The sequence below is a fragment of the Phycisphaerae bacterium genome (assembly GCA_041652575.1).
GTDB lineage: Bacteria > Planctomycetota > Phycisphaerae > Sedimentisphaerales > UBA12454 > UBA12454.
The window spans coordinates 1-57,671 of sequence record JBAZHC010000017.1 but is presented as its reverse complement, the minus strand read 5'-3'; the positions used below and the strand labels follow the sequence as shown (position 1 = coordinate 57,671).

At 45.2% G+C, this 57,671-nt stretch carries 33 protein-coding genes (1 of these 33 running past the window's edge); 10 read left to right on the top strand and 23 right to left on the bottom strand.

Going from position 1 to position 57,671, the window contains the following annotated elements:
* The 12 genes from WC496_11380 to WC496_11325 all read right to left on the bottom strand — a co-directional run.
* The coding region annotated (locus WC496_11380) for a filamentous hemagglutinin N-terminal domain-containing protein (GenBank protein ID MFA5293623.1) crosses the window boundary (this coding region is incomplete at its 3' end): on the bottom strand, window positions 1-3,188 show 3,188 of its 6,459 nt. The annotated region extends 3,271 nt beyond the left edge of the window.
* Between the two features lie 41 nt (window positions 3,189-3,229).
* Window positions 3,230-5,437, bottom strand: a complete 2,208-nt coding sequence (locus tag WC496_11375; protein ID MFA5293622.1) for a ShlB/FhaC/HecB family hemolysin secretion/activation protein — start codon at window positions 5,435-5,437, stop codon at window positions 3,230-3,232.
* A 638-nt stretch (window positions 5,438-6,075) separates the two neighbouring features.
* The gene (locus WC496_11370) at window positions 6,076-7,074 is read right to left on the bottom strand and encodes an endo-1,4-beta-xylanase (GenBank protein ID MFA5293621.1); all 999 of its coding nucleotides are present in this window, start codon (window positions 7,072-7,074) and stop codon (window positions 6,076-6,078) included.
* Window positions 7,075-7,091: 17 nt separating this feature from the next.
* The gene (locus WC496_11365) at window positions 7,092-8,588 is read right to left on the bottom strand and encodes a xylan 1,4-beta-xylosidase (GenBank protein ID MFA5293620.1); all 1,497 of its coding nucleotides are present in this window, start codon (window positions 8,586-8,588) and stop codon (window positions 7,092-7,094) included.
* Window positions 8,588-12,718: a glycoside hydrolase family 2 TIM barrel-domain containing protein gene (locus WC496_11360; GenBank protein MFA5293619.1), complete on the bottom strand. Its 4,131-nt coding sequence runs from the start codon at window positions 12,716-12,718 to the stop codon at window positions 8,588-8,590. The genes WC496_11365 and WC496_11360 overlap by 1 nt, the downstream gene beginning before the upstream one ends.
* Window positions 12,719-12,738: 20 nt before the next feature.
* Complete coding sequence (locus WC496_11355) at window positions 12,739-13,668, bottom strand: carbohydrate ABC transporter permease (GenBank protein ID MFA5293618.1); 930 nt, start codon at window positions 13,666-13,668, stop codon at window positions 12,739-12,741.
* Window positions 13,668-14,567 carry a sugar ABC transporter permease gene (locus tag WC496_11350; protein MFA5293617.1) on the bottom strand — a complete coding sequence of 300 codons (900 nt, stop codon included), beginning with the start codon at window positions 14,565-14,567 and terminating at the stop codon, window positions 13,668-13,670. The genes WC496_11355 and WC496_11350 overlap by 1 nt, the downstream gene beginning before the upstream one ends.
* Complete coding sequence (locus WC496_11345; GenBank protein MFA5293616.1) at window positions 14,564-15,961, bottom strand: extracellular solute-binding protein; 1,398 nt, start codon at window positions 15,959-15,961, stop codon at window positions 14,564-14,566. The genes WC496_11350 and WC496_11345 overlap by 4 nt, the downstream gene beginning before the upstream one ends.
* A gap of 134 nt (window positions 15,962-16,095) precedes the next feature.
* Window positions 16,096-16,977 carry a prepilin-type N-terminal cleavage/methylation domain-containing protein gene (locus WC496_11340; GenBank protein MFA5293615.1) on the bottom strand — a complete coding sequence of 294 codons (882 nt, stop codon included), beginning with the start codon at window positions 16,975-16,977 and terminating at the stop codon, window positions 16,096-16,098.
* 124 nt (window positions 16,978-17,101) lie between these two features.
* The gene (locus WC496_11335; GenBank protein MFA5293614.1) at window positions 17,102-18,832 is read right to left on the bottom strand and encodes a LamG-like jellyroll fold domain-containing protein; all 1,731 of its coding nucleotides are present in this window, start codon (window positions 18,830-18,832) and stop codon (window positions 17,102-17,104) included.
* Window positions 18,833-18,895: 63 nt separating this feature from the next.
* Window positions 18,896-20,215 (bottom strand): hypothetical protein, encoded by a 1,320-nt coding sequence (locus tag WC496_11330; GenBank protein MFA5293613.1) that lies wholly within the window; start codon window positions 20,213-20,215, stop codon window positions 18,896-18,898.
* 30 nt (window positions 20,216-20,245) lie between these two features.
* Window positions 20,246-21,271, bottom strand: a complete 1,026-nt coding sequence (locus WC496_11325; protein ID MFA5293612.1) for a LacI family DNA-binding transcriptional regulator — start codon at window positions 21,269-21,271, stop codon at window positions 20,246-20,248.
* A 358-nt stretch (window positions 21,272-21,629) separates the two neighbouring features.
* Here WC496_11325 and WC496_11320 point away from each other — a divergent pair, with 358 nt between their 5' ends.
* From WC496_11320 to WC496_11275, 10 genes are all read left to right on the top strand, one after another.
* On the top strand, window positions 21,630-25,121 hold the full coding sequence (locus WC496_11320; protein ID MFA5293611.1) for a carbohydrate binding domain-containing protein: 3,492 nt from the start codon (window positions 21,630-21,632) through the stop codon (window positions 25,119-25,121).
* A 75-nt stretch (window positions 25,122-25,196) separates the two neighbouring features.
* On the top strand, window positions 25,197-27,047 hold the full coding sequence (locus WC496_11315) for a right-handed parallel beta-helix repeat-containing protein (protein ID MFA5293610.1): 1,851 nt from the start codon (window positions 25,197-25,199) through the stop codon (window positions 27,045-27,047).
* 62 nt (window positions 27,048-27,109) lie between these two features.
* The gene (locus WC496_11310; GenBank protein MFA5293609.1) at window positions 27,110-29,563 is read left to right on the top strand and encodes an endo-1,4-beta-xylanase; all 2,454 of its coding nucleotides are present in this window, start codon (window positions 27,110-27,112) and stop codon (window positions 29,561-29,563) included.
* Between the two features lie 26 nt (window positions 29,564-29,589).
* The gene (locus tag WC496_11305; GenBank protein MFA5293608.1) at window positions 29,590-32,049 is read left to right on the top strand and encodes an endo-1,4-beta-xylanase; all 2,460 of its coding nucleotides are present in this window, start codon (window positions 29,590-29,592) and stop codon (window positions 32,047-32,049) included.
* A 7-nt stretch (window positions 32,050-32,056) separates the two neighbouring features.
* Window positions 32,057-34,000 carry an endo-1,4-beta-xylanase gene (locus WC496_11300; GenBank protein ID MFA5293607.1) on the top strand — a complete coding sequence of 648 codons (1,944 nt, stop codon included), beginning with the start codon at window positions 32,057-32,059 and terminating at the stop codon, window positions 33,998-34,000.
* 18 nt (window positions 34,001-34,018) lie between these two features.
* A complete protein-coding gene (locus WC496_11295; protein MFA5293606.1) occupies window positions 34,019-37,018 on the top strand; it encodes an endo-1,4-beta-xylanase in 3,000 nt (999 codons plus the stop codon).
* An 11-nt stretch (window positions 37,019-37,029) separates the two neighbouring features.
* Complete coding sequence (locus tag WC496_11290) at window positions 37,030-40,998, top strand: alpha/beta fold hydrolase (GenBank protein MFA5293605.1); 3,969 nt, start codon at window positions 37,030-37,032, stop codon at window positions 40,996-40,998.
* Window positions 40,999-41,018: 20 nt separating this feature from the next.
* Window positions 41,019-42,830, top strand: coding sequence for an ABC transporter ATP-binding protein (locus tag WC496_11285; GenBank protein MFA5293604.1), 1,812 nt, complete (start codon window positions 41,019-41,021; stop codon window positions 42,828-42,830).
* A gap of 91 nt (window positions 42,831-42,921) precedes the next feature.
* Window positions 42,922-43,905 (top strand): uroporphyrinogen decarboxylase family protein, encoded by a 984-nt coding sequence (locus WC496_11280; protein MFA5293603.1) that lies wholly within the window; start codon window positions 42,922-42,924, stop codon window positions 43,903-43,905.
* A 71-nt stretch (window positions 43,906-43,976) separates the two neighbouring features.
* Entirely contained in the window at window positions 43,977-45,557 is a 1,581-nt protein-coding gene (locus WC496_11275; GenBank protein MFA5293602.1) for a glycoside hydrolase family 43 protein, read from the top strand.
* Between the two features lie 3 nt (window positions 45,558-45,560).
* Here WC496_11275 and WC496_11270 read toward each other — a convergent pair whose 3' ends face one another.
* From WC496_11270 to WC496_11220, 11 genes are all read right to left on the bottom strand, one after another.
* Window positions 45,561-46,433, bottom strand: a complete 873-nt coding sequence (locus WC496_11270) for a sugar phosphate isomerase/epimerase family protein (GenBank protein ID MFA5293601.1) — start codon at window positions 46,431-46,433, stop codon at window positions 45,561-45,563.
* A gap of 79 nt (window positions 46,434-46,512) precedes the next feature.
* The gene (locus tag WC496_11265) at window positions 46,513-47,628 is read right to left on the bottom strand and encodes a Gfo/Idh/MocA family oxidoreductase (protein MFA5293600.1); all 1,116 of its coding nucleotides are present in this window, start codon (window positions 47,626-47,628) and stop codon (window positions 46,513-46,515) included.
* Window positions 47,629-47,749: 121 nt separating this feature from the next.
* Window positions 47,750-48,391 (bottom strand): PEP-CTERM sorting domain-containing protein, encoded by a 642-nt coding sequence (locus WC496_11260; protein MFA5293599.1) that lies wholly within the window; start codon window positions 48,389-48,391, stop codon window positions 47,750-47,752.
* A gap of 450 nt (window positions 48,392-48,841) precedes the next feature.
* On the bottom strand, window positions 48,842-50,296 hold the full coding sequence (locus tag WC496_11255) for a DUF5597 domain-containing protein (protein ID MFA5293598.1): 1,455 nt from the start codon (window positions 50,294-50,296) through the stop codon (window positions 48,842-48,844).
* Window positions 50,297-50,309: 13 nt separating this feature from the next.
* Complete coding sequence (locus tag WC496_11250; GenBank protein ID MFA5293597.1) at window positions 50,310-51,806, bottom strand: sugar ABC transporter ATP-binding protein; 1,497 nt, start codon at window positions 51,804-51,806, stop codon at window positions 50,310-50,312.
* A 523-nt stretch (window positions 51,807-52,329) separates the two neighbouring features.
* Complete coding sequence (locus WC496_11245; protein ID MFA5293596.1) at window positions 52,330-53,370, bottom strand: substrate-binding domain-containing protein; 1,041 nt, start codon at window positions 53,368-53,370, stop codon at window positions 52,330-52,332.
* Window positions 53,371-53,386: 16 nt separating this feature from the next.
* Entirely contained in the window at window positions 53,387-54,409 is a 1,023-nt protein-coding gene (locus tag WC496_11240) for an ABC transporter permease (protein ID MFA5293595.1), read from the bottom strand.
* Between the two features lie 65 nt (window positions 54,410-54,474).
* Complete coding sequence (gene kduD, locus WC496_11235) at window positions 54,475-55,236, bottom strand: 2-dehydro-3-deoxy-D-gluconate 5-dehydrogenase KduD (GenBank protein MFA5293594.1); 762 nt, start codon at window positions 55,234-55,236, stop codon at window positions 54,475-54,477.
* A 91-nt stretch (window positions 55,237-55,327) separates the two neighbouring features.
* Window positions 55,328-56,158 carry a 5-dehydro-4-deoxy-D-glucuronate isomerase gene (gene kduI, locus WC496_11230; protein ID MFA5293593.1) on the bottom strand — a complete coding sequence of 277 codons (831 nt, stop codon included), beginning with the start codon at window positions 56,156-56,158 and terminating at the stop codon, window positions 55,328-55,330.
* Window positions 56,159-56,256: 98 nt separating this feature from the next.
* Window positions 56,257-56,643: a VOC family protein gene (locus WC496_11225; protein MFA5293592.1), complete on the bottom strand. Its 387-nt coding sequence runs from the start codon at window positions 56,641-56,643 to the stop codon at window positions 56,257-56,259.
* Window positions 56,644-56,702: 59 nt separating this feature from the next.
* Window positions 56,703-57,545 carry an alpha/beta hydrolase gene (locus WC496_11220; protein ID MFA5293591.1) on the bottom strand — a complete coding sequence of 281 codons (843 nt, stop codon included), beginning with the start codon at window positions 57,543-57,545 and terminating at the stop codon, window positions 56,703-56,705.
* Between the last annotated feature and the right edge of the window lie 126 nt (window positions 57,546-57,671).

The window sequence follows — 57,671 nt, the reverse complement described above, 5'->3', positions numbered from 1 at the left end:
TCTACCGCACCAGCAGCCTCAACTGCCAAACCACTTACTACTATGCCTCCATCTGTGGCCGTTACCGTAGAATTATTAATTAAATGCAGATTGGTTATCGCAGCAGGACTTATATCGGAACTTACCGTTATCGCTCCGGCCTGAGCGGCCTCACCGATTTGCAGAGTCGTAGCTGTAATATGATCAAGCTCAGTATCAGATAATTCCAATGTATTGCCCGTTGTATCGACCGCCGAACCAAGATTAATCGCATCATCATCTATCGCAGATTCGGCTTTTAAGATCACCTTCTGCCCTGTAGCCGTTATCGTGCCGGCTATATCCATCTTGTCGGCTGTATATGTATGTGTACCGCCTGTCGACTGCACATCGGCACCGGATAAGATTTCTATCTTCCCTTCATTTGCCGTCACTGTTAAGGCAATCGTTGTCGTTGCCGCTATATCATCTGCGGCAGCTGTATCCAATACTGATAGAGTGCCTGTTGTTGTTGTTAAAGTTACACTTCCATTATCAGTATCAATACCTGTTAAGCCATCAACTGTGTCAACACTAAAACCGTCAGTATCGATGTAGGTAATATCTCCTGTCGAGGTATAAATAGCCAATCCATCTACTTCCGTCGTGGTATCAGTTATAGTGACCGCACCACCGGCCTCTATGCCCAAACGCGTTACTTGCGAAATTCCACCGTCCGTAGCCGTTACCGTAGAACCGGTTATTAAATGCAAATTCGTTACATTATCAGGACTTATGTCGGCACCTACCGTTATAGCTCCCATTGTAGCGCTGCCAATCGTAAGGGTAGCAGCCGTTATGTTTTCAATCTCTGCTGTCGTTAAGTTGAAAGTACCTACTGCTGAGCCAAGTTCGAAAGTTGGCGTACCACCCGAAGGTTCTATTGTCACCTCGCCGGCACCGGCATTGATGGCACCCGTGCCAGTTAATATTATGTCGCCGCTATAGCCGACAATTATGTCAACTGCAGCGTCTGTTGTCGAAAGCGTTACACCATTATTTATCGTAAAGCTGCCCGCACCGCCATTATTAAGGTCGGTATCCAAAGTAACTATGCCTGCGCCTGATGTTAAATTAGCTCCGAGAGTTATTCCATCATAAGCGCTTATAGTAATTGTTCCGCCGTTTGAGGCAATCGCTCCACTGGTCGTTATTGCTCCTGCGGCTTCATTTACCAGTCGTATATTTTCACCCGTAGTAGCCAAACCAGACACCGTAACAGCATCTGCTTCTGAAATGCTGATTTGACCTCCGACCGTGGTAGCCGCGTTAAGTGTACCTGCAGCGGTCTCTATCGGGTCAGCAACAGTTCCGATGTTTCCACTGGCTTCAAGGGTGATTGTGCCTGAACTGGTGAGGGTTCCGCCGCCATCAATTATGCTCGTTGCAACTCCGCCACCGCCATCTATATCTATATCGCCGGCGCCGGCATTCATAGCCGCACCAATTGTTATATTACCGGTATTCTGAATATCAATTTTGCCGCCACCAGTGCCGATTGTACCACCGGTATTATCAAAGTCAATACCAGTAACAGTCAAATCACCTCCATTGGTAGCAATAGCCGCATTAATTGTTACCGCGCCTGTTCCTGAAGCGGTACCATAGGCGCCATTAGCATTAAGCACAACTTCCAGCGGCGCCCCTGCAGCACTTATACCACCGCTAAGTACAATGTTATTAGCTGCATTCAAAGTCAAAATCGGGGTTCCAACTCCGCCAACATAGTTAATCTGTGCATCCCCATTTTGGATAATATTCCCGGCATTTGTGGGTTCAGCGCCATCGGCGGTCTGAATTGTTACGCTTGTGCCTACAACCAGCAACGCTTCAATCACGAGATCCTGAATTGTCGCATCTGCACCTGATGGAGTGAACGGAGCACCCAACAGGGTACCTACCCCGCTTTGAATTGTTATATTATAAGGGTCAATAAAAAACAGACCGTTAGCGCCATTCGTTGCACCAGCATCAATCAGACCATATATTTCAACGTGCTGTTTACCAGATACCTCAACAAAGCCGCCATCGCCGGATACGCTGCCGCCTTTTGCTTCTATCTTGGCATCGGGCCAGAATAGAGCAGTATCAGGTGAGAAAACAGTTATTTTGCCGCCATCGCCGTTGGTACCGGCGTTTGCTGTAGTCAAACTATTTTCACTAAGAGCAACCACATTGCCGGCAATGAGATCAACTTTGCCACCATCACCTGCGGTACCATCGACACTGACCGTCCCGAATTGTCCGACCTGTTTACCCTCTACCGTTACCTGGCCACCCTGGTCGCCAGCGGCCTCAATCGTACCACTATTAACAACCGTTCCATCAACGGCTGCAAGCTTTACCGAGCCTGCATCTCCAGTATTCGAAGAAGCCGACAGGGTGCCGACATTTGTAATAGCCTGAGAGTAGACATCGCCGGCGGCAGCTATAATCATTGTGCCGCTGCCAACATCAACTGTACCTTCATTAAGGATTGCAGAACCTTCGAGAGGTTCGGCATCAGGCACAGCCGGCACATCTATCTGTACCAATATATCACTGCCCGGTTCACCAAGATAAATTCTGTCACCCGAAGCAATAACCACATAACCGGCCGGGCAGGATATGTTGCCATAGTTGGCAACCTGCCTGCCGATTAGAGCAAGTTTTTCCGCGGATATATTACCGCGATTTATCACAGAGCCTAAACCACCGGCAAAATTATTATTCCCGGTAAGGAAATCGGCATTTGATATATTAAGAGATGTGGCAATCAACTGATTGACATTAATATTAGCTCCATTGCCAAAAATAATGCCGGCAGTATTCTGGAAATATAAGATACCGTTAGAAGTAAGACTTCCATTCAGCCAGGATTCCTGCCCGCCAACTACTCTGAACAATGCCCTATTACCGGCAGCAAACTGGTCCACTATGACGGACTCATTGCCGGCGATGTTAAATCGGGTAAAATCGGCAATGGTGTTATTGGTAGCCGTCATATTAGTAGTATTAGAGGCGGCACTGTAACTGGTAGTCAGATTGCCGTTTGCAACGCCTGCGAGGTCTATATTAGAACTCGTATCAGCCCGCATAGCTTCAGTAGGCCAGATGATTACCAGGCAAAATACCACTGCGTAAATACTAATTTGTGTACTTAACGTTCTTATTTGGCTTTTAAGACACATCTTTTTATCTCCAATAAATGCTCTCGCATACTGCATATAATTTACCACCTCTGGATAAAGTTAAGATACCACTTGCCGTCGCCTTTAACCGTCGACTCCGTGTTCGTCAAAGGCCAGGCGAAATAGACACCAACATCAGTATTTTTGCCAAAGCCAACTGTGGCTCCAGTACCAATACTCCACAAAGTTTCGGTAGCTTCTTCGCCGGGCACCCTGTTTTTAATCCTTGACTGTCCGTAATCGCTAAAGGCCAAGAGGGATATTTTCGGAGGCCACATTTTCTTCCTATTCTTATCCAGCTCTTTACTGCCTTCAGGGTCTTTCCATCTTGTCCAGTCAAACCGGTACTGAACGGAAGCAAGTATGCCGCCATCGGCAACAATACCATCTTCTTTATATCCCCTAACCGAATACATGCCGCCGAAACTGGTCATTTTCGCCGGAGGGAGCCTGTCGGCCGGTATAATGCCTTTGAAAGAACCGCTCAACTCATGCACCTTTGATTTGGTAATAAAACGCCTGTGTGAAGCAGATACCGTATAGATTGAGAAATTAGGAGCACTCTTCCATCGAGCCTTGTTGAATTCAGCCCCGCTTGAGCCGCCTATATTCTGAGTAAAGTCCAATCCGAAAGACGTGCTTGACATCTCACCGGAACGATGGATATCAAACCCAATACTGGCCATGTCAATCTCAAGCTTGGAGCCTATCCCCAGCGACTGGTCAATAGAACTGGTTTGAGTGCTTAAAGAACCAAGCAAGTCAAAGAACCAGTCTTTTTTCTGGAATGCCGTATATCGCAGCGTACCGCCATAAAACGAACCATTGCCTCTGAAGGTTATCCCTGCCTTACTATCCGGGGTTATGTCAAAGTTGGTATAACCTCCGAAGAGTCCAAGACGTAAACGAGGCGACAGGAATGGGAAATCGTAACTTCCATAAAGCCAGTAGTTGTTTTTCATTTCTTCCGCTGAAGCCGGCCTTACCTGATACATTACGTTCAGCCTGTCATCGTAACCAAACAGATTGGTATTAACCAGGCCAAACCGCGGAGTCCATCTGCGTTTGTCATTTCCGGAATTATCAATCTGCACATACCAATGCCATGGACTGGACTCATAAACATTGTAGCCTAAATTTATCGCGTTTGGATCATCCTCACTCTTGGAGATGACCGAAGCAACATATCTATCCGGGTTGAGATTAAGAAGCTGAATAAAATTATCCAATTTTTTCTTATCGATGACTTGGCCCTCTTTAACCGGCGACCATGAGATAAGTGCAGACTCCTTTAATACTCCCTTCTTTCTTATCTGGTTGTTAAAGTCGTAATTATTTACCATAACCTTTCCAACCTTGGCTTCAAGAATCTGGATATTCAAAACATTATTCGTTAGTTGTCCGACTCCATCAACCGATTTAACCGGAACATATACATAGATACCCGCGTAACCTTTCTGCTGGTAAACTGACAATATATATCTTGTGAATCCCTGAATGTCTTTCTGAGAAATGGTGCGCTTTGAACCCGGCCTCTGTATTACGCCCTGCACAACTGCAAGATTATATTCTTCGTTAGTAACTGCGCCGTCTTTCTGATCGGCGACTTTGTAGGAAACCGGCATATTCGCAAGCAACTCAGAAGTCGGTATCATGGTGTTGCCGCTTATCTGAATTTTGCTGATGGAAAATTTCTGGTCAGCAACAGGTTTCATAGTTCCTGCTTTTTTAGCTCGCTCGAATTTTTCCTTCACTTTGCTCAATGCCGCTTCATACTCATCCTCGGTTTGAGGCAGCTTTCGCATCGACAATTTTTTCTCTTCCTTCGCATCATATTTTGGTTCTATATATGCAGTCTCTATTCCCGCGCTGGTGAGCTGTGCTATTATTTCGCCTCTTATTTCTTCTCTCAGTTCTTCTTTTATTTCCCGTTTCAACTGAGCTCTGAGTTCTGCGGTCAAGCGCACCCTCATTTCAGTTCTCAACTGTTCTCCCAGCTCTTTTCTTAACTGCTCTGTTATCTCGCCTCTCAGTTCCTCTCTCAATTGTTTTTTGATGTCATCGAGAGCAGCTCGGACTTTTGCGTCCACTTCTTTATCCACATCTGAATTCTGTTCCGCTGATTTTGTTTTCGTCCTGCTGCCGCTTTGATTCGGATCTCCGCCGGCGAATGCAAAACTTACCAGAACAAAAAATGACAAAGAAATTATTGTCAGTACTAAGAACTTTGGTTTTTGCAGCACGTACATGCTTTATCTCCTTAGTAATAAAACGAGAAACGAGAGATAACCTCTTGTAAATTAATGTAACACACAACTTTTAAACTTAAAACACAGATTGGATAAATCCTTTTTTCCAACTTCAACCTCACTTAAACGTTGTTGAATACGCATTATTGTTTGTTATTTTTTAAACGAGCTTACGGGTCGTGTAAAGCGAAAAATATTTTTTTGAAAAATATTTTTTAAAATCTATATTTCAAATTACCCATTTTGACATTTTCTCGCCAAATTCCTTTTTTCACTGCTGATAAGTGCGAATTTACCACCTCTTATCCATTGCCACAAAACCAAAAAATATCCTGCTTATTATCCGAAAAGCACCAAAATATTTCAGATTAAACGTGTGAATTTTCAGTAAATTATAGGACTCCAAAGTTATGCGTCGTCTCGTGACGCAGGTCTTTTCGTAATCGAAATTGCTGCGATTATCACAGCAGACAGAACGCATCAGGCGAATCAAATTCCCCGAAGACAGATGAAAATATTTGTCGTTTTTATATTATCATTTTTATTTTTATTTTTAGAAATAAAAATGCGGCACATAATGAATGCCGCGTTTTTATTTTCTATTTTTTACCACAGGAAAATAATAATTATGTAAATAACTATTCGAAATTAACAACGCCCGCAAAAGCTTTTTTGGGTTTATGATTTACATCGAAAAGCAGCGGCCAGTCTTTCCTGTTCTTAACCGGAAAATTGTCAAGCCAGGTATGGTCATCCGCAACACCCCAAAATGTTACGCTGGTAATAACATCACGATACTCTCTGAAAATCTGGAAGATACCTTCGAAACGTTCCTGCTGGAGCCAGTTCATTTCGTCGGTCGGCTCTTTATATTTTCCAGTGGCGTCATTGAAAAGAAACATCGATAAATCCATCTCGGTAATCTGTATTTTTAATCCTAAAGACGCATAGAAATCTATCGTGTCTCTGATTCTGTCGAACGACGGTTCGTATATGTTCCAATGTCCCTGCATTCCAATACCATCAACAAGTTTTCCGTTGTCTACAAGCTGCCTGACCAGATTGTATATTTTTTTTCGCTTCTCTGTAAAAGTAGTATTGTATTCATTATAGAAAAGCAGCGCATCAGGATTTGCCTGCCGTGCGAACTCGAATGCTTTGACAATATAATCATGACCAATAATGTCAAGCCATCTGGTTTGGCGCAACTGCTGAGCACCTTTATCTTCTATCGCCTCGTTGACAACGTCCCAGCAATATACCTCTTTCTTGTATCGCTGCATCATACCTGTGATATGTTCTTTCAGCCTGGCAAGTAATACATCCCTGCTGACGGCGTCTCCTTTTTTATCAAGAAAGACCCAGTCAGGAACCTGATTATGCCATAGAAGCGTATGACCCCGAACTTTCATCTTATTCGCAATGGCAAAATTCACGATTGCATCGGCTTTTTCGAATTGCCATTTTCCTTCTTCAGGGTGAATCTCGGTAAATTTCATATGATTTTCAGCGGTAACAGAATTGAAATGTTTCTTTAGAATCTGCTCATGCGTCTTTATCACATCAGGACAAACCGCCGCTCCGACAGGAAAAAACGAAGAATAAGCCTGACACAAAGATTTATTTAAAATGTCCATAGTCCAATCCTACCTTTCTAATAACTCGTGACCCTTGAATCATCAAGGCCCGGATAAGTATTCGTTTCATCAGCCAATTTGCTTAATTCAATCAAACATATACCGTTTTTGTTCAATGAAAACGACAAATTCAGCATTCCATTATGAATCTGCTGCCTTTTTACCGTCATTGCCGGTGTCGCAGCCTGTTTTAAGGTTTCAATCCGGCGTTTATCAGGGTATCTTGGCCTGCCCATAGTCCGCCAGGCATTCCATGCGTTACCGTTTTCTTCGTCCACTGTTTGCTGCTTTATTAAAACTTCTCCGAAAGATAATGGTATCTCCATCTCGAATTGACGTTTAAAACCGTCCCTCTTCTCGGCAACCGGGTTCCAAGCAACTATTGCAATCGAGCCGTCGTCACGCCTGGTAACAATCATATCATTGTCGCGATAAAGCTGTTCTGAGCCGAGTCTGGCAAAAAATGCAAACAGATGAAACGTCGGCTTTACCACGCCGTTAAGCCCGACAAGGCCGAAACCGCCGTGGAATTGCGACTGAGGAACATCTTCCTCCTCAAAAACATCGCAGAAAGTCCAGTAGGAAAACGAATCGGCATAATCTCCGCCTTCGCTCAATGTCCTGCCGAGAAAAGCCGCGTTGTAAGCGGTATCGTGAACCGGGCAGCGGGGATTGTAAGAGGTATTGTATTCGGTTATATGCAAAGGCATATCATCGGGATAAACGGATTTTATAATATGGCCGCGGGACTCGCTGAACTGATTGAGCAAATGAACGTTTGGGAGCAGGTTCTGATAAACCAGTTCCGGACCTTTATCGGCAGCCTTGGCGCAATACGAATGCTGGCTGACAAAATCGACCGGTGCTTTTTCCTTATCGCACATAGCCAGAAAATCGCCAATCCATTTAATAGCACCCGGACAGGTTGCGGGGCCGCCTACACAAATAGCCGAATCAACTTCCTTTATCGCCAGTGCCGTTTCGCGGTACAGTTTAAAATACTCTTTCTGGTCGGCATTTTGCCAGAATATCGCCAAATCCGGCTCGTTCCAGACCTCAAACGGCCAGTTCCGCACCTCTTTAACGCCATACCTATATATAAGATGCCTGACCAGCGTTTTAATTAGATTGCGCCAAAGGCCGTAATCTTTGGGCGGCGTAACGTTGCCCTTCCAGTAAAACACTGTTTGATTCCCGCCGGCAAGGTCATTCGGCATAAAGCCAAGCTCGACAAATGGCTTGATTTTCTGGGATAAAAACGAATCAAAGACCCTGTCAAGATATGTAAAATTATAAACGGGACCCACATCTTTTTTGTCCCTGTAAATACCCATGTCATCGGTCAAAAGACCGTGACCGCGGAGATAATCGAAGCCTATATGCTCCTGAACAATCGAAAGTAAATCCTGATATTCCTTCTGCAAAGCCAGCCCCATTCGGCCCGTGCCGACGCAGCGTTTCCAGTTGTCCTTAAACTTTGTACTCGATTTAGCCGGTATTTTTATCTTTGCCATTACTGTTGTCCTGCCTGTTTTTGTGTAATTTCTTTAAACCCTACTTCATCTATATATAAGTTTCTGTCCCGACCATCAATAAGAGCATCATTAATAAAACTTACAGAGACCGTATGTTTGCCTGCGGGTATTTTGACGGTTCCGACTTCGAATTCGCAGCTTGTGGCGTTTGCGATTTCTTTTTGTCCAATCGACTTGTCGTCTATTTTAACATCGACAACGGCATATTGGCCTGCTGCCGGAGTGGAAAAGCCTTTCAGAATCAGTGCATATTCCGCCTGGCCGGCACAATTAAACACTGCGGAAATCGTTCCATTATTACGCAAACTAATCTGAGTATTGGTTTTCTCGAAATATGGACTGTCGCCGACAAGGTTAAAGCTATCGAGGATGAGCCTTGTTACTTCATCTGTGCGCGGCACTTCGAATTGTACGCCGATATTAGCAAATAAAGCCGAGGCGTATCGCAGGCCTCTTATATTATTCGCGTCATTTTCCCAGCGGACATTATCGATAATAACCGTTCCTTTGCCTGCGAAAATACTCGTCAGCGCGGCCGGAAGCGTAAGCAGTTCCACATTTTTGGGTATATCCGCTTTTTGCCCCACAATCAGGGCGTCCAATTGTAATGCTCTTTCCACGCCCCAATGAGGACCGTTAAGAAAAGATATGACCAGTTTATTTTTGCCGGCCGGTAATTTAGCCAGGAATGAATATTCGCGCATTTGGCTTTGTGTGAGATTTATCTGTCCGACAGTTTCATCGCCGACCTTGATTATTACAAACGGATAGGAACCATGGAATTCTCTGCCGCCCGCGACAAGCGATAGTATATACATACCCGACTGGGGCACAGTAATCCAGCCGGTTGCCGTTCCTCTTGATTCGAACATAACCGTATCGCCTGCGGAATTGACAGAAACCGTATTGCCTGTTAATTCAAGTTTTTCCGCTTCGATTCTCTGCTGATTGCTGTCGGCCTGCTGAGGTATTATCGCCCTGTCAATAACGCCGGGGTCGATAGACATCGCTCTTCGCCATCCTCTTTGCCCGCCCATAAATAATAAATCCTCACGCGAAATGCCAGACAGCAGTTTATGCTGCCTCAGCTCTACCGCGACCGGTCCCTGACTATCAGTGATTTTCAAACTGCCCGCCCCGATAACATCTTTCAATGCCGCGAATGTTTCAGCGTCCGGACAATGCCAGTAAACCGTTTTGCCGTTATCCAAAAACGCCCCTATTGTGTCTTTGGATTTAATTATCTTTTCTCCACCACCCTGCAGGACAAGAACATCGGCAGTTTTCAAATCATTATCATTCAAATCATCAATTTTGTTTTGTTTAAGCCCGATAGCTACAATGGCTTTTGTAAATTTGACGTCATCGCCAAATACAACCGTTTTAGTCTCATTAATTTTTTTTGCCGCCATATATTCGAGCGAGTTCCGGAAGATTTTCCCCGCCGCCGGTTCAGTATTGAATTTGGCGCCGACCAGCGATTGAATAAACAATATGCTTCCTTTGCCGACAGGCAATTCGAGAATGCCGGAATGCTCAATATATTGGTCTCCGCCTGAAACTATCACCGCCCCGGCTCCGTAACCTGCCGGCCGGGAAATCTCATAAGCGGTTACATAATTATCGCCCCGCCAGAATTTAAGGTCATCGGCACTTAAACCCTTCAGTATCGGATGCTCCTTATTCAGGCAAAAAGTCATCGTCGATGATTTTTTCACAAGCGATATATTCAGACCAAGGCTATCCAAACTATTCTGCTCAAGCATAATAGCCCTGCCGCCCCCGGCCAGAAACGCTATGAGGTCTCTGAAATTAACACCGGCTGAGCCAATCTGCTGAATGTTGTTTCCATCGGCCGCTGCGGCCGTCATTTGCGGAGCTATTACCACTATATCCTTTTTGGCATCGGCGTCATTGAGCCCGCTGAATAAACTGATGCGCTGGGCCGAAGGAATATTTTTGGAAAACGTATTGCAGGGGTCGTATAGAAGAATTTTCGTATTTGCCGGCTGAACAACAGGCTGACGTTTTGAAATGACAAATTTCGGACTAATGGAATCTACCAGTTTGCCATTTGCCGATAGAGTCACTTTTAATTCGTATTCCGTAGGCGAATTAACATCAGGAGCGGCGAAACGAATATTAACAGGTTTATATTCCCCGGCTTTTAAGCTGAAGCATTCGAGAGCCTTTATTCGTCTGCTTACCTGCTCATCCTTTATATTGGTATCGCTTATATACCAAATCATCTCAAAATTACAGTCTGTAACGCTATCATTAAATACATCAAGTGTGCGTTCAACAGTATCGCCGGCGAAAAATCTCGTATCCTTGTTCCGCAGAAAAACCGCTACCGGACGAAAGAAATCCTTTTGAGCCTCGTAAAAAACATCATTAACTACCACGCCATGATTAAAACAGGTCCACGGGCATATACCCGAAACACCCATTCTCCTGTAAGCCAGCGTCTGGTCGATCCAGGCACACAGTTTGGCTTTATAATGATAAATATCCTTATCGATATAAGCGTCGTCTCCGAAGAATATTGTACCGCTCGAATAATCTTCCTGCGGCACCCAAAGATATTCGCCTATATACAGGGGTTTGGTTCTGTCCCAGTAGAAATTACGTCTTGTTACGCCGAGCATTCCGCCGCCGGCTTCGGTTCGCGTCCTTTGAGCGAGCCATTCCGCCGTATTGGGCCAGTCGGTATAGGTTGGCAGTTCGTGAGGATAGTGCAAACCGATTACATCAGCGGCGCCGTCCGGGTCGAGGTCGGCTTCAAAGGTAATCGGATGATACGGGTCGAGCTGTTTTACGAAACGTCCCATACTTCCGAGTCTTTTGGCAAGGTCGGGACAATATCTTTCCGTTCCCATAAAGAGTATCTCGTTTTCTATACTCCACATAATTACGCTCGCGTTATTCCTGTCTCTTTTGACAAGCCCCTCAAGATGCTCGCGGTAGTTGGCCCAGAATTTTTCGTCATTATAGGCGTACATTCCGATACTGTCCGTATAAACAGCCGCTTCGCATATAATCATCACTCCCACTTCGTCGGCGATTTCCACCCATCGTTTCGGCCAGGGCGATACATGATAACGGAAAGCTATATTATTGCCCGCTTTGATAGTCTCAAGAGCCTTGCGTACATAATCATAACTTTGCACCTGTGATGTCGGCCATGTACTCGAAGCCAGAAGATGCCGTTTGACGCCGTTAAGATAAAAATCAGGACCCTCTATCCAGAACTCCTTAAAGCCGAACCTCTCTTCGAGCGTATCGAGCACGGGCCCGTCTTTGCCGTTACGCAGCACAAGCTGAAGCTTATACAAATGGGGACTTTCCGGCGACCAGTATTTCGCATTAGGAAAAGGCGCTGATATTTCCCATTTAGCCCCACCGGCGACAGGCGAAGCCGGAATTTCAAGAGCCGGTTCGTTCTTATCGAGTACCCTGCCTTCAATCCATAAATTAGTACACGGGTCTGATATAACGCCTGAAACGGTAAGGACACCTTTTCGCGTTGAAGGAACTATAACAATATCATCAATATATATATTCGGCCGTGAAAACAGCCATGCATCGTCCATCGGGCCATAGAAAAAGCTGTAGCCCCCAACAGGCGCTAATATTTTGCCGCTAAGCACTGATTCCGGCTGGTTCGGCTCCAATATGAAACCATCGGGGAAAACAGCCGATTTATCCTGGCATCGCAACTGGAGCCAGTGCGTCGAGCCGGGTTTGACTGCCGATGTGATTTCTACCTCCAAAGGATTCCAGCCGTCCATTCTCTGCCCCATAAGTCGGCCGTCAACATAAACGTGCGGATTATAACGGCAGCTGTTAAACCTTACGAAGACCCTGCGGTTTTGCCATTCCTGTGGGATATCGATTTGGCGTTTGACCCACATATAGGATGCCCCGCCGACGCCGTAACTGTCAGATTTGCCGGGAAGCTGAAAATCATGCCACCCATCGGCTGGTAATTCGGCGAGACCTTTGCCCGCAACACTCTGCCATGTCCCGTTTAGCGATGTCCACTGCTCGGTACCTGCGACGACAAATGATGAACATAATAATATGATAGCTGTGAGTAATTTTTTCATAAATATTTTCCCCGGAGCCGCTATCCTTTTACCGCACCGCTCGAAAGACCGCTGATAAACTCTTTCTGCAGGCAGAAGAAAAGAATTGCCGGAGGGATAATTGCCAAAAGTGTGCCCGCCAGAAAAACGCCGTACTGGTTGGCATATACGCCGACATACTGATTAAGAACCACAGGCAGCGTAAGTTTCGACTGGGCATTGATGTATACCTGAGGACCGAGGAAGTTGTTCCAGCTTCCCAAAAATGTAACAAGGCAAAACGCCCCCGTCATCGGACGTACAAGCGGCATAATCAGACTCATATAAATGGAAAACTCACTGCATCCGTCTATGCGTCCGGCCTCGATAAGGTCGTTTGGAATACCGACAATAGCCTGTCGAAACAGGAACATCCCGAAAACACTGCACGCACCGGGCACGATAAGGGCCCAGTAAGTATCCATCAGGCCGATATTAACGATAAGTTTATATACCGGGGCAAGCAAAACTATCGGCGGTATCATCATCGAAGCGAGCATAAAAAACATTACAAATTTTTTGCCCCTGAAATCATATTTCGCCAGTGCATAACCGCCCATTGACGAAAAGAACATTTGAATTATCGTGGTAATCGAAGCGAGAAACAATGAATTGATTATATACTGCCAGAAATATACCTTGCCTTCCATTGTGGGCTGGCTCTTGAATAATTCAATAAAGTTTTTAAGATTTACCGTAGCCTTGGACCACTCCGAAAACTTCGGCAGAAAAGTATATTTCATTAAAACATTCGGGTCTTTAAATGCCGAGCAAAGAAGCCAGAAAAACGGGGCAAGCACAACAGACGCTATTAAAATTAAAACAATATATTTTAAATATGTAAATGCTGTTTGCGGCCGTTTCGGGCGGGCGGCGAATAACAGGACAAAAATCCCGGCAAGGCACAGCAGGAAAATATGAATACCATTCATTATCTGCCCTCCTTCATTGTGCCGGAAATTTTTATTTGCGCCAGACTAATCGTCATAATCATAAGCGTCAATATCCAGCCGACCGCGGCGGCGGTTCCCAAATCGCCCGCGCGAAAAGCCATACTGTAAAGATAGCTTACGATAAACAGACCCGAGCTTGACGGGCCGAATTCGCCCTTGAGCAGGGCAAACGGAAGTTCGAACAACTGGAACGAACCTATAGTACTCATCACGACAACAAATGTCGCGACCGGCTTAATCGCCGGAAGCGTTACATTCCAGAATACATGCCAGGGATTGGCGCCGTCAATCCTGGCCGCTTCGACGAGACTTTTGTCCACACTTTGAAGGCCCGCCAGGAAATAAATCATATTGAATCCGACGTACATCCACAGCGCGGTTATGATAATTGCCGGCAGTACGAGGGCCGGATTTTCAAGCCACCTGTTTTCAAGTCCCCAGTACAAAAGAGATTGAACAAAGCGATTGAACAGACCGTATCGCGGAACAAATAAAACGCTGAAAATAACGCCGACGAAAATCTGTCCGACAAGGTTAGGCGAAAAAATAATCAGCCTGAAAAATCCCTTTGTCTTGTCTTTTGCCGTATTCAAAAGCAATGCCAGCCCCAGTGAGAGCGGCAATTGCAGGAAAATCGAAAAAACCGCGTAAATCACCGTATTTTTTACGGCCTTGTGAAAATCAGGGTCGGTAAACACAAAAGCATAATTGCTCAGCCCGACAAACGCCCTGCTTTTAGGCCCGTTGGTCTGCTGAAAAGAAAGCATAACTGCGCTTATAAGCGGGTAAATAAAGAATATGCACACAAGGCAGAAATACGGGGCCATAAACATATACGGCGTTCTTTTTACATAAGCCTGGTATTGTGCTTTTTTCATTTTACCGCCCCCGCTGCGTTTGCGTCGGCAGTTTCGTTAGGACGTAAAAATACATTCCTGTCCATTACCTTGCGGACATAAGCAGCTTTTTGCTTCAGTCTTTCAGTAACATATTCCCGCAGCCCTTTATCGCCGTACTTTTCATAGTAAACCCCGCCGTCAACCAATACCTCACGCGATTTGCCGTCAACCATTTCGTAATACGCACCGACATAATCAGGCGGAGTCTCGGGAGCGAGTTCGGCATACAACCGGCCGATTTTCTGGCCGGAATAATATTCATTCTGCACCTGAAACGCCGGAAGATTCCATGCCTCTTTCAACGGCGGAATAATATTCAGCAGCGCGAAACGTTCACTGAAATCCTCTTTATTAAGATATAGATATTTCGCAAGTTCCCATGCTAATTCTTTATTTTTGGATTGTTCTGTAATGGCAAGTCCGGTTCCGCCCCAGGTACTTGTCCGTCTGCCGCCTTTTTCCCATGCAGGCAAAGGCATCAGAGCCATTTTGCCTTTCAGGTTATTGGCATCTAATTCGAGAACCTTTGATTTCCAATCAGGAACAAAGGTGAAAAGTATCAAACCATCTGACAGGGCTTTATAAAAAGGCTGCCCCTCGCCGGCAGGAAAAGAAATTCTGTTTTCTCCTCGCGATTGACGAATGTACCAAATCATCGTATCAATCGTAAGCTCACTATCCATTGTCAAATTGCCCTGCTCATCGAAATAACGGCCGCCTCTCTGCAGCAGCAAAAGAGGGAAAAAACTTGTGCCGGAGATAGTCAAATCAAGAGCGTATCTATCAGGAATACCGTCCCCATCGAGGTCTTTTACAATTTTTTCGTGCGCGACTTTTACAAAATCATCCCACGTTTCGATTTTCTTTACGTCAATACCAAGCTCTTCCACGATATCGCGCCGATACGCCAGCGCCGCCGGGTGTACATCATGCGGCAGTGCGAAAATTCTGCCTCGAGATGACCAGATACTGAAACGCGACGCAACCATTCTTTCATCGAGATGTTCGGCTTTGATTCTATCTGTCAGGTCAACGAATCCGACATCTTTGAGAGGCCCTTTCATAAAAGCCCCCATAAACGGATTCATTATTTCCACCATATCGGGAACTTCTGTACCGGCAAGCAGTGCCGACTGCAATCGGGTCTGTAAGGGTCTCTGGTGAATCTGCTGCAATTGAACTTTGACGTTATGTGCTTTTTCGAATTGAGGTATGAGTTTTTGATAAGCTGCGTAGTGGGCAGGCGCGAAAACCACAAAAACCAAATCCGGCCTCGGCGCACTGGTGAGCATTTGGCACACAGTCATCGTTGCACCTGTAATTATCGCTACTACAAGTATCCAGAAAGGTGCCTTGCCGTAAGGAAATTCCATTTAACTAACGCTCCTATGCCGTCATTTTTTGTAAGAAAATCAACCGACTCAAGCTCTCCCCAATTTTACCACAACACCTTATGAATGAAAAGTATAGTGCAAAAATTATTTTTTTCAGAATTTATTCGCAGATATTACGGCGCGTCATTTTTTATATACATAGCAGGATCAGATACCCACATACCTAAACCTTTCCTGGTGCGCTTGCCGCTGTCCAGAGTTACAAGCTCGCGGTCTGCTTTTATATAAACTTCCTGCTTTTTCATATACTTTACATGACCGTCGAAAAATGCAATATTTGCGCCTTCCATATGCCGATAAATTACAGGACCATGAAGCCCGGCATCTTTATATACTTTTATCGTTTGCTGTCCCATCTTATCCCAGCATTTTTGGGGATCATGAAGAGCGCTGTCTATTCCGGCGTAATCTGATCCATTCCAGCAAACCCACCAGTCAATCGAATCTGCAAATGCGAGCTTTGATCCCGGCTGCTTTATATTAGTCGCCTTGTGCCCTGCATCGGCAGGTTTCCCATTCCATGTAGACCAATCTGTCTTTGCCCATTCTGTAAAGTTGTAACCATAACTAACTAAAACTTTTCCGGCTCCGGACTGTTGGTCCATATAGCGGTTCTTTTTATCATTAGCTATTTTATCGGATGGACACGTATAAGCTGGCGGCATGTCAAAAGCTAAAGTGGCGCCATTCCAGTCAAGGTCGTCTCTTTTCAAATATTTATCAACTTCCAGTAATTTTCTAAAAGTTGGATTTCCAAGCCAATCACGTTCCGTAGTAGCACTTATCATAGATCTAACAGGAACATAAGCTCCATTGCAACTAACCGAATACGCCACATTTGCCATTCCAAAAGTCTTTAGAGTATTGGAACATATTATTCGCTTAGCAGTTTCTCTGGCTTTTTGCAAACTGGGCAGTAATACCGCCAGTAAAAGCGCAATTATGGAAATCACAACCAATAATTCAACTAACGTAAACCCTTTTAATTTTCTCATGGTTTTACTCCCGAGAATTACAAAAAAATCTATAAAATTTACTTTTACGCTCAAGAACAACGGGTTAAACAATCCCGCAATACGACGGTTCAGTTGCGAGCTGAACCGCCGTTAAAATTTTCAATTACCAATTAGGAGGACAACTCAACTCCGGGTCATTACACTTCATCCAGTTCACGGCAAATTCTGCGAAATCTGCGAAGTTCACCTTGCAATCCTCATTGAAATCCATCGGACTTGCATAGCCTCTTTCCACGAGATCTTCACAGGTTTGAGGCTGCCATGCCGCGTAGTGCGCCGCAATACGGTCTGCACTTAAAAGTCCATCATAGATCGCAATCTCGTCATAATATGCTGGAATTAAATTGTAAGTGTTTCCCATGTCATTTTGTGCACCAATCAGCATATGGGACAATTCAGGGCCGAGGATAGACCTTGCAGCCGTGAAATTGGTATCATCTTTCCACTCGCCATCCATATATACTTTCACAAACATCGCGTCCGGATCGCCCAAATAATTTGCATCATAGGTAACGACCAAATGATGCCACTGCCTATCAAACCTTGGGTTTACACCGGTATATCCGGCACCGCTTCCGCCGAAAACACGTATCTGGCCTGTAGCATTGCTTACAGCCGGTGCACATGGTTCGTGCGTATATGAACCATGCTGTTGAAAAAACAGACCATAATCAGATGGCTGGGGCTGGCCTACCGGGAGAGTCTTATACCACATTTCGATTGTTATATCGCCCGGAACCAAAGCATACTGGTCGCCATATACTGCATATGAGCCGTTAACCAACGGAGGCGCGTTTGGACCTTTTGCAAGTGCTACTCCGTATACTCCAGCGCCGTTTGTTCCATTCAAAAGAACAGAATTTCCAACACCGCCAACTTTGCTTACGATACTTGCCGCTGAACCGTAACCTACCCAATGATTTGCGCCGTTAACTGCTGAATCTATAGGTGTTTCACTTTCAAATCTCAGCCAATAAGCAGGGTTATCTAAGATTATTTCTTCAGCATACGCGCCTGTCTCAATAATTACCTCTTCGTAGGTTGAGTCATATGTAACAACAACGTGATGCCAGCTTCCATTATTAATGTCTGCCGGAAATGATGCATAATTTGTAACACCGCCGCCGAGCATTATCAACTGATTCGAATCATTAACCGAAACACCATAACCGCCCAATGCTTCCCAGTTGCCATTGTGCTGGAAAAATCTTGGATAATCAGCACTACTTGTATAATTTACCCACAATTCAACTGATACATCACCTTCAAGCAAAGAACCGAAATCTCCTGCATCGTCAAATACATCTATACAGCTTCCGGGACCATCTGGTGAAACCGGGCCAACGAATTCAACTGCATTACTGCCGGCAACAAAACCTGCAGTAGTGGCAAGAGTACCATCGCCAGTTACTATGTAAGTTCCGTTCTTTGAAGTTACCGTACCAGAGTTTACGGCCGTAGCGTTATTCGCTTTACTGCTGTCGTCGAATTTCAGCCAAAGTTTTGCGCCATCTGCCGTTACCGCGGAAGAATAGGTTGTATAGTTGGTTCGTGCACTATAATGTGCTGCTACACGAGTCTCTGACAAAACTCCTGAGTAAATCGCAAAATCATCTATTTTGCCTAGATACTCATTATACATATAGCCTCGATTTCCTTCAGCCCCTATTGTTATATAGTCACTGGGCCAGGTCAAGCCATTTCCGTCGACCATCGCCTGAGCAACCTGTACGCCATCGATATACATTGTTTTTAAAACGCTATCCGCCGCCGCAGCAAACTGTGCGACACACGAAAGCATCAACACTATTGTTAGTTTTTTAATTATGTTCATTGCACCTTCTCCTTATATCTTCATTAATTCTTTCATTTTGCTATTAATCCTTATTTTAACCACTCACGGACAATTATTTTCATTAGGATCTATACAGCTGAGCCACTGTTGGGATAATATATCCAAATCTTTATAATCTACCTTGCAATCCTTGTTAAAATCACCGGCATATTCAAAACCGTATCTGTAAACTTCATTGCAATCCGGCATATTAATTGGACCAACATATTCAAATTGAAACCCCGCAATGTTGTGAGCAGAAATTCCAGTGATTTCACATTTTAAAGTTTGAATTTCAGTACTGTTGAAAATATTTACAGTTACCGGATTAGTACTTGAAATAAACGGGTCGCCCGTGTACGCAGCTTCAACAGCTCCTAAAAACATGTCATTGAAATATATATTCATATACGTTGCCATAACATTGCGAGTATCTACAAGGGCGTAAATATTATATTCACCCTCATTTACATCATCCATCGTTACGTCATATTCCAGATATTCGCCTGCATCCAGATAACTTAGGAAAAATAAATCAGTATAGCCCGCATCAAAAAATGTATCAGGGCCAAAATACGTCTGTTCTCCGCTTCTGCGATTCGTGTCAAACGCAACATCGTAATCTATTACGCTTATTTGAGTTCCGTCCTGCACTGCCACAGGCGTTTTTTGTTTAATAAGCTGAATACCGTTAATCACATTCGAATATTTTACAAGAACATAATTAGGGTCGTTGGCTATATTTACCCCAGTGAAAACTACGTAGTTACCGCCTTCAACAAACTCACCGGCCGCAACTCCACCTGTTACACTGTTTGATCCTATCGTAACACTGCCTCTTGTCAGCGTAAAACTTCCTGCTTCGCTGCCATAAACATAAATATCAAATGTTCCGCCATAACCGCCAGTTCCCCATAATCTAATGTTAGGATCGCCTGCAATCGCCGGATTATTAATGAATCCGTCATCCATCAATGCACTGCCAGAAATATAATTATGGTCCACGCCCGGGTCGCCTATCCATACCGCTGCCGCATAAGTTCCAGGCTGACATGGTTCATTCGATTTCGCAAGATTTGCGCTGCGAGGAGAACCCATCGGCAGGCCCCAGTTGCCATAATACACATTCCATTGGTTAATGCCATCATCATAGACTGCCGTTCCACTATAAGGAGTATCATCACCATAGCCGTTGAGGTCTATATTGATTACCTCTTCCGCCGAGGCTATGCCGGCAACACCGAAACAAAACAAAATAACCATTAGCAATTTCTTTTTCATCTTAACGCCTCCTATAAATGTTTCTTGAATTTTACTTTTTCCACCTGTTATTTCTTTCACGTCCTTTTGCACCTCAATTCGTTCATTCATTATCTTATCCATTTCACGCCTCCATAAGGGCCGAAACTTCTTCTATTTTTTTAAAGGCGGAGCCGTGGAAGCCCGTATTATCAAATCCTGCGATAGTTTTATACATTCAGGCGAATAATCTTCAGGCGATTCAATCTGTTTAAGCAGCGTCTGCGCAGCTATTCGGCCGATTTGCCGCAGCGGCACACCAATAGTGGTGAGCGCCGGCGTAACAACATCGCATAGATACTCATCATTAAAGCAAATCAGACTGACTTGTTTGGGAATCTGTATATCAAGCATATGTGCGCCATGCAGAATCTTTAACGCTTCCACGTGGTCATACGCGAGAATGGCCGTTGCCTGATGTTTTAACACGGCAGAAGCGAGAAAAGCGGGTGCTGAACGAAAAACAGTGTCATGACCGGTAATTGGTTCAAGGCCATGTCCTGTCAAACATGAAAGATATGTATCATGACGGTCTTTAATACTTCTGTGTTCCTTGTGGCTCGATGTCGGCCCTGCATAAGCTATGCGGCGATGGCCGAGATCCATCAGGTGACTAATCGCACGGCGGGTAGCATCAATATCATCTGGAATAACAGACGAGCCGCTCGGACCACAGGGGCCGTTAATAACCACATACGCCAAGCCGGTCTTCTCCATGGCCTCGATGGTCTGACGTGAACATTCCTGCATCACAATTGCCCCGTCCACTCTCCATGACGGCAATTCCGTATTACTCTTCTCTAAATTCGGTACAGTAATACAAACATCATAACCGCGAATATGAAGGGCACGAACAGATGCATTGATAATTGTCTGATATATGTTGCCGGGCCAGCCTAAAACAGTATCGCAGCCGAGAATTGCTGCCATTTTAGTTTGACGCCGGACAAGATTCTTGGCTGCAAGATTGGGCCGATATCCTAACGCATCAGCCACTTCGGTAATCCGCTGACGAACTTCTTTTCTGACAGAAAAGCCGTTCTTGTAATTACCATTCAAAACTCTGCTGACGGTAGCCTCACTGACTCCGCAATGAGCAGCAACTTTTTTCACCGTCGGTACTGAATTAGCTTCAGGCACGCTTCTCTCCATTACAAATGCTGAATTCAACGTTTACGAACAACTTAAAAAACAAGTAAACGTTTACTTATATAAATTATCATCATTGCCCCAATACGTCAAGATTTTTTATGTATTTTTACATATTTTTGTGCATTTTTTTTATTTTTTCACAAAAACCTATTTTTTAGTCCACTATAAGCCCATTAATACAGATAGAAGGTGTCCTGTTTTTGGAATAATTTAACAAATATACTTGACGCAGCGATACGGAATAAGCTATTATATAATAGGTTTAGTAATCGTTTACTGCTATAAAAAGGAGTTTAGCGAGTGCGTTAACCGACTTACAGTGTCATTTTTGACAATTATAGGAAGGATGGAATTGAGAAACGAGAAAAAAACAGCCGGCATCGGATGCGCTCGAATACTAACTTCTCTTATAGCAATTCTCATCTTATCTAATTGCCTTAAAGGGGTAAATGTAAATATTCTCACTAATCCCGGTTTTGAAAGCGGCACAACCGGTTGGGCAGCCCGAGGCGGTTCAATCAGTGCCGTTACCTCACCTACTCCCCATAGCGGTACTTACTGCGGACGAGCTTATAATAGAACCGCAACATGGAATGGAATACAGCAAAACGTGCTCGGCAAAATGGTAGTAGGTCAAACTTATACAGTTTCCGGCTGGGTCAGAACCAGCAGTTCTGCCAGTTCTACTTTACATATATCTTTTGCAAAAACAGATGACAATGGTACCACTTATGCATGGGCCGCTTCAGGTACCGCAAGCAGCAGCGGCTGGGTTTATATCTCCGGCAGTTACACCTTGAATGTAACCGGAACACTCACAGCATTACTTGCATACGTTGAAGGGCCGGATTCAGGAATAGATATTTACGTTGATGATGCCAGTGTTTATGGTCCGGAGGTAGGCCTGCCAGATCCAAATGCGACGGGCAGCATAAATACAACTGTTCGCCATCAGGTTTTGGAAGGTTTCGGCGCCGCCGGCGCCTGGTACGAAGGAACCGTTTTGAATTATACAGAACCCACAAGGACGAACCTTTATAATACAATGTTTCGCGATTTAGGCCTCGATATATATAGGGTTCGCAATACTTACGATGTAGATAATGGTTATATTACACGTTCAGCCACAATAATTCAGGCTGCCGCGACATCTTTAGGCCATCCCATAAGAGTCATGAATTCTTCCTGGGGGCCGCCTGCGTATCTTAAAAGTAATAACGATTATGAAAATGGCGGAACTTTAATCAAAGACGCTTATGGTAATTACAAGTATGCCGAATTCGCACAATGGTGGAGAGACAGTTTAACCGCGTGGTCAAATGCCGGCGTTAATACATACTATTTAAATATGCAAAACGAACCGCAATGGTCGGCAGACTGGGCCACCTGCCTGTGGGACCCGACAGAAAATTCAACTTATGCCGGTTATAAACAGGGATTTGCCGCTTTGTATGCCAATCTTAATACAATGCCTGATCGGCCAAAGCTTCTCGCACCTGAAAGCGCCAGTTTAGGCGGTACGGCGGCTTATTTAAATGCATTTAATTCTACGGATATGTCTAATACTTACGGCTATGCACATCATCTTTATGACGGCAGTGCCGATACACCCGACCAACTTGTTTCAGCAATGGCCACATTTAAAAATCAGTACGGTGATAAACCCATTTTCCAAACTGAATTTTCCGGCGGTACTACTACAACATGGACAAACGCGATGAATCTTGCGATTTTGATGAACAACTGTTTAACAGTTGAAAATGTTTCCGCTTATCTATATTGGGATTTATTCTGGGCCTCGCCCTCCGGGCTTATAAGCCTTACAACCCCTAACTATACAATTAATCCTGTTTATTATGCATTTAAACATTATTCATACTTTACCGACCCCATCTGGCAGCGTGTAGATACCGGCACCAGCACATCGAATGTGAGAATGTCTGCCTTCATCAGCCCCGATAACAGCCAATTAAGCGTGGTTATAATTAATACTTCCACCAGTTCCATTAACATCAATCTTTCCTTCACGGGATTTACCATAGAGGACGGTAATGTTTACCGGTCAAGTTCGACACAAAATTGCATCAACATCGGCACTTTTAATCCTGCCGGCCCTCTGACACTGCCGGCAAGTTCCATTACGACTCTGTCGCTTTCCTCCGGCACAGTGGACACGACACCTCCGGCAGCACCTACGGGACTTTCGGCAACGGGCGGCGAATCTATGGTAACGCTTAACTGGAACGACAATACTGAAATAGACCTGGCAGGCTACAACGTATATCGTTCCACAACATCAGGCAGCGGCTACAGCAAAATAAACAGCTCGCTTTTGAGCAGTTCGAATTATACCGATAACGCTGTCACTCCCTATGTAACTTATTACTATGTCGTCACGGCGGCAGATACTTCAGCTAACGAATCCGGTAATTCAAGCCAGGCTTCGGCCATGCCAACCGATACAACACCTCCGGCAGCACCTGCGGGCCTGACGGCAACGGCAGGCGATGGAACAGTTTTGCTGAACTGGAACGACAACAGTGAAAGCGACTTGGGCGGTTATAATGTATATCGTTCGACAACTTCGGGCAGCGGCTACAGCAAGCTGAACAGTTCTCTAATGAGCAGCTCGGATTACATCGACAGTCCCGTCACAAATGGAATAACCTATTATTATGTCGTAACAGCGGAAGATATATTCTCAAATGAATCAGGCTATGTAAGCGAAATATCAGCGATGCCGAACGCATCAACCATTTACAGCTTTGCGGGTATAACCGCGGCAAACACGAATTATAACGCTTACGCCTGTGATGTGGATTTATTCCCGTTTGCAGGAAGTTCCGCAAACAGAAACACGATGGCAGAGGCGACTGACTCACAGTATACCAATATTTCCACTGACGATACAACAGAGTGGGAAACTGTCAACCCCGACTCAGGCGACAAGATATTTCTCTGGATAGAAATGAAAATCAATGAACTTCCCGCCGATATCACACAGATTAATCTGACCTTCGACGGCTATACAGACGACACCAGCACCGTGACTCACAGAATATATGTTATGAAAGCAGGAGCCGACTGGATACAAAGCGCTTCGTGGGTGCAGGTCGGCACCGACCAGAGTATTTCGCCAAGCACATACGCATCGATGACCCGCTCCATTACTTCCAGTATCACTGATTATATTGACGGGACAGGCAAAATAGTCTGGGGAGTGTATGAAACTACATCTGCCCAGGTAATGCATATCAACTATCTGGAAATGGCCGTCCTGGCGAACAGCGACACGACACCTCCTGCGTCGCCGACAGGTTTATCAGCAACAGCAGGCAATGGAACAATTTTACTCGACTGGAATAACAACCCGGAGCCGGACATGGCAGGCTATAATGTATATCGCTCGACAACTTCGGGCAGCGGCTACAACAAGCTGAACAGTTCTCTGCTAAGCAGCTCGGATTATATTGACAATACAGTTACCAATGGAATTATCTATTATTATGTCGTAACAGCAGTTGATACTCATGACAATGAGTCAGACTACTCAAGCCAAACCTCATCTGTACCAGATTATCAAAATTGCGCGGATGTCCAGGCCGGCGGATATAAGCTCTTGTCAGACCTTAACGGCGACTGTTACGTTAATTTTGAAGATCTGCAAACTATGTCCAATTATTGGCTGAGTACCGATTGTGCCGCAAACAATAATTGTGATGGCGCTGATTTTGAGCCGATAGACGGCAGGGTTGACTTCCTCGATTTCAGCGATTTCGCCGAGCAGTGGATGCAGTGCAACAGCCCTGTCGATTTGAACTGCACAGCAAACTGGTAAAGGCAAAAATAAATAAACAGACAAAATGGAATAGAGGCAAGGCAAAACAACCTTGTCGAGATTTGAAAGAAAAAAATGAAGCGAGGCAATCCTTATTTTTACTGCGTTATTCTATGCGTAGTGTTTTATTCACTGCCTTTAGCAGCACAACCTTCCGGCGGGCCTTATGGACCGATTCAGCAAAATTATGATTTACCCAAAGTTGAGGGCAAAATTTACTATGCGGCGACAGATGGAAAGTCCGATGCGTCAGGCGAAACGCTCGAGCAGCCCACGACTCTCGAAGATGCTCTAAAACGGGTAGTAACCGGCGATGCAATCGTGATGCGGGGAGGCACCTATCGTACAGGCGGCTTGCTGTTGAACCAGGGAATTACCATACAGCCCTATAAGGACGAACAACCTGTTCTAAAAGGAACCTTCGTTGCAAACCAGTGGGAACATCTGAGAAACGGATTATGGAAAACCTCCTGGCCGACTTTATTTCCCGCCAGGCCCGCTGACTGGTGGATCCGCCAGCGTTTCGGCAAAGAAACTCCAATGCACCGTTTTAATAACGATATGGTATTCGTGGACGGTAAATTTTTACAATCGGCCGGCTGGGAAGGCGAACTTGATGCAAATTCTTTTTTCGTTGATTACGACGCCAACGCGGTTTTTATAAATTTCGACCCCACAGACAAATTAGTCGAAATCACCGCTTTTAGCAATGCTCTTACCCGAATAACAAAAGATTGCCACGGCAAAACATCAGACCGAAAAGGTTTAATACTTCGCGGCATTATATTTACTCAATACGCTTACCGTGCAATGGAAATACAGGGAACAAGCCCCGAAGGTTTGGCCGATGAGTCAACATTTGGAAAAGAAGTGGTTGGAACAACAATTGAGAATTGCACCATTTCTTATTGTTCCCGCGTCGCCGCATACCTGCGAGGAGATAAATTAACGCTGCGGAATTGCCTGGTGAGCGACACCAGCACAGAAGGAATTTTTATTATAAGCTCGTCCGATGTCCTGCTGGAAAAGAATATCTTCAGACGCAACAATATCGAGAAAATCACCGGATATTATCCCGCCGCGGTTAAAATTTTTAATCAATGCTATCGAGTAACGTGCCGCGATAATCTGGTTATAGAGCAGCCGAATTCAAATGGTATCTGGTATGATGTCGGCAATGTCGACGGCGTGTTTTGCGACAACTGGATTGAGGGTGTGGGCAATATTAAGGAACGGATTACCACCGAGCATTTCTGGCCGAGCAATAGCGGCTTCTTTTTCGAAATCTCAAAAGGAGCGATTTGTGCCGGAAACGTGTTTGTAAATTGCGACCAGGGTATTCGAGTATTAAACAGTTCAAATGTTGAAGTTTATAACAATACATTAGTAAACAGTCCGGTATTCTTTGGACGCACCGACAGAACTGCCGTCGGCGACCATTTCGGCTGGCATCCGAGTACCGGCCCGGATGTCAATGACCGCGATGGCCACACATTTGTAAATAACCTGCTTACTGCGGATGAAAATTATAAGGGACCTCTTTTGGTTTTCTGGCAGATGCCCTCCTTATGCCAGCGCCTGAATAAGCCGCAGATTAAAAAACTCGATAATAATGCGTATGTGCAGTGTGCAGAAGGCTCGCCGCGTATGATTTATTGGAGTCCTGCCCCTGACAGTAATTGCCAGACATTTTTCGATTCGCCCCAGGCTTTGAACAAAATGTATCCCGATTTTTCAGCTAACAGTCGAAATTTAGTAAATTATAAAGGCCCATTATTCAAGAGTTCCGAGCTGGGCAATTATGAATTGCTGCAGGCTTTTGACGCATCAAAAACGGCGGCTAAGATTCCATCGGAAATCGGCAGGATTCTCAGCCTGTCTGAAACTGACACCCCGTTTATTGGAGCTTACCAGCCGATTCGATAAATCTGTAAATGGTGCTGATTGTATAAGTAATTGGTAAATTTAAAAAACATAAGGAAGTTGGGATGTTTAAAAATTTAGGCAGATGTTTATTTTTAACTGTTGTTATTTCATCGATTGCTTTTGGCGACTGGAAAAGCGACGCTAATACGAGAATCGAAAACATACGCAAACGAAATCTTGAGATTTCAGTTGTTAATTCGCTCGGTCAGCCGGTTGGCGGAATTACGGTGCAGATAAAGCAGATTAAGCATCGCTTCGCATTCGGCACCTGCATCGCTTATTCACCATTGCTTAACAACGCCGCTTACAGAGATTTCATTCTCGGCCACTTCAATTGGGCGGTCTGCGAAAACGAGACTAAATGGGGTTCCAATGAACCTACACGTGATAATGAGACCTATGCACAGGCGGACTATATCTACGATTGGTGCAACACCAACGGAATCAAAATGCGAGGCCATTGTCTCTTTTGGGAACAGGTTAACGGTAATTTCCCAGAATGGCTTGAGGACCTGCCTTATGCAACGTATCCGGCCTCCAGCGAAATGCTGAGCGAAGTTGATGAACGTCTCACCAGTGCTGTAAACCATTTTAAAGGCAAATTCTACAACTGGGACGTCGATAATGAAATGCTTACCGATAGTTTCTTCACCAGTCGTCTCGGCAACGCGGGAATAGTTCATATGTTCAATGCCGCTAAAGCACTGGACCCCGATTGCGGGATGTTTATGAACGAATACAACGGCAATTCTTTCGGCGGTTATTCATCAGTCAATTATGTAAACCGCGCCACCACCCTGATTGGTCTGGGGGCGACAATCGACGGCTACGGCATCCAGGGGCATCTCGCAGAAAATACCAGCTTTCAACCCCAAAGTTATTATGATAGCGTCCTCCAGCCGCTGGCAGTATTTGGTAAGCCTATCTGGGCCACCGAATTCGATGCCTCGCATACAGACGCAACCATATCGGCTGATAACATCGAGAACTACCTGCGTATATGCTTCAGTCATGCCAATGTTGAAGGCATAATGTTTTGGGGTTTTATGGATGGCCAGATGTGGCGCAGCAACGCAGCCCTTTGTACTTCTACCGGATCTCTCACTACACAGGGCGTTCGATATGAAGCCGTGATGGACGAATGGACGACTGAAGATAGCGACACTACCGATATAGATGGAAATGCGGACTTCAGAGGTTTTTACGGAACTTACGAGATAACACTCCGCTCAGCAGGCCAGAGCGACGAAACATATACAATCGAACTGGAGCCGGGAGCAACTACCGCATTATTTGAGATTCAAACGAATCTTACTCCTCCGGAGCCGGAATATATTCCTCCGACGCCCAACCCGATGACCTGGAGTTCTACGCCGACGGCAACCGGTCAGTCTACAATCACTATGACCGCAACAATCGCAACGGATGATTCTATGCCGGTGCAATATTATTTCGAATGCACAAACGACAGCAGCAAAAACAGCGGCTGGCAGGCAAGCACTACATACATAGCAGCCGGTTTAAGCCCGAGTACTTTATATACATTCAGAGTCAAGGCCCGTGATAACGCTTTGATTCCGAATGAAACTGAATTATCAGCCCCCGCATCTGCCAGAACTATGGCGCCGGGAGCAAATGTCGAGCTTCTCGGCTCATGGGCTACAGGATTAAATCATGCAAAAGAACCAGGCCAGAACCGTATTCTCGTCTTTGTAGCGCATGGATTATCCTGGGGCGGCGCAGATCTTACTTCGGTCAGTTATGGCGGCAAGCCAATGACAAAGGTTCTTGAAGTTGACGCAGGCTCTTCATTTGGTTATCAGGTTGCAGTTTTTGTCCTCCATGATGCGTACATCACATCCGCAATTGCGACTAATTTCAGTCCAAGCTGGACTTCCACATGGGGCAGCTACTCATATTCAAGCGCGTTTTTCTCGAACGTCAACCAGGCATCTCTTATTGGTGCGTATGCCGGAAATAATACTGCAAGCGGGACAACTATTACGACATCTCCCCTTGCAACCGACCAGGGCGATATGGTTATTGTCGCAGCTACCGGCGGCGCCGCCGGTTCATACACTTTAAACAACGGTTTCACAGAAGGAACAGATCAGCAGTTTGGCAGTTATTGGTATGCAACCGGCGTGACCGGCCACAAATTAGGAACTGGTGCCCCCGAAACTCCCAGTGCGACTTTTTCCTCTTCATCTGAACAGGCAATCCTCGGAATAGTTATAAAAGCCGTTTTGCCGACATATCAAACCTGTACAGATGTTCAAAACGGCGGTTTGGCATTATTGTCAGACATTAGCGGCGACTGCTACGTCAACTTCGGCGACCTTGAAATAATGTCCGACTACTGGCTCAGTAACGATTGCGCTGCAAACAATAATTGTGAAGGTGCCGACTTCGAACCGATTGACGGCACTGTTGATTTTCTTGATTTCGGCGATTTTGCAGTGCAGTGGATGCAGTGTAACGACCCGCAGGGTTTAAATTGTATACAGAATTGGTAAATTAAAAAAAACATAAGGAGGCTGGGATGTTTATTAAAAAATTAGGCAGATGTTTATTTTTAACGGCTGTTATTTCATCGATTGCTTTGGGCGACTGGAAAAGCGACGCCAATACGAGAATCGAAAACATACGCAAAAGAAATGCGCAGATTACGTTAGTCAACTCGCTGGGACAGCCCGTCAGCGGCATTAATGTGCAAATAGAACTGGTTAATCATCATTTTGTGTTCGGCACCTGCATCCGCAGTTCGCAGATGAGTAACACAATCTATAAGAATTTCATACTCAGCCATTTCAATTGGGCGGTTTGCGAAAATGATACAAAATGGAAAGCCAATGAATATACAAGGAACGTTGTGACCTATACGAACGCAGACACTATCTACACCTGGTGCAACAACAACGGAATCAAGATGCGCGGCCATTGTCTCTTTTGGGAGCAGGAGAATTCCGAGTTCCCGGACTGGCTTGCGGCCTTAGGCTATGCCACGTATCCTACCGCCAGCGAACTACTGGGTGAAGTTGACGAACGTATCGACAGCGCTGTAACCCATTTCAAAGGCAAATTCTACAACTGGGACGTCGATAATGAAATGCTTACCGATAATTTCTTCACCAGTCGTCTCGGCAGCGCAGGAATAGTTCATATGTTCAATGCCGCTAAAGCATTGGACCCCGATTGCGGGATGTTTATGAATGAATACAACGGCAATTCATTCGGCGGTTATTCATCAACCAATTATGTAAACCGTGCCAACACCCTGATTGGTCTGGGGGCGACTATTGATGGCTATGGCATCCAGGGGCACCTCGCAGAAAATGTCAGCTTTCAACCCCAAAGTTATTACGATAATGTCCTCCAGCCGCTGGCAGTATTTGGCAAGCCTATCTGGGCCACCGAATTCGACGCTTCACACACAGACGCAACCATATCAGCAGATAACATCGAGAACTACCTGCGTATATGCTTCAGTCATGCCAATGTTGAAGGCGTAATGTTTTGGGGCTTTATGAATGGCCAGATGTGGCGAACCAACGCAGGTCTTTGTGACAGCAGCGGGAACTTAACTGTACAAGGCGTTCGATATGAAGCCCTGATGGACGAATGGACAACCGAAGATGACGGCATCACCGATGTGGATGGAAATGTGGACTTCAGAGGTTTTCACGGCACTTATGAGATTACGCTAAGCGCAACAGGCCAGAGCAATGAAACATATACAATCGAACTGGAACCGGGTACAACAACTGCTCAATTCGAAATTCAAACTAACCTTCACTCCCCGGAGCCGGAATATATTCCTCCAACACCGAATCCAATGACATGGGCTTCAGTGCCAACGGCAACCGGCCAGTCTACAATCACTATGACAGCAACAACCGCGACGGATGATTCGCTGCCGGTGCAGTATTACTTCGAATGCACAACCGACAGCAGCAAAAACAGCGGCTGGCAGACAAGCACAACTTATATAGCCACAGGTTTAAATCCGAATACTTTATATTCCTTTAGAGTCAAGGCTCGTGATAACGCTCAGACTCCGAATGAAACCGGATGGTCAGCTCCGGCATCTGCCAGAACTATGGCGCCGGGAGCAAATGTTGAGCTTCTCGGCTCATGGACTACCGGGTTGAATCATGCAAAAGAAACCGGGACGAACCGTATTCTTGTTTTTGTGGCACATGGCGAGAGTTCCGGCAGCAGCAATCTTACTTCGGTAAGTTATGGCGGCAAGCTAATGACAAAGATTATTGAAGCTGACGCAATTGCTTCATATTCAAATCAGACTGCTGTTTTTGTCCTCAATGATGCGGACATCACATCCGCAATTGCAACAAATTTCAGCCCAACGTGGAGTTCTACAATGAGCAGCGTATCGTATGCCAGTGCATTTTTCTCGAATGTTAATCAGGCTGCTCTTATCGGTGCGTATGCCGGCAATAATACGACAAGCGGAACAAATCCGATTACCACATCCGCTCTTTCAACTGACCAGGGAGATATGGTTATTGTCGCCGCTGTCTGCGGCAACAACGGCTCTTATACTTTGAACAATGGTTTCACAGAAGGTACAGACCAATCGGTCTCGCCATCGAGTGGGCATACCGGTGTCACCGGCCATAAATCAGCAACCGGCGTTGCAGAAACGCCGAGCGCAACTTATTCGTCCACTGTAAACCGACAAGCGATTATCGGTATGGTAATAAAAGCCGTTTTGCCGACATATCAAACCTGTGAAGATGTTCAAAATGGCGGTTTGGCTTTATTGTCAGACCTTAGCGGCGACTGCTACGTCAACTTCGGCGACCTTGAAATAATGTCCGACTACTGGCTCAGTACCGATTGCGCTGCAAACAGTAATTGCGAAGGTGCCGACTTCGAACCGACTGACGGCACTGTAGATTTCTTAGACTTCGGCGATTTTGCAGTGCAGTGGATGCAGTGTAACGACCCGCAGGATTCGAGTTGTACACAAAATTGGTAAATTAGGAATGAACAAAATTACCGTTAAGTACTTTTATATATTTTTGGCTCTTGCGTCAGTTATACTGATATCGCCCTGCTTTGGCGACACTAACGTGCTCGTCAATCCGGGACTCGAAACAGGCACAACAACCGGCTGGACGCAGCTTGGCTGCAACATATCCACTGTAACTGTTCCGCATTCAGGCAGCTACGGCGCGCTGGTCAGCAACAGGACGGCAACCTGGCAGGGAATAAGCCAGTCGTTACTGGGAAAACTCACTAACGGACAGACATATTCTATTTCAGGCTGGGTAAAACTCGTAAACGCTTCAAGTAATTCGATGGGACTCACTGTCAAACAGGTAGACGACAGCGGCACAAAGTATATCCCGATAATGTGGTCTACAGGTTATGATAACACCTGGACTTATTTATCCAATTACTTTACCCTGAACGTATCAGGCACCCTGACAGGTCTGAATCTTTATTTCGAAGGCCCCGCTTCAGGCGTAAGTTTCTATGTCGACGATGTGTCTGTAGAACTTATCGATAGCGACTGGGAAACTGCGGCAAACGAGAGAATAGAACAAATCCGCAAAAGTGATTTTCGCATTACCGCCGTTTCGCCTTATGGCTCCAAAACGCCAATAGCAGATGTAAATATCGAAATCCATCAGATAAGACACGGCTTCCCTTTCGGCTCGGCGATAAATTATCGTATTTCAGATGCCAATTACGCTCAATTCTTCAAAAACCATTTCGAATGGGCCGTGATGGAGAACGAATCGAAATGGTATTTCAATGAACCTTCTGAAGATTACGTAACATACACGACGGCTGACAGCATTTACAACTTCTGCAGTGCAAATAATATTACTATGAGGGGGCATTGTATTTTCTGGGCAGCGGAAGGTGTAATTCAGACATGGATAAAGAACCTGAGCACGGACGCCTTGCTTCTGGCGGTGCAGGACAGGCTCAGCAGTGCTGTAAATCATTTTAAAAATAAATTCGTTCACTGGGACGTAAACAACGAGATGTGCGATAATTCATACTTTGCAGATAGACTCGGACTTTCCATTCGTCCGTGGATGTTTCAGGCAGCCCAGGCTATCGACCCGAATTGTCAGCTTTTCGTAAACGATTACAGCGTTATCGACGGCGGTTATAATCTAAACGATTACAAACAGCAGATATACGGACTCCTTGCTGACGGCGCGCCGGTAAAAGGCATAGGTGTTCAGTGCCATATGAAAGGCGGTTTCGACCGCAACGCTGTAAAGGCTCGTTTCGACAGCATGGCCGAATGCAATCTTCCGATATGGGTAACGGAATTCGATGTCAACGATGTGAATGAAAATATAAGAGCAAACGACCTGGAAGACTTTTACCGTATCGCTTTCAGCCATCCTGCCGTAAAGGGAATCCTGATGTGGGGATTCTGGGAGGATTCTCACTGGAGAGATGACTGCCATATTGTTAATTCGGACTGGACCTTAAACGAAGCGGGAAGAAGATACGAAGCCATCAGGAACGAATGGACTACAAATGATTCATCGATTACAGATAATAATGGAAGCACGAATTTCAGAGGTTTTTACGGGAAATACAGCATCACACTTACGCCTGCCGGTGCGGAGCCGACCGTCGTGATTATTGACGTTGTTCCCGGCGGCCCAAACGAATTTACCATTGAACTCACGAATGAACCGACGACCTGTCAGCAGGTTCAGGAGTTAGGATTGTCCCTCAATGCGGATTTGAACGGCGATTGCCGCGTCGATTACGAAGACCTCTTTACTGTATCCGAATACTGGCTAAGCTCTGATTGCCCGGCAAATAATAATTGCGGCGGCGCAGATTTTCAGCCAACTGACGGTAAAGTCGATTTTCTTGATTTCAGTGATTTCTCGTTGCAGTGGATGAAGTGTAACAACCCGCAGGACTCGAACTGTATACAAAACTGGTAAAAGACAAGGATGGACAAAATGAACATTAAAAAAATTGTTAAGCACTTTTACATCTTCCTTACATTCACAACGGCCCTGTCATTGTCGCAATGCTATGGCGACTGGCGTACTGATGCAAACAACCGGATAGAGCAAATCCGCAGGGGTAATTTCCGAATTACCGCCGTATCGCAAAGCGATAGAGGGCCTTTGTCCGGAGTTAACATCAAAATCAGTCAGGTAAAACATGATTTTGGTTTCGGCTCCTGTATCAACTATAACATAAGCGATCCCAATTATACCAACTTCTTCAAAAATCATTTTGAGTGGGCGGTAATGGAAAACGAATCCAAATGGTATTCCAACGAGCCCGCAGAGCAGGGAAATGTTACTTATGAAGCGGCGGATAAGATTTCTGACTGGTGCGCAGCCAACGGAATCACTATGCGCGGCCACTGTATTTTCTGGGAAAAGGAAAAATACACCCAGCAATGGTTAAAAGATTTGGCCTTCGCCCCGCTGCCGGCACAAAGTCCGCTCCGCACCGCTGTTGAAAATCGAATGGATAGTGCCGTAAATCATTTTAAGGGAAAATTCGTACACTGGGACGTCGATAATGAAATTCTTCACGGTTCATTTTATAAAGACCGGCTTGGCGAAGAAATCTGGTACTGGATGTTCAATGAGGCTCACAGGATTGACCCCGGTTGCAGGCTTTTCGTTAACGAATACGATGTGCTGTGGAAAAATAATTATGATACGAGCCGCTATGAAAATTTCATTACAAAACTGCTTAATCAATCTCTGCCCGTTGGCGGTATAGGAATTCAGGGCCATATAGAGCCGAATTTCAGCCGAACAGATTATATTACTGCCCTCGATAAACTTGGAAAATTTAACCTGCCAATCTGGATAACAGAATTTGATGTCAAGCAGGTCGACCCGAATCTGCGTGCAAATGATTTGGAAGATTTTTATCGCATTTCTTTCAGTCATCCCGCAGTCGGCGGAGTTATGATGTGGGGATTCTGGCAAGGCTCGCACTGGAGAGAAAACTGCCATATAGTTAATAATGACTGGACATTAAACGAAGCGGGAAAAAGATATGAATCGCTGCTGAAGGAATGGACAACTAACGATTCATCAGCTACAGACGATAAAGGAAATGCCGGTTTCAGGGGATTTTATGGAAAATACAATGTGACTCTTTCCTCCGCCTCTGTTAAACCTTTGACTGTGACTATCGATGTCGTCCCCGGCGGCCCAAATGAATTCACCTTCGAACTGCCTGATGACAGCAATACCAACCTGCTCGTCAATCCGGGATTCGAAAACGGCACCGCCGGATGGGCAGGCCGCAACTGCTCAATCGCTGCCGATACAAACGAAAAACACAGCGGCACAAAAAGTGCCAAAGCATTCGGCAGAACCGATACCTGGCAGGGAATCAAACAGTCCATGATGGGAAAAATGGAAAACGGAAAAACCTATCGGATTTCCGCCTGGGTAAAACTCGAAAATGCAGACAGCAGTAATATTCAGCTAACCATCGCCCAGACCGACAGTGCCGATACCAATTATATACGCATTGCTTCAGCGGCCGCCGATAATCGTAACTGGGTCGAACTTTCCGGCGATTTTACACTCAAATATAAAGGCCAGCTTGGCACTTTGGATGTTTACTTCGAAGGCCCCGCCGCCGGTGTTAATTTTTATGTTGATGATGTGAATGTATTCGGCCCGCCTGCCCCTCCGGCGAAACCATTGGATACTAATGCCGTGGGAAAAATCGATGCAGCTATTCGCTATCAGCAATTTGAAGGTTTCGGCGCCGCAGGCGGATATGACCCGAACTGGCTCACTTCGAATCCCAAAAAACAGGAGCTTTACACATTAATGTTCGAAGATTTAGGGCTTGAAATTTACAGGATACAAAATCTTTACGGCATCGATGAAAAATATATCGATAATACGGTCGAGATTATTAACGCAAATGTCGGCGTTTCGCTTCGTCCTGTAAAAATTATGATTGCGTCATGGTCGCCTCCGCCTGCTCTCAAAAGCAATAATCACACTACGGGCGGCACACTCAAGAAAGATGCGAACGGCAAATATATGTACGAGGAATTCGCAGACTGGTGGGCAGACAGCGTGGCAAACCTTTCGGCTCGCGGAGTAAAAATTGATTATCTCAGCATTCAAAACGAGTGCGATATCGAGACAGGCTATGCCTCCTGCAAATTTTCACCGACAGAAGATACCGACTGGGCAGGCTACAATCTCGCGTTCGAAGCGGTTTATAAAAAGTTATATTCACAATTCGGCGATAAGATGCCGAAAATGCTCGCCCCTGAAACAATGGGCTTCGGCAGGTCAAGGCCGTATATCGACGCTATCATAGATACGAACCACGTTTACGCATGGACACATCACCTTTACAGCGACGGCAGCGGCGGATACGAAAATCCGGAAGGCTACGTCGCGGCATTAAGAAAATACGCCGCCAGATACGCAGGCAAACCTTTCTTCCAGACAGAGTATTCGCGTAATCCCGATTACAACGACGCGATGTTTACCGCCCGTCACATTCAGAATTGTCTCGTCCATGAAAATTTAACTTCATATTGCTATTGGAGCCTGTTTCGCAAAGGTGCAATCGGCGGAGGCCTTATAACGCTTGCCACTCCTATCGGCAGCGAAGGTTACAAAATCAATCCGACTTATTACACGTTCAAACAGTTTTCAGCCTTTATAAAATCCGGCTTCCAGCGAATCGAAGCATCAACAGATTCCCCTGCTCTGCGGATAACATCCTTTATCAGTCCCGACAATAAAAAAATCAGCACAGTTATTATCAACACTTCTCCAGATACAGATATTTCACTTACGATTACAGCAGAGAACTGCAAATTCGCTTCAGCCAAAATTTATCGTACCAGCCGAACAGAAAATTGCATCCTCATCGGCGATATGGATAAAAATAACGTATTAACCGTTCCAAAAAATTCAATTACAACATTATCATCTGAAATGGATTAAAGGTGAGCAAAATGTCTACAAAATTATTTTTTTCAATCGTAATTTTTACAGCTTTTTCTTCCTGCTTTGCTGACACGAATGTTTTAACAAATCCCAGCCTTGAAGACACCCGGGGCTGGGCCTCACGAGGAGGCGTATTTACGCAGTCAACCGTCGAAAAGCACTCCGGCTCCGCCTGCGGAAAATCGAGCGACAGAACCGCTAACTGGCAGGGAATAAAACAGTCTCTTATGGGCAAGGTAAAAAATGAAAGCACATACCAGGTTTCCGGCTGGATAAAATTAGAGAATGCCGCCTCTGCCAATGTTGCAATTTCCCTTGAGCAGCACGATGCTAACGGAACTGTATATACCAACATCGCCACCGGAACCGCGAACAACTCCGGATGGGTTGAATTAAAAGGCACTTTTACATTAAAAGTAAACGGCGCCCTTACATATTTAGATATTTATTTTGAAGGTCCGCCATCCGGCACAAACTTCTTCGTCGATGATGTGAATGTTTTTGGTCCTGCACCGGAAGCTCTCGATAACGCTTCGATTAAGCCAAACGCCTACGGCACAATTGATGCGAATATACGCTATCAAAAATTAGAAGGTTTTGGTGCTTCCGCAGCATGGTACGACCGAACACTTGCGGGATTTTCTGTTCTGCCCAATTTCTATAATATCGCCTTTAAGGAACTTGGGCTGGATATTTTAAGAATTCGAAATACTTATCTTTATGATGGACATGACAGCAACTACACAGACAGAGCCGTAAAAATTATTGATAATGCCAATAAAGTCCTGCCTCGCCCCCTGAAGATTATGATTGCATCATGGTCGCCTCCGTCTTCATTAAAAAGCAATAACAACACCAAAGGCGGCACCCTCGCCAAAGACGCAAACGGCAATTATAAATATGAAGCGCTTGCGCAATGGTGGTACGACAGCCTTGTCGATTTAAACAGCCGCGGCGTATATCCTTATTATTTAACATTTCAAAATGAACCGGATTATCTAACCGAATGGGATACCTGCAGATTCGACCCCTGCCAGACCGAATCTTCTGCGGGCTACAACCTCGCATTTCGCGCAGTGTACAATAAGCTCGGCAAACTGGCGAATCCTCCACGGTTTCTCGGCCCTGAATGCAAAAACACAGCTTCTGCAAGAATGTTTATTAACAATTTCACTGCCGAGGACAAATCAAAAATTTTCGGCTATAGTCATCATATTTATAATGATGGCAGTGATGATGCGCCCGACAGTTTCCTTCCTGCAATGAGTCGTTTTGCCGCGGATTTTAACGATAAGCCTTTGATGCAAAATGAATTTGCCCGGGAAAGCGGCGGCGGAGATGTCACCTCTTTTGCCGATGCGATGAATCTCGCTCTTATCATTCACAATGCCCTTACAGCCGAAAATGTTTCTGCTTTTCTTTATTGGCAATTAATCTGGGAAAAACCTCTGGGCCTTATCAGTACACACCGGGAGACTTATTCCGTCAATCCGGTCTACTACGCGTTTAAACATTATTCCGCTTTTACTGACCCGAATTGGCAGCGTATCGATGCAAAATCAAATTCAAATGCGCTGCGTATTTCAGCTTTTCTTAATCCTGCCAGCGATAAAATCTCTGCAATAATAATCAATCCTTCGCAAATAGATATTACTCTCGAACTCGCTTTCGACAATTTTGACGTTAAAGACAGCAATATTTATCGAACTACTGAAAAGGAAAATTGTGCCGCCGCCGGTAAGCTTTCAAAATTGAATGATTTTGTTTCACCAAAGAATTCCATTACAACCGTTGTTTTATCCGGTCAAAAAAAAATGACAAAAAGCGCTAAAGCCCGTCTTAATGAAATGCGGACCATGCTGCCTGTCAGTCAAACCTGGGACCAGTGGCTCGACGAAAGCGGCGTAACTCCGCCGGATTTTGATAATATGCCTTCACAGCCGGATTTGCCGCAGATTCCGAAAATAAAAAATGCTGCCGATTGGCAAAATATGCGTAAAGATTATTTGGCCCTGTATCATAAATATGTCTTCGGCTCAATGCCCGCCGCGCCGACAAATCTCAAAGCCGAAATTTTGAATACCAGGGAAGCAAATGACCTCACAATTGAAAATGTTCTGATAAGTTTCGGTACTGAAAACAAGGCGAAATTAAATGTTGAAATTATCAGGCCCGCAGGCAAAGGCCCGTTTCCTGTGCTTTTAACCCAGCCATTCCACAAACGCTGGGCGATGGCCGCAGTCGCCAGAGGTTATGTCGCATGCATTTACAATGGCGACGATTTCAAAGATGATACAAAATCGTATCCCGCCATTTGGCCCGATTGCGACTGGAGCGCGCTTACCCGCAGGGCCTTAGCCGCGGCAAGAAGCGTCGATTATCTTTACACGCTCGACTTCATAGACAAGAACAAAATCGCAATCATCGGCCATTCACGCAACGGCAAACAAACCTTTATCGCCGGTGCGATTGATGAAAGAATCACTGCTATTATCCCCGTAAGTTCCGGTCAGGGCGGAGCCTGCCCATCGAGGTATTATAACGAATCGTATTTCGGCGAAAGCATCGAGATGATTACTCGCTCGTTTCCCGACTGGTTCTGCAATAATTTCCGTTTCTTCTCCGGCCGTGAAAATAAACTGCCCGTCGAAAGTAATATCCTTATGGCCCTGATGGCTCCTCGCCCGATGCTTATCTGCGAAGCGGCAAACGACGGCTGCAGTTCCATCTGGGGCGTATATCAGTCGTATTTTTCTGCAAAAGAAGTGTATAAAACGCTAGGCCGTCCTGATAAAATCGCAATTGCTCTCCGTCAGGGCGGCCACGGCGTCGGCCCCGAATTCATCGGCCAAACCCTCGATTGGCTCGATTGGCAGTTTGACAGACTTCCCGCGGATAAAATCGAGCAGGTCAGCAGGATATATGACACAAAGCCTCCATATCCGCAGATTATAAATAATAAAATTATCGACATAACTGCTTTTCCTAAAGCTGTTGATAAACTCACGACCGATTCGAATCAATGGCGGCAGCAGAAAGCAGAAATCATCGAACAGATAAATTTAATGCTCGGAACCGCTTCGAATACAACCGTTGATGAATCTATGAGAGCTCGGATAAATCAAACCTGGAAATTTACGAGTGATTTTGTCGGCCGTGACAGGTTCGCAAAAGACCAGAATTATGCCGGCATTGAAAAAATCGATTTTTTAATCGAAGGTTACATCCCCGCTCACATTTACAAACCGCTCGGCCGCGGCAAATTCCCTGCTTGTGTTTGGCTTTCTCCAGCCTGCGTTCCTTTCGGCTATAGTTCAAACTATTCTTATGGCGTACCTGTCCATCTTAAATTAGCCAAAAAAGGTTTCGCTGTTCTCGCGTTTGACCCGATTGGTTTCGGCAGCAGGCAGATTGAGGCCGTTGATTTTTACGATAGAAATAAAGACTTCTCTCTTCTCGGCAAAATGGTTTTTGACGTGCAACGGGCAATCGACAGTCTTTCCGATGTCAACTACATCGATTCGAAAAAGATTTACCTTCTGGGTTACGCTTTGGGCAGTCAGGTCGCTCTTTACACAGCGGCTCTTGACGAGCGTGCAGCAGGCGTGGTTTGTGTTGCGGGACTTTCGCCGATGCGATTGGAATCGCCCGACACTGGTGGAATACAAAAATACTGCACCCGGTATCCTTATATTCCGAAACTTGAGTCTTTCATCAGAAATGAAGCCCGCGTTCCATACGACATAGACCAGCTTATTGCTTCGGTCGCCCCTCGAAAAGCTCTTATCGTCGCCTGCACGAATGATTACGAGACAAATATTTCAGGCCTGAAAAATTGTATTGAAAATGCCGCACAAGTATATAACTTATATGACTCACGGGATAAGCTCCAGTTTGATATAATAAATGAATATAATTATTTTTCAATTCAGATACAAAATCTTGTATATGGCTGGCTTGAAAATAATGTTAAATAAATTTTAAAGACAAAAAAACAATGAAAAATATACAACAGTTTCCCGGGCCTCAAAACAAAAATACGGAATATATGAAGCATTTCTGGCTTTTTCTCAAGCCGTACAAAAAGCCTCTAAGCACAGTTTATTTCCTGTTCTTTCTGAACTCCGCTCTCAATCTTTTGCCGGCGTTAAGCATAAAATATTATATCGACCACGTTTTGATTACCAATGACGCTAATATTTTCTGGCTGAAGGCCGGCTCGACCGCTTTTGAAAAAACAATCTTTTCTATCGCGTTCATCGCATTGATGGGCGTGGTCATATTAATAGCCAACAGCGTCGGCGTCGCGATGCATCGCCTCGCAACCAGAAGCGTGGAATTAGTCATATATTCAATTAAGCTGAAACTGCAGGACCATATCAATAAATTATCCCTGTCGTATTTTAACTCGGCGCGTGTCGGCGACGTGCTGACAAAAACCGTAAGCGATATAAACAATTTCAGCCTGATGCTGAGAAACAGTTTTCACCTCGTTTACGTTACCATTCATCTTGTATTGGTGCCGGTAATAATGGTAATACTTTCGCCGGTGCTTTTTGTCGTCGCCATGCTGCCTATGCCTGTGCTTTTTTACGCTTTTTACACAATCAGGACAAAACTGAAACCGTTATATCGAAAACAGCGCACCCATCAGTCGCAGATAACTTCTCAATTGCAGGAGACCATCAGCGGCATAAAGGAAATCAAAGCATTCAGCCTTGAGGACCATTCGAGCGAAGTTTACCGCAATGTAAATCGCCAGTTCTACGATGTCCAGAACCAGATTATGCGGGTATTCAGTTTTAATCATCAGCTCAGCTACGGCTCTATGGACTGGGGCAGGATGCAGATTGCCGTAATCGGCGGAATCCTGATGTTTTACAAATTCGGCTCGGTAACCATCGGAACGATAACGCTTTTCCTGATGCTGTCGAATTATTTATACGGCTCAATCGGCGCCATATTGAATGTAATGAATCTCTTTCAGGACGGAATGGTCGGCCTGGAAAGAATTGTTGATTTCCTGAAAATAGTGCCGGACATCAATGATAAAGCCGGCGCCGCCAAACTTGAAACAGCTTCCGTCAAAGGCAATGTAAGTTTCAAAAACGTAAAATTCTCCTACGGCAGAGAACAGGTGCTCGACGGAATAAATCTGGAAGTAAACTCCGGCGAAAAAATCGCCGTCGTCGGCCCTACCGGCAGCGGTAAAACTACCCTGATTTCGCTTCTGCCCCGCTTCTACGACCCGCAGGAAGGCTCAATACAAATCGACGGACAGGATATAAGAGATTTCACGCAGACTTCGCTTCGTCAGAACATCGGCATTGTCTTCCAGGAAACATTTTTATTTTATGGAAACATCAGGGACAATCTCTTGTTTGCAAATCCCGGCAAAACCGAAGATGAAATGAAAACAGCCTGTGTAATGGCAAATATTTACGATACGATTATTGAATTGCCGGACAAATTTGATACTATTGTCGGCGAAAGAGGTGTCAAGCTCAGTGGCGGCCAGAAACAGAGACTTGCTATCGCCCGCGTGTTCCTGAAAAACCCTGCCATAGTAATATTGGATGAGGCTACAAGTTCTGTCGATTCAGTCACGGAAAAACTTATTCAGCAGAGCATCGACAATATGCTTGAAAACAGAACGGCTTTTATTATCGCTCACCGGCTCAGCACCATTCAGAAGTGCGACAAAATAATAGTTCTCGAAAATAAAAAAATAGCCGAAATCGGTACACATCGGCAGTTGCTCGACAAAAAAGGTGTTTATTATGATATGCACAGTGTTTACGCGTTATAAATCTCTATTGTCATCATTGCGAGGAGTCTCGCCTTTGGCGGACGACGAAGCAATCTCAAAGTATATTTTAACAGAAAGGTAGAATTTTAGTATGACAATGACATCGAAAGAAATCGTTCAAAGAACTTTGGATTTCCAGAACCCCGAGCGAGTCGCACGTTCGTTCCCTGAATCGGATTTTCACTGGGTCAACGACGACGCAAAAACCTGTGCCACCGATTGGGAAAAAGTCAGCCCAACAAAATGGGAAAGAATGGACGAATGGGGCAATATTTGGCAACGAATCGACGACACCACAAAAGGCGAAGTCGTAAAAGGCGCCTTGTCTGATGCCTCTGAAATTGAAAATTACCAATTACCTGACTTTTCAAAATTTGAAGACTTTTATACCGTCGTCAAGGCAAGGAAAAATAATAAAGATAAATGGCTCATCGGCGGAATGCCCGGCTTTGCATTCAATATCGCTCGTAAAATTTTAAAAATCGACAATTACCTGATGGCTCTTGTTCTTGAAAGGGAAAAAATCAGAGTTCTTCACGACCGCATTGATGTTCTTTTGGAGGATATGATTCGCAATCACGCCAAAGCCGGTGCAGACTGCGTAATGTATCCGGAAGACTGGGGTACCCAAAACCAGTTATTCATCAGTCCAGATTTATGGTATGAGGAATTTTTCCCGAGATTTGTGAAACTATGCGGCATTGCTCACCAGTGCGGGATAAAGGTATTTATGCACTCCTGCGGCAGAACCGCCGCCATCGTTCCCGGCCTGATTAAAGCGGGCATCGACGTCCTACAGTTCGACCAGCCCGACCTTCACGGCATCGACCAGCTCGCCGAATATCAGAAAAACAGCAAAATTACGTTCTGGTCTCCTGTGGATATCCAGAAAACGCTTCAGAGTCGCGATGAAAAAATCATCCGTGCCAAGGCAAGGGAAATGATCGATAAACTCTGGAAAAACAGAGGAGGCTTCATCGCCGGATATTATTCAGATAATGTCGCGATTGGGCTCGACCCGAAATGGCAGGAAATCGCTTCCGAGGAATTTATCGCTTATGGCAAACGCAAATAATAAATATTGAAAGATAGTGCCTGAAAGCATATCATAGATGGTTTATACAATTATCAGAATGAAAGGCATATATGAAAAAGATTCACAACCCGATATTGCCGGGGTTTAATCCCGACCCTTCGATATTGCGGGTCGGAGACGATTATTATATCGCCACCAGTACTTTTGAATGGTTTCCCGGCGTACAGATTCATCATTCAAAAGACCTCGTCCACTGGCAACTGCTTACTCATCCTCTGACTCGCGTCAGCCAGCTCGATATGATCGGCAATATGCCTTCCTGCGGTATCTGGGCTCCGTGTCTGAGTTACTGCGACGGCCTCTTTTATCTCATATATACGAATACGCGAATTTATTACAGCAATTTTAAAGACTGCCATAATTATCTCGTTACCGCAAAAAACATAATGGGCCCCTGGTCCGAACCAATATATCTTAATTCTTCCGGCTTTGACCCGTCGCTGTTTCACGATGACGACGGAAGGAAATGGTTTGTAAATATGTATTGGGACCATCGCAAAGGTCATAACCCATTCTCCGGAATTATTCTGCAGGAATACGACCTAAAGCAAAAAAAACTCATCGGCCCGATTAAAAATATTTTCAAAGGCACAGATTTGAAACTCACCGAAGGCCCGCATCTTTATAAACTCAATGGCTTCTATTATCTTTTGACCGCTGAAGGCGGCACGGAATACGAACACGCCGTTACAATGGCAAGGTCGAAAAAAATAGATGGCCCTTACGAAGTTGACCCGACCAATCCCGTGCTTACGAGCAGATACAATCCCGAATTGGAACTGCAAAGAGCCGGCCATGCCTCAATCGTGCAGACTCAAAACAATCAATGGTATATGGTTCATCTTTGCGGCAGGCCTCTAATGCGGGATACAAAACCGAAACGCCGCTGTATGCTCGGCAGAGAAACCGCAATCCAGAAATGTTTTTGGACTAACGACGGCTGGCTGAGAATCGAAGGCGGCAACACTCCGAAAGTTGACGTTGATGCTCCCGGATTACCTGGACATAAATTCGCACCTGAACCTGTTCGTGACGATTTCGATTCCGAAGTATTGAATGTTAATTTCAGCACTCCGCGTCTTCCCGCCGACGAAAGCTGGATAACTCTAAAGCAGCGCAAAGGCTTTTTGCGTTTATTCGGCAGAGAATCACTCGGTTCAATGCACAGGCAGAGCCTCGTTGTTCGCAGAATTCAATCTTTTAGTTTTCAGGCGACAACCTGCCTTGAGTTTGAACCGAAAACATTCCAGCAAATGGCAGGTATGGTGCTTTTATATGATACGCAGAATTATTTTTATCTACGAGTCAGTTTAGATGAAAAGCTCGGCAGACATCTCGGCATTTTGACGTGCGACAATAATGTTTACGATGAGTCTGCAAAAGAAATCCCGCTCAATCAATCCCGTTGCTACTTAAGGGCAGACGTTGACAATGCCTCATTACAGTTTTCGTATAGTTTGGACGAAAAGACATGGAATAAAATCGGTCCCGTTTTCGATGCATCAAGACTTGCCGATGAATATTGCCAATTAGGTCGTTTTACCGGCTCATTCTTGGGAATTTGCTGTCAGGATATTTCAGGAACAAAGAATCACGCCGACTTCGATTACTTCGAATATAAAGAACTGTAATGTTTAATGTCCTAATTCTTTCAGCATCGCCATAAAACGCCTGCCGTATTCCACATAGTTGGCGTATTTGACTGATTCTTCAGACTGCACGTTTTTATCGTGAAACACAACTGCGAGGTGCGGCTCCATCGATATGCCGCCGTCATAGCCGCTATCGAGCAAATCTTTGACGATTCGTTTTACATCGCCGCTGCCTTCGTTTGGAAATGTAAATTTAGTTTTGCCTGTAGAGGGTTCCCATATACCGTCCTTGATATGAACATATTCGATATGCTCTTTGACGTGCGTATAGAATTCCCATGCAGACTGTTTCGGATATGGTTTTTGTTTTGTGCGGTCGTCCGTAAACACCGGGTTGCCGGTATCGAATACGAGTTTAAGCCCCGGCACATTTTCAATAAGTTTAAGAGTATATGTCCAGCCCATCCCGCCGTAGTTCATACAGTTTTCATGAACGACTGTCAGCCCCGCGTCATCGAACATCTTTTTAAGTTCCCTGACCCTGCTGAATCTCTCCTGCTCCATCTGGTCGTCGGGACTCCGGTCATCGAGAACGGCAAAACTCATTATGCGAATCAATTTGCAGCCAAGTTTCTGCATTCTCGGTATCGCCCTTTTAGCCTCGGCAAGTGAAGAATCGAAAGGTTCTGTGATTTTCTTGCCCCAGTTGGCGATAGTTGAGCCGAAGCAGTTTATCTTTACTCCCGACGCCGCAAGTTTTTCGCAGACAACATCGAACTGTTCATCGGAAATGTCATGGATGTTTTTGCCGTTTACGCTTCTGCTTTCGATATATTTCCAGCCGAGTTCTTTCGTCGCTCGTATTTGGCCTTCGATATCCTTTGCCGCCTCATCCGCAAATCCCGTTAAATACATTTTTTCCCCTTATTAAAACAATCTGCACATTTAGCCGTCACCGGTACGATAATGTGTGAATCTTTGCTTCCTTATTTCCTTACTTCTTTGATTCTTTTATCTTTTCCTGTAGTTTTCCATAAAACAGTTCATCGTTGAGAGGCAGCGTAACCCAGTCGTCCAGCCATGTGGAAAGAAGCATCGCGTTGGACAGTTCAAGACTGTTTATCCCTTCTGCGCCGGGAGCAAGCATCGGCGAACCTGTCAAAATTGCCTTAACCCAGTCTTTCATAATGCCTTTGTGTTCTTCGCCTTTGCCTTCTACCGCAACGTCTATTTTCGTATTTTCCGGAGCGCCGAATCCGCCCTTGAATTCCCTATTAAATTGCCTTTCCGGCATGGCCGTCTTCCAGAAAGTGATTTTTTCATCTTCGAGAACAATTTTGCCGTTATCGCCTGCTATCTCAAAACGGTTTGTACCGGGCGTTTCACCTGTTGTGGTGATGAATACGCCAGTCGCGCCGTTTTTGTATTCGACGTAAGCCGTTACATCGTCTTCGACTTCGATATTATGATATTTCCCGAAGCTGCAGAACGCCCGCACTCTCACCGGCATCCCGCAAATCCACTGCCACAGGTCCAATTGATGCGGAGACTGATTAAGCAGGACGCCTCCGCCCTCTCCTGCCCAGGTGGCACGCCATCCGCCGAGTTCGTAATAGCTCTGCGCCCGATACCAATGGGTTACGATCCAGTTGGTTCGTTTAATTTCGCCAAGCGCCCCGGCTGAAATCATTTCTTTGATTTTCTGATAAACCGTATTAGTGCGCTGATTGAACATTATGCCGAATACTTTTTTGCTTTTTGCCGCAAGTGCGTTCACCTGCCGAACATTTTTCGTAAACACCCCCACAGGCTTTTCAGTCAGTACGTGCAGATTATTTTTCAAACCTGCCGTTATCAAATCCGGATGTTGATAATGCGGCACAACGATAAATATCCCGTCCACAAGGCCGGACTTCATAAGCTCCTCTGAATCGCTGAAATACTTAATGCCGGTGCTCGCAAAATCTTTTTTCGCACGATTGATGTTATCAGTATTGTTGTCGCAGACGGCCGCTAATTCAGCATCGGACACTTCGCCGGAAACAAGATATTTGGCGTGGTTTCTCCCCATATTTCCATAACCGATTAGTCCGATTCGAAGTTTTCCCATAACCATCAATCCTTCAATAACATAAAATATATTTATACAAAAAAAGCGTCCTGCTTTCCAACATTAATTTGTTGGAATCGTCAGGACGCTTATTTTTTAATCAACAAATTTTTAGCTTTATTTAGCTTCTCTTCCTGAGCAAAGCCAATCCAAGACCGAGCAGAGTAAGTGTCGCCGGCTCCGGAATGGGGTCTGAAAGTTTTGCGTTATCAAAATACATTTCAAGTGGTGCTCCGCCGCCGGTTTGTGTCTCGATTATAATCTCAATGTAGCCGCCGCCAGTGCCATCAAGAAGCACGTCTGTGATTTGTTCGCGATAAGCACTGTAATCGACTGTCAAGGTTGTTGTCCGCTCACCAGCAGTGCTCCACCAATAATAAGTGATTAGGGGATTAGCGCCAGAGACTGTCTGCCAGCCGGCACTTCCATTGTTCATAATCACCTTCTGAAGATGTGTATAGCCTTCAGTAATAAGACCTTCACTGGCCGCGACTGAGAAGTCAATCGAAAAGGTATTGTGATTCATAAACTGGGCTTTGGCACTGTCGGCACCGAACTGATATTTCAGGGCTGTGCCCCAGCCTGACAAAGCAACTTCAGCTGAATAATCATCCAGTGTTACGCCAACAGTCGCGCCGTAGTTCAGAACGCCATTGCTGGTCCAAGTGTCGGTGCTGGTCTCCCAGTTACCTATTACAAAATCTGCCGAAGCTGCTGCATTCAATGCTGCAATTACCATGAAACAAATAACTAACTTTCTCATAATCTCTTCCTCCTACAAATGAAAAACTTTTTTCGGGTTAGAAAATTACAACGTTATAATTTTTTAAGACAAATACCCAAACTCTGACCGCATTTGGCGCATGTCCTATACGCTCACACTATGTGGGAAATTGATTTCGTCCTCCTCCATGTGGCGGACTTGTCAAAACCCGCAAATCTACTCACTTCGATTACTAAAGAACAAGTACAAACAAACTCAAGTAAACGTTTACTTAATATTATCATCCCTCATCAAACACGTCAAGTATTTTTTTACTTTTTTAAGAAAAACTCTATTTTTATTCCTACAAAGGTCTTTGGATGCCGATAATACACCTTTTTCCTTAAAAAAATAAAGCAAACAGCTATTTTTTAATATTAAGGATGATTACAGTCTTTAATTGAGTAGCATTGAAATATTTTAGCCTTATGTCAGTGGCTAACTGTGATATTAGCGATAACGATAGAGCCTGATACGTTGTATGCCGAATTTACTCCCGGGCAAATTCAAATGCCGGCCCTGATGGCTTTGGTCGCCATTCATCCAGCGTCCGCCGACCCATCGGCCGTTTACAAATTTCCCTTCCTGGATGCTTTCTATCCCCGCGATTTCGCCAGATGCCTGATTCGGAGAAAACGTCACTATCAAACCGCTTCCGGCAATAATATACTCGTCAGACCCGGTAGAAATAATTACTCCTCCTGCGTTCGGCCAGGTTTCAACACCCGCCGGTCTCGGTGTCCACTGGAAAGTATAATCGTGAGAAACTTTTAAAATATATCTGCCGGATGTTATTTCCTGCATTTGATTTTCTTCATTGAGTGATACACCTGTCATCGTACCTGTGCCCTGATTTTCGAGAATCAAAGGCGACAGATGAGAAAGAACCTCATAAATTTTTGTAATCGCACAATTTTCAGCCTCGCCAACCGACTCTATCGCAAACGGACTGAATCCTATCGCATCGTACCGTCCGAAAGCGTAAAACGCCTTTACTGCATTTTCCGCACCCCTGCCCGCTTCAGGAATAAACAGAGGATTATTATTTTTATGATATTTCCCGCACCATTGCTCAAAGACAGGATGATAAATATCAGGCGAAAGAAAATCTATCTCCGGAGCTTCTTTCCGCCAAACATCGTATAAATGCGGCAGCGGACCGGCACTGGGATACTGGCCCGGCTTTTGTCCCTGCTGATTTAGCGCCGCGTTAACAAACATCGGCAGCGGATATTCCGCTTTTCCGGCCGCAGTAACCTTATTTACGAAACGTGCGTAATGCCTCGCCATAAAAATTTCATCGTCTTCGTTCACCTTTTCAAATGCCTTATTTGCCGTATCACAAAAATCTCGCGCATCGCCGAGCATCCCGATTTCATTCTCAACCTGAACCATAATTACCGTATGCTTTTTGCCGTCCTCTTTGCGAATATGCCGCATAAGAGCCGCGAATGCCTTAACGTCCGCATCAAGATTCGTTTTACTGAACGCCGAAAGAATTTCAACCGCCTGCCCGTTTTTGAGTCTTGCTCTCGGAAAACGTTTCTGGTCGGCCTTTATCCATTGCGGCACATAGCAGGACATACTGTTTTTCCAACTTCCAAACCAAAGTAAAACCAGCCTAATGTTATGCTTCCTCGCTCCCGCTATAAGACCGTCAACAAGTTTAAAATCGAATTTATCCTCCTTCGGCTCAATCAAATCCCAGTAAACCGGCGCAAGAACCGTATTGAGATTCATTTGTTTTAATTTCGGCCAAACTGCCTTTAACGAATCCAGGCTCGACGCCGTTGAGTTCCCCAGTTCGCCGCCGAGAATCAAAAAAGGTTTGCCGTCCACAATCAACTGAATGACATTACCCTGTTTTTTTAGATGAGGAATACTGTTGGACTTCTGCTTTTTCATTTTTTTAGCCATATTAGTTATTTATCCCCGCCATCAATCTCAATACTTTTTCCTGACTTACTTCGTCTCTCGAAAGAGAGCCGGTAATTCTGCCTTCTCTGAAAACAAGTATATTCGTTGAAAGATTTATCAGTTCCGGCAGTTCGCTCGATATAAGCAGAACCGCTTTGCCGCTGCCGGCCAATTCGTCTATCAGGCTGTGTATCTCTGCCTTTGCGCCGACATCGATGCCTCTTGTAGGCTCGTCCACCATCAATATTTTACAATCCGCCGCCAGAGATTTTGCCAGAACGAGCTTCTGCTGGTTTCCGCCGGAAAGACTCAGTGCCATAACCCATACCGAAGCTGCCTTTACTTTCAGCAGATTAAAATACTTGTCCACGACCTTAAGCATTTCTTTTCTTTTTATCACTCTGAAAAAATTAGCGATTTTTTCAAGAACTGAAAGACAGATATTCTCCGCGGCGCTCATCGAAAGCACAAGGCCGTGGCGTTTCCTGTCCTCAGGCACAAGGGCAATGCCGCGATTCAGAGCCTGGGAGGGACTGGAAATCTTTACTTCTTTGCCTTCGATATAAATCTTTCCGCTGATATTCTTATCGAGACCGAAAATTCCTTCCGCAAGCTCGGTTCTGCCCGCTCCGACCAGCCCGGCTAAGCCGAGAATCTGACCCGAATGCAGCGAAAAGGAAATATTTTCAAATTTGCCGGGACTTGAAAAGTTTTCAACCCGTAAAAACTCCGGACCCTTTTCGCTCTTTACATGCTTTGGGAAATAAGCCTCGAAACTTCTGCCTATCATCATCTCAACGAGCTGGTTCTCTGTTATTTCATTTATATTTTTTGTGCCGACGGCCCGGCCGTCACGAAGAACAGTTACAGCGTCGCAAAGCCGGAAAATTTCAGGCAGTCTGTGTGAAATATATATGCAGGTAATTGACTTTTTCTTCAGGTCGTCGATAAGGCGGAAAAGATTTTCCGTTTCCGACTGAGAAAGCGAACTTGTCGGCTCGTCGAAAATCAGTATCCGGGCATTTCTGCCGACAGCTTCGGCGATTTGAACAAGCTGCTGATTCGCGACGTTGAGCAAACCGAGATTTTTAGTTATATCTATATGCCCTGCGCCGATTAGTTTGAGTTTTTGCCGAGCTTTATTGTAAAGCTCCTTTTTATCGACTATTGTCGCTTTGGCAGGCAGTTCCGAAAGGCAAAGATTTTCCGCGACAGACATATTCTCGCAGAATTCGAGTTCCTGGTGAACCATTCCTATACCGGCCTTAAACGCTTCGCCGGCGTGACGAAATTTTTGCTCCTGCCCGCCGATGAATATTTTTCCGCCGTCAGGCTGATGTATCCCGGCCAGAATTTTGCCGAGCGTGCTTTTCCCCGCCCCGTTCTCGCCCACAAGCGAATGGCACGACCCACGGGCTATATCTATCGAAACATTATCGATGGCGACTACGCCCGGAAATCGCTTCGTGATATTTTCAAACTGTAAAAATTCAGCCACAGAGAAAACCCCTTTTATTTTCAGCCACAGAGAACACAGAGATAAAAACTTGGTTTATTCCGATATTATTTGCTGCCATGTCAAAACCATTCCCTGCTATTTTCAAACCACATATTTATAATTCTGCCATCACAGTAAACATAACGGCATCCCAAAACAATAATGTCCAAAAATATCTATTCTCGTAAAAAAATATCTATAAGAAAAAACTTGTTTACATTCATACTTTAAAGGTGCACCTTGCCAGGAAAGCTTAAAAACTTCAAGCACCTCATCTTCACTTGAACACATTTCATAATGCTTTATTTTTTCAAGTGGCAAAAATAATTGATTACGATAAAAAAAACAATCCTTGTACAATTTTTAGAATAACTTTTTGGATTCTATATCCATCGATACTGTACTCAAAATCAATACGCAAGACGATACAAGCTTCGTAACCGTAACCGATTTACATTTTCCTTGCTTCCTTACCTCTTTATTTCTTATTTTAGTGTATATTCGTGTTTATTCGTGGTTTTTATTATTCTTTCAGGTATTTCTCCGGCACATCGGTAAATCCCCAGTCCCTGAGTTGTCTGGCCCAGTCGTGCAGATTTTCCTTTGTTACCTTTACAAGTTCCATTTTATTCATAACCGGCACTTCTTTGTTCAGATAAATCTTGTCTATGATTTTCTCAACGGAAATAGCGCCCCACAGATATGTCGACTGCGCCAGCAGAACAGGCGTAATTCCCTTTTCGACATAAGGCAGTTCCGCAGGCAGCGCATCAACCGCGATAACTTTTACTTTATTCGGGTCCAGGTCCGTAAGCAGCGTTGTCGTAAACAGCGGCCAGCCGCCTATCATCGCCCAGGCGTTAATTTCGGGATATGCGTTCATAACCCGCAGAACCTCAGCGGCCGCATCCTGCGGCGTTTCCGCGTGATAAAAAGTTCCGATGATTTTTATATCAGGATATTTTTCAGCTTCTGTTTTCGCGCCCTGAACGCGTTTTTGCAGGTTCGGTGCATTCTGATTGCCGGCAAGTATCGCCACATTAGCCTTGCCTTTGACAAACTCCGCAAGAGTTGACATTACCAATTGGCCGGTTTCAATATCATCAACGCCGTAAAAGGCAAATCGCTTCGAATCAGGCGCATCGCTGTCGAAAATCATAACAGGCACACCGCGGTCAACCGCGTCATTAATCGCTCCGGTAACCTTGCTCGCATCGCTGCACGAAAGCAATATCGCGTCAGTGCCTTCGTTAACAGCCTGTGCGATTCTTTGAGCCTGCATCTGGCCGTCCTCATTCGGCGGAGTACGCCAGTCAATTTTTATTTCTATGCCGAGCTTTTCGCTTAGCTCTTTGGCCTTGGCTTCGGCGCCGGTTCGAGCTGAAAGAAAAACAGGGTTGGTGGAGCTTTTGGCAATCATACTGATTGTGATGCTTTTCTTTTTTGCTGCAGATGCTGCCGCATCAGTTGCGGTATTTTGTTTAACCGGCTCGGTTTTTTTAGCACAGCCTGTAAAAATTAAACTTACGAACAACAAAGTTGATAAAACAAGTAACTTTTTCATAATAACCTCCAAAAAATTATTTCATCGCTCTTTTAAGGGTTAATCTTGCGTTTAATTTATCGAGAACCACAGCGATAATTGTCGCTGCGCCTATTATTATCCATTCGAAATTCTGGTCGAAGTGCAGGGTGCGTATTGACTGGCGGATAAGAATAATCAAAATCGCTCCGAGCATTGCGCTGACCGCGTTGCCTTTTCCGCCTGAAAGGCTGGCTCCGCCCACCACGGCCGAAGCGATAACATAAAGCTCATAGCCGGTCGCGTCTCCGCAGGAGGCCGAGCCGTAATAAGCGCTGCCGAGAAACGCGGCGATGCCGGCGGTAAGGCCGGATATGGCGAAAACCGAAACTGTTATCCTTTTGACGTGAAGGCCCGCGTATCTGCTCGCTTCGGCGTTTCCGCCGATTGCGTAAATGTGCCTGCCCATAACGGTTTTGGAAAGATAAAAAGCCCCGATTACCGTAACGCCAATCATAATAAGCATCGCGACAGGATAGAGAGCTGGGTTAAGACCTAAATTCGCCTTGGCAAATGCCGTCAGCGAGCCCGGCACAAGAATACTTTCAGCCTTGCTCATAACAAACGCGACGCCCCGGAATATCCACATCGTGCCGAGAGTAATGATAAACGGATGCACTTCGAGCCCGACAACCATTAATCCGTTGAGCAGTCCGCAAACAAGTCCGAGTCCGAGCGATACGAAAATTCCGAGTATTACCGCCGATGCCGAGTCCATATTAAGATGTCTAAGCAGCAGTGCCGTTGTTACTCCGCAAAGAGCGTAAACAGAGCCGACGCTCAAATCGATGCCGCCGTAGATAATTACCATTGTCGCGCCGACCGCCATAATCGCAAAAAAGCTCGCGTCGGTAGCGGTCTGCATAAGAGTATATGAATTGAAGAAATTGTTTACCGTCCTGCCGGTTTGTCTGTCGATATGAGAACCTGCCGAGGTGGTCAGGATAACGCCAAGAATCAGAATAACAATAATCAGGCCGGATTGCTGCCTGGCCAGAAATTTCTGTGCTGTCTTTTTCATCCGTGTCAACATAGACGGTCTATAATGCTATGAAACCTAACCTGTTGTCAAGACATTTTTTATATCTATCTTGTCAGCCATCCGCCGTCGACGGGAATTATTGAGCCGTATAAATATGACGATGCCTCAGAGGCAAGGAATACAATCGTGCCTTTCAGGTCGTCAGATTCGCCCCATCTTCCCGCCGGTATCCTGTCGAGAATTGATTTATTTCTCACAGCGTCCTGCCTGAGAGCGGCGGTATTATCCGTCGCCATATAGCCCGGCGCAATCGCGTTGACGTTTATATTATTTTTTGCCAGTTCATTTGCCATCAGTCTTGTCAGCCCCGCCACTGCGCTTTTCGACGCCGTGTATGAAGGCACAAGTATTCCGCCCTGAAAGCTCAGCATCGACGCCGTATTGATAATTTTCCCGCCTCTGCCCTGCCTGATAAAAACTTTCGTAACCGCCTGGCTCAAAAAGAAAAGCGTCCTGATATTGATATTCATCACATCGTCCCAGTCTTTTTCGCTGAACTCTACAAATGGAGCGCGGCGGATAATTCCCGCGTTGTTTACAAGAATATCGATTCCGCCAAGTTTCGAGACCGTTGTATTTACGATATTTTCAACGCAGTCTTTTTTGCTCAAATCCGCGGTTACTGCTGCGCATCGTCTGCCGAGCTTTTCAATTTTTCCGCAGGTTTCTTTCATATCGAGCAGGTCAACAAGACAAATATCCGCGCCGGCCTCAGCCAGTCCCATCGCCATCGCCTGCCCCAGTCCCCTTGCCGAACCTGTAACTATCGCGACTTTCCCGTCGAGTTTGAATTTATCCAAAATCATTTTTATCTCCGTATCACCAAATCGAAAACCTAAACCGCGACCTTACCGATACCTATACCGAAACCCAAAACATAATCTTCATTCTTCAATATTATTTCAAATTATCCAATGAAAATCCCTGCATATCGCCGAACGCCTGATTTTCGCCGCCCATCGCCCAGACAAAGCTGTAATTTTTCAACCCGACTCCGCTGTGAATAGACCAGCTCGGCGAAAGTGCAACCTGCTCATTGCGAATAACGATATGCCGCGTCTGCTCAGGCTTGCCCATCAGATGAAACACAACGCCGCCGGAATCGATTCCGAAATACATATAAACTTCCGTCCTTCTCGTATGCGTATGCCCCGGCATCGTATTCCAGACACTGTTGGCCGCAAGGTCGGTAAAGCCCATCACAAGCTGACAGCTTTTAATCCCGTCCGGATGAATATATTTGCGAATGGTTCTCTTATTCGATTCCTCATCGCTTCCGAGTTCCACCGCCTGCGCATCGGCTTGTTTGGCCAAAGCAATCGGATACTCCTTATGTGCAGGATAACTTACGATATAAAATTTCGCTGGCTTTTGCGCGTTTGCGCTTTCAAACTGAATATCCTTGCTGCCTTTTCCTATATAGAGCAAATCCTTATGGTTCAGCGTGAATTTTTCACCGTCAACGGTTATAACTCCAGCCCCGCCGATATTGATAACGCCGATTTCCCGCCTCATCGCGAAATATTCGCTTGCCAGATGGTCGCCCGCTTCCAGTTTCAGCGGCGCCTTTACCGGAACAGCCGAGCCGATTATCGCCCTGTCGTCGAACCAGTAAATCAGCTCTATCTTATCGCCAGCGAAAAGCGTCCTGACAAGGAAAGTGCTCCTTATTTCTTCGGTATTCATTCTCTCGAACCGCACTGCATCAGCAGAATATCGTGTTTCCATTTTTCAAACTCCTAATTTAGCCACAAAGACACCAGGACACTAAGTTTTTTAATATTATTATATCATATATTTTTCTTCGTGACTTCGTGCCTTAGTGGCTACGAAATCATCGGTTTTGCTCTTTTACACAACTGAAACGGCACACCCCACGGGTCCCGAAGCATTATTATACACGAACCGTCTTCAAGATTCAATTCCTCAAAAACCGCAGCGCCCGCCGCGACAAGCTTGTCCTTCATCGCCGCTGGATTGTCAGATTCAAAGGCAAAATGAAAGCAAAGCGGATGCTGCGACGGATAATCGGGGACAATCGCATTGGGATTTGTATATATCTCCACGCAGACCCTTCCATTTTCATCAGCGAGAAAATGCGTCTGGCTCGGCTTCGGTATCGCCCGAACAATTTTCATATTGCAGTTCTTCACATACCACTGCGCCATTGCCGTTGCATCCGGCACATTGATTCCAAAATGTTCGAATTGCATATCAAGCCTTTTAACTAATATTTCTCTGTGACCTCTGTGTTCTCTGTGGCTAAAAATTTTTACTCGGTGGCTTTTAATGTCTTATTCAGCCAACTCGTTATTTTATCCGTAAAATCAGCATCAAATTTATTCCACTCCACAATCTTGTGCTGTGCGTCTTTAATCGTAATAATTTCGCAAGGCACACCAATCGCGTCAAGCCTGCCCTTAAAATTCAGCGACAACTGATACGGCACAGACTTATCCGCCGTCCCGTGCACAAGCAAAACCGGCGGCAGCCCCAGCCGTAAATGATTTATCGGCGAAGCATCCCAAAGCATCTGCACCGCAGTCGGCGTATTAACGTCAGTACCCTGCAATCCGAACAAATCCTTCATATATATTGACATCCCGCCCCGCCGCAGCGAATCGAAAACCAAATCTGTCGGCGCCGCCAGCCCAACTACCGCCTGCACCATCGTATCCTTATCCGCCGCCACTCCGGCCAGACAGGCAAGCTGACCGCCCGCAGAATATCCCAGTATCGCGATGCGGTTCGGGTCGCCTTTATATTTGCCCGCGTTTGCCTTTATCCAGCGAATCGCTGTTTTAACATCGTCGAAACAGGCAGGCCAGCGATTCTTCGGCGCAAGCCGGTAATTGATTGAAAACCATACGAAATTGGCTTCTGTCAATGGTTCGAAAAGAACCTTTTCATCTCCCTGCTTATCGCCTCGCACCCATCCGCCGCCGTGAACAATTAAAACTATCGGAAAAGGCCCATCGCCATTCGGTGAATTAACATCCAGCAGAAGCGCCTCATCGCCAACTCTGCCGTATTCGATATTTGTTTGCATATTCTCCGCCATTACAATAGAAAAAATATTAAGAATCAAAACAAACGCTAAAATTTTTATTCTCATCTTACAATCCTTTCTATCGTCTTGTCATCTCTGAAAGCGTGCTTCCAGTCAAATATATTTTTCTATTATTTTTAAATCGTTTATCGAACCGCTTTTATGGTTTTCAACCAAGTCATCTCTTCGCCG

Excerpts from the sequence above, each read along its gene's own strand:
- WC496_11355 (MFA5293618.1), bottom strand. The coding sequence starts at position 13,668 with ATGAATGGTATTCATATTTTCCTGCTGTGCCTTGCCGGGATTTTTGTC.
- WC496_11225 (MFA5293592.1), bottom strand. The coding sequence starts at position 56,643 with ATGCAATTCGAACATTTTGGAATCAATGTGCCGGATGCAACGGCAATG.
- kduD (MFA5293594.1), bottom strand. The coding sequence starts at position 55,236 with ATGATTTTGGATAAATTCAAACTCGACGGGAAAGTCGCGATAGTTACA.
- WC496_11290 (MFA5293605.1), top strand. The coding sequence starts at position 37,030 with ATGTCTACAAAATTATTTTTTTCAATCGTAATTTTTACAGCTTTTTCT.
- WC496_11370 (MFA5293621.1), bottom strand. The coding sequence starts at position 7,074 with ATGGACATTTTAAATAAATCTTTGTGTCAGGCTTATTCTTCGTTTTTT.
- WC496_11360 (MFA5293619.1), bottom strand. The coding sequence starts at position 12,718 with ATGAAAAAATTACTCACAGCTATCATATTATTATGTTCATCATTTGTC.
- WC496_11315 (MFA5293610.1), top strand. The coding sequence starts at position 25,197 with ATGAAGCGAGGCAATCCTTATTTTTACTGCGTTATTCTATGCGTAGTG.
- WC496_11350 (MFA5293617.1), bottom strand. The coding sequence starts at position 14,567 with ATGAAAAAAGCACAATACCAGGCTTATGTAAAAAGAACGCCGTATATG.
- WC496_11375 (MFA5293622.1), bottom strand. The coding sequence starts at position 5,437 with ATGTACGTGCTGCAAAAACCAAAGTTCTTAGTACTGACAATAATTTCT.
- kduI (MFA5293593.1), bottom strand. The coding sequence starts at position 56,158 with ATGGAAACACGATATTCTGCTGATGCAGTGCGGTTCGAGAGAATGAAT.
- WC496_11260 (MFA5293599.1), bottom strand. The coding sequence starts at position 48,391 with ATGAGAAAGTTAGTTATTTGTTTCATGGTAATTGCAGCATTGAATGCA.
- WC496_11255 (MFA5293598.1), bottom strand. The coding sequence starts at position 50,296 with ATGAAAAAGCAGAAGTCCAACAGTATTCCTCATCTAAAAAAACAGGGT.
- WC496_11270 (MFA5293601.1), bottom strand. The coding sequence starts at position 46,433 with ATGTATTTAACGGGATTTGCGGATGAGGCGGCAAAGGATATCGAAGGC.
- WC496_11245 (MFA5293596.1), bottom strand. The coding sequence starts at position 53,370 with ATGAAAAAGTTACTTGTTTTATCAACTTTGTTGTTCGTAAGTTTAATT.
- WC496_11340 (MFA5293615.1), bottom strand. The coding sequence starts at position 16,977 with ATGAGAAAATTAAAAGGGTTTACGTTAGTTGAATTATTGGTTGTGATT.
- WC496_11310 (MFA5293609.1), top strand. The coding sequence starts at position 27,110 with ATGTTTAAAAATTTAGGCAGATGTTTATTTTTAACTGTTGTTATTTCA.
- WC496_11275 (MFA5293602.1), top strand. The coding sequence starts at position 43,977 with ATGAAAAAGATTCACAACCCGATATTGCCGGGGTTTAATCCCGACCCT.
- WC496_11220 (MFA5293591.1), bottom strand. The coding sequence starts at position 57,545 with ATGAGAATAAAAATTTTAGCGTTTGTTTTGATTCTTAATATTTTTTCT.
- WC496_11345 (MFA5293616.1), bottom strand. The coding sequence starts at position 15,961 with ATGGAATTTCCTTACGGCAAGGCACCTTTCTGGATACTTGTAGTAGCG.
- WC496_11280 (MFA5293603.1), top strand. The coding sequence starts at position 42,922 with ATGACAATGACATCGAAAGAAATCGTTCAAAGAACTTTGGATTTCCAG.
- WC496_11330 (MFA5293613.1), bottom strand. The coding sequence starts at position 20,215 with ATGGATAAGATAATGAATGAACGAATTGAGGTGCAAAAGGACGTGAAA.
- WC496_11240 (MFA5293595.1), bottom strand. The coding sequence starts at position 54,409 with ATGAAAAAGACAGCACAGAAATTTCTGGCCAGGCAGCAATCCGGCCTG.
- WC496_11295 (MFA5293606.1), top strand. The coding sequence starts at position 34,019 with ATGAACATTAAAAAAATTGTTAAGCACTTTTACATCTTCCTTACATTC.
- WC496_11365 (MFA5293620.1), bottom strand. The coding sequence starts at position 8,588 with ATGGCAAAGATAAAAATACCGGCTAAATCGAGTACAAAGTTTAAGGAC.
- WC496_11300 (MFA5293607.1), top strand. The coding sequence starts at position 32,057 with ATGAACAAAATTACCGTTAAGTACTTTTATATATTTTTGGCTCTTGCG.
- WC496_11285 (MFA5293604.1), top strand. The coding sequence starts at position 41,019 with ATGAAAAATATACAACAGTTTCCCGGGCCTCAAAACAAAAATACGGAA.
- WC496_11265 (MFA5293600.1), bottom strand. The coding sequence starts at position 47,628 with ATGGGAAAACTTCGAATCGGACTAATCGGTTATGGAAATATGGGGAGA.
- WC496_11335 (MFA5293614.1), bottom strand. The coding sequence starts at position 18,832 with ATGAACATAATTAAAAAACTAACAATAGTGTTGATGCTTTCGTGTGTC.
- WC496_11320 (MFA5293611.1), top strand. The coding sequence starts at position 21,630 with ATGGAATTGAGAAACGAGAAAAAAACAGCCGGCATCGGATGCGCTCGA.
- WC496_11305 (MFA5293608.1), top strand. The coding sequence starts at position 29,590 with ATGTTTATTAAAAAATTAGGCAGATGTTTATTTTTAACGGCTGTTATT.